50 protein-coding genes (2 of these 50 cut by a window edge) are annotated in these 57,671 nt (G+C 40.5%); 30 read left to right on the top strand and 20 right to left on the bottom strand.

The window, feature by feature from the left end:
• From V5M37_RS27155 to V5M37_RS27135, 5 genes are all read left to right on the top strand, one after another.
• On the top strand, window positions 1–1,093 hold the final stretch of the coding sequence (locus V5M37_RS27155) for a DUF4145 domain-containing protein (protein ID WP_423799988.1). Its footprint begins 1,139 nt before the window's first position; only the last 1,093 of its 2,232 coding nucleotides appear in the window; the start codon falls outside the window, past its left edge; it ends in the stop codon at window positions 1,091–1,093.
• A gap of 250 nt (window positions 1,094–1,343) precedes the next feature.
• Window positions 1,344–2,912: a vanadium-dependent haloperoxidase gene (locus tag V5M37_RS27150; RefSeq protein ID WP_423799987.1), complete on the top strand. Its 1,569-nt coding sequence runs from the start codon at window positions 1,344–1,346 to the stop codon at window positions 2,910–2,912.
• A gap of 507 nt (window positions 2,913–3,419) precedes the next feature.
• A complete protein-coding gene (locus tag V5M37_RS27145; RefSeq protein WP_423799986.1) occupies window positions 3,420–4,169 on the top strand; it encodes an SGNH/GDSL hydrolase family protein in 750 nt (249 codons plus the stop codon).
• Window positions 4,170–4,290: 121 nt separating this feature from the next.
• Window positions 4,291–4,674 carry a VOC family protein gene (locus V5M37_RS27140; protein WP_423799985.1) on the top strand — a complete coding sequence of 128 codons (384 nt, stop codon included), beginning with the start codon at window positions 4,291–4,293 and terminating at the stop codon, window positions 4,672–4,674.
• Between the two features lie 710 nt (window positions 4,675–5,384).
• On the top strand, window positions 5,385–5,684 hold the full coding sequence (locus V5M37_RS27135; RefSeq protein ID WP_423799984.1) for a hypothetical protein: 300 nt from the start codon (window positions 5,385–5,387) through the stop codon (window positions 5,682–5,684).
• 128 nt (window positions 5,685–5,812) lie between these two features.
• Here the strand turns inward: V5M37_RS27135 and V5M37_RS27130 are convergent, their stop codons facing one another.
• The 4 genes from V5M37_RS27130 to deoD all read right to left on the bottom strand — a co-directional run bounded on the left by V5M37_RS27130 (window position 5,813) and on the right by deoD (window position 10,014).
• Complete coding sequence (locus tag V5M37_RS27130; RefSeq protein ID WP_423799983.1) at window positions 5,813–6,547, bottom strand: GntR family transcriptional regulator; 735 nt, start codon at window positions 6,545–6,547, stop codon at window positions 5,813–5,815.
• Window positions 6,548–6,560: 13 nt separating this feature from the next.
• Window positions 6,561–7,739, bottom strand: coding sequence for a phosphopentomutase (gene deoB / locus V5M37_RS27125; RefSeq protein ID WP_423799982.1), 1,179 nt, complete (start codon window positions 7,737–7,739; stop codon window positions 6,561–6,563).
• A complete protein-coding gene (locus V5M37_RS27120; RefSeq protein ID WP_423799981.1) occupies window positions 7,736–9,142 on the bottom strand; it encodes an MFS transporter in 1,407 nt (468 codons plus the stop codon). Before V5M37_RS27120 ends, deoB begins: the two co-directional genes overlap by 4 nt.
• A 158-nt stretch (window positions 9,143–9,300) precedes the next feature.
• A complete protein-coding gene (gene deoD, locus V5M37_RS27115) occupies window positions 9,301–10,014 on the bottom strand; it encodes a purine-nucleoside phosphorylase (protein ID WP_423799980.1) in 714 nt (237 codons plus the stop codon).
• 191 nt (window positions 10,015–10,205) lie between these two features.
• Here deoD and V5M37_RS27110 point away from each other — a divergent pair, with 191 nt between their 5' ends.
• Window positions 10,206–10,601, top strand: coding sequence for a hypothetical protein (locus tag V5M37_RS27110; protein WP_423799979.1), 396 nt, complete (start codon window positions 10,206–10,208; stop codon window positions 10,599–10,601).
• A 188-nt stretch (window positions 10,602–10,789) separates the two neighbouring features.
• Window positions 10,790–11,470 (top strand): serine/threonine protein kinase, encoded by a 681-nt coding sequence (locus V5M37_RS27105; protein ID WP_423799978.1) that lies wholly within the window; start codon window positions 10,790–10,792, stop codon window positions 11,468–11,470.
• A gap of 83 nt (window positions 11,471–11,553) precedes the next feature.
• Here V5M37_RS27105 and V5M37_RS27100 read toward each other — a convergent pair whose 3' ends face one another.
• From V5M37_RS27100 to V5M37_RS27075, 6 genes are all read right to left on the bottom strand, one after another.
• Entirely contained in the window at window positions 11,554–12,381 is an 828-nt protein-coding gene (locus V5M37_RS27100) for a mechanosensitive ion channel family protein (RefSeq protein ID WP_423799977.1), read from the bottom strand.
• 241 nt (window positions 12,382–12,622) lie between these two features.
• Window positions 12,623–14,437, bottom strand: coding sequence for a bifunctional diguanylate cyclase/phosphohydrolase (locus V5M37_RS27095; RefSeq protein ID WP_423799976.1), 1,815 nt, complete (start codon window positions 14,435–14,437; stop codon window positions 12,623–12,625).
• 172 nt (window positions 14,438–14,609) lie between these two features.
• Complete coding sequence (locus tag V5M37_RS27090; protein ID WP_423799975.1) at window positions 14,610–15,203, bottom strand: DUF5317 domain-containing protein; 594 nt, start codon at window positions 15,201–15,203, stop codon at window positions 14,610–14,612.
• A gap of 264 nt (window positions 15,204–15,467) precedes the next feature.
• Window positions 15,468–15,932: a CD3072 family TudS-related putative desulfidase gene (locus V5M37_RS27085; RefSeq protein ID WP_423799974.1), complete on the bottom strand. Its 465-nt coding sequence runs from the start codon at window positions 15,930–15,932 to the stop codon at window positions 15,468–15,470.
• Complete coding sequence (locus V5M37_RS27080) at window positions 15,922–16,497, bottom strand: CD3073 family putative ECF transporter S component (protein WP_423799973.1); 576 nt, start codon at window positions 16,495–16,497, stop codon at window positions 15,922–15,924. The genes V5M37_RS27085 and V5M37_RS27080 overlap by 11 nt, the downstream gene beginning before the upstream one ends.
• Before the next feature lie 22 nt (window positions 16,498–16,519).
• On the bottom strand, window positions 16,520–17,401 hold the full coding sequence (locus V5M37_RS27075; RefSeq protein ID WP_423799972.1) for a selenium metabolism-associated LysR family transcriptional regulator: 882 nt from the start codon (window positions 17,399–17,401) through the stop codon (window positions 16,520–16,522).
• A gap of 276 nt (window positions 17,402–17,677) precedes the next feature.
• On the opposite strand from V5M37_RS27075, the gene V5M37_RS27070 reads away from it, so the two are divergent.
• Entirely contained in the window at window positions 17,678–19,129 is a 1,452-nt protein-coding gene (locus V5M37_RS27070; RefSeq protein ID WP_423799971.1) for an amidase, read from the top strand.
• 59 nt (window positions 19,130–19,188) lie between these two features.
• On the opposite strand, the gene V5M37_RS27065 is transcribed toward V5M37_RS27070, so the two are convergent.
• A complete protein-coding gene (locus V5M37_RS27065) occupies window positions 19,189–20,763 on the bottom strand; it encodes a sigma-54 interaction domain-containing protein (protein ID WP_423799970.1) in 1,575 nt (524 codons plus the stop codon).
• A gap of 225 nt (window positions 20,764–20,988) precedes the next feature.
• Between V5M37_RS27065 and V5M37_RS27060 the strand changes: the two genes are divergently transcribed.
• The 13 genes from V5M37_RS27060 to V5M37_RS27000 all read left to right on the top strand — a co-directional run bounded on the left by V5M37_RS27060 (window position 20,989) and on the right by V5M37_RS27000 (window position 41,403).
• Window positions 20,989–21,972: a proline dehydrogenase family protein gene (locus V5M37_RS27060; RefSeq protein WP_423799969.1), complete on the top strand. Its 984-nt coding sequence runs from the start codon at window positions 20,989–20,991 to the stop codon at window positions 21,970–21,972.
• Window positions 21,973–22,026: 54 nt separating this feature from the next.
• Window positions 22,027–23,658, top strand: coding sequence for an L-glutamate gamma-semialdehyde dehydrogenase (gene pruA / locus V5M37_RS27055; protein ID WP_423799968.1), 1,632 nt, complete (start codon window positions 22,027–22,029; stop codon window positions 23,656–23,658).
• A 421-nt stretch (window positions 23,659–24,079) separates the two neighbouring features.
• Window positions 24,080–26,605, top strand: a complete 2,526-nt coding sequence (locus tag V5M37_RS27050; RefSeq protein WP_423799967.1) for an EAL domain-containing protein — start codon at window positions 24,080–24,082, stop codon at window positions 26,603–26,605.
• A 44-nt stretch (window positions 26,606–26,649) separates the two neighbouring features.
• Window positions 26,650–29,883: a response regulator gene (locus tag V5M37_RS27045; protein ID WP_423799966.1), complete on the top strand. Its 3,234-nt coding sequence runs from the start codon at window positions 26,650–26,652 to the stop codon at window positions 29,881–29,883.
• Between the two features lie 39 nt (window positions 29,884–29,922).
• Window positions 29,923–30,765 carry a CheR family methyltransferase gene (locus V5M37_RS27040; RefSeq protein ID WP_423799965.1) on the top strand — a complete coding sequence of 281 codons (843 nt, stop codon included), beginning with the start codon at window positions 29,923–29,925 and terminating at the stop codon, window positions 30,763–30,765.
• A gap of 188 nt (window positions 30,766–30,953) precedes the next feature.
• Window positions 30,954–31,160 (top strand): aspartyl-phosphate phosphatase Spo0E family protein, encoded by a 207-nt coding sequence (locus V5M37_RS27035; RefSeq protein ID WP_423799964.1) that lies wholly within the window; start codon window positions 30,954–30,956, stop codon window positions 31,158–31,160.
• Window positions 31,160–33,274, top strand: coding sequence for a sensor domain-containing protein (locus V5M37_RS27030; RefSeq protein ID WP_423799963.1), 2,115 nt, complete (start codon window positions 31,160–31,162; stop codon window positions 33,272–33,274). Before V5M37_RS27035 ends, V5M37_RS27030 begins: the two co-directional genes overlap by 1 nt.
• Window positions 33,271–34,131 (top strand): GGDEF domain-containing protein, encoded by an 861-nt coding sequence (locus V5M37_RS27025; RefSeq protein WP_423799962.1) that lies wholly within the window; start codon window positions 33,271–33,273, stop codon window positions 34,129–34,131. The genes V5M37_RS27030 and V5M37_RS27025 overlap by 4 nt, the downstream gene beginning before the upstream one ends.
• 307 nt (window positions 34,132–34,438) lie before the next feature.
• A complete protein-coding gene (locus V5M37_RS27020; protein ID WP_423799961.1) occupies window positions 34,439–35,656 on the top strand; it encodes a benzoate/H(+) symporter BenE family transporter in 1,218 nt (405 codons plus the stop codon).
• Window positions 35,657–35,956: 300 nt separating this feature from the next.
• A complete protein-coding gene (locus V5M37_RS27015) occupies window positions 35,957–36,664 on the top strand; it encodes a DNA alkylation repair protein (protein WP_423799960.1) in 708 nt (235 codons plus the stop codon).
• Window positions 36,665–37,075: 411 nt separating this feature from the next.
• Window positions 37,076–38,707, top strand: coding sequence for an acetolactate synthase large subunit (locus tag V5M37_RS27010; protein ID WP_423799959.1), 1,632 nt, complete (start codon window positions 37,076–37,078; stop codon window positions 38,705–38,707).
• 16 nt (window positions 38,708–38,723) lie between these two features.
• Complete coding sequence (locus V5M37_RS27005) at window positions 38,724–40,151, top strand: aldehyde dehydrogenase family protein (RefSeq protein WP_423799958.1); 1,428 nt, start codon at window positions 38,724–38,726, stop codon at window positions 40,149–40,151.
• Between the two features lie 811 nt (window positions 40,152–40,962).
• Window positions 40,963–41,403, top strand: a complete 441-nt coding sequence (locus tag V5M37_RS27000; protein WP_423799957.1) for a cell wall hydrolase — start codon at window positions 40,963–40,965, stop codon at window positions 41,401–41,403.
• A 191-nt stretch (window positions 41,404–41,594) separates the two neighbouring features.
• On the opposite strand, the gene V5M37_RS26995 is transcribed toward V5M37_RS27000, so the two are convergent.
• Entirely contained in the window at window positions 41,595–42,392 is a 798-nt protein-coding gene (locus V5M37_RS26995) for a prohibitin family protein (RefSeq protein ID WP_423799956.1), read from the bottom strand.
• A gap of 126 nt (window positions 42,393–42,518) precedes the next feature.
• Between V5M37_RS26995 and V5M37_RS26990 the strand changes: the two genes are divergently transcribed.
• Complete coding sequence (locus V5M37_RS26990) at window positions 42,519–42,986, top strand: DUF3291 domain-containing protein (RefSeq protein WP_423799955.1); 468 nt, start codon at window positions 42,519–42,521, stop codon at window positions 42,984–42,986.
• 77 nt (window positions 42,987–43,063) lie between these two features.
• Here the strand turns inward: V5M37_RS26990 and V5M37_RS26985 are convergent, their stop codons facing one another.
• From V5M37_RS26985 to V5M37_RS26975, 3 genes are all read right to left on the bottom strand, one after another.
• Window positions 43,064–43,516, bottom strand: coding sequence for an N-acetyltransferase (locus V5M37_RS26985; RefSeq protein WP_423799954.1), 453 nt, complete (start codon window positions 43,514–43,516; stop codon window positions 43,064–43,066).
• Between the two features lie 231 nt (window positions 43,517–43,747).
• Window positions 43,748–44,071 (bottom strand): anti-sigma factor, encoded by a 324-nt coding sequence (locus V5M37_RS26980; RefSeq protein WP_423799953.1) that lies wholly within the window; start codon window positions 44,069–44,071, stop codon window positions 43,748–43,750.
• A 196-nt stretch (window positions 44,072–44,267) separates the two neighbouring features.
• Complete coding sequence (locus V5M37_RS26975; protein WP_423799952.1) at window positions 44,268–45,086, bottom strand: M55 family metallopeptidase; 819 nt, start codon at window positions 45,084–45,086, stop codon at window positions 44,268–44,270.
• Between the two features lie 154 nt (window positions 45,087–45,240).
• On the opposite strand from V5M37_RS26975, the gene V5M37_RS26970 reads away from it, so the two are divergent.
• The 8 genes from V5M37_RS26970 (at window position 45,241) to dat (ending at window position 54,544) form a co-directional block, all read left to right on the top strand.
• Window positions 45,241–46,251, top strand: coding sequence for an asparaginase (locus V5M37_RS26970; RefSeq protein ID WP_423799951.1), 1,011 nt, complete (start codon window positions 45,241–45,243; stop codon window positions 46,249–46,251).
• A 40-nt stretch (window positions 46,252–46,291) separates the two neighbouring features.
• Window positions 46,292–47,908, top strand: a complete 1,617-nt coding sequence (locus tag V5M37_RS26965) for a glutathione ABC transporter substrate-binding protein (RefSeq protein WP_423799950.1) — start codon at window positions 46,292–46,294, stop codon at window positions 47,906–47,908.
• Window positions 47,909–47,969: 61 nt separating this feature from the next.
• A complete protein-coding gene (gene gsiC, locus V5M37_RS26960; protein WP_423799949.1) occupies window positions 47,970–48,890 on the top strand; it encodes a glutathione ABC transporter permease GsiC in 921 nt (306 codons plus the stop codon).
• A 17-nt stretch (window positions 48,891–48,907) separates the two neighbouring features.
• Window positions 48,908–49,813 carry an ABC transporter permease subunit gene (locus V5M37_RS26955; RefSeq protein WP_423799948.1) on the top strand — a complete coding sequence of 302 codons (906 nt, stop codon included), beginning with the start codon at window positions 48,908–48,910 and terminating at the stop codon, window positions 49,811–49,813.
• 18 nt (window positions 49,814–49,831) lie between these two features.
• The gene (locus V5M37_RS26950) at window positions 49,832–50,824 is read left to right on the top strand and encodes an ABC transporter ATP-binding protein (RefSeq protein ID WP_423799947.1); all 993 of its coding nucleotides are present in this window, start codon (window positions 49,832–49,834) and stop codon (window positions 50,822–50,824) included.
• Entirely contained in the window at window positions 50,825–51,796 is a 972-nt protein-coding gene (locus V5M37_RS26945) for an ABC transporter ATP-binding protein (RefSeq protein ID WP_423799946.1), read from the top strand.
• A gap of 37 nt (window positions 51,797–51,833) precedes the next feature.
• Entirely contained in the window at window positions 51,834–53,573 is a 1,740-nt protein-coding gene (locus V5M37_RS26940; protein WP_423799945.1) for a sigma 54-interacting transcriptional regulator, read from the top strand.
• Window positions 53,574–53,701: 128 nt separating this feature from the next.
• On the top strand, window positions 53,702–54,544 hold the full coding sequence (dat, locus tag V5M37_RS26935) for a D-amino-acid transaminase (protein WP_423799944.1): 843 nt from the start codon (window positions 53,702–53,704) through the stop codon (window positions 54,542–54,544).
• A gap of 66 nt (window positions 54,545–54,610) precedes the next feature.
• On the opposite strand, the gene V5M37_RS26930 is transcribed toward dat, so the two are convergent.
• The 5 genes from V5M37_RS26930 to V5M37_RS26910 form a co-directional block, all read right to left on the bottom strand.
• Window positions 54,611–55,363, bottom strand: coding sequence for an anti-sigma factor domain-containing protein (locus V5M37_RS26930; protein ID WP_423799943.1), 753 nt, complete (start codon window positions 55,361–55,363; stop codon window positions 54,611–54,613).
• A complete protein-coding gene (locus V5M37_RS26925) occupies window positions 55,353–55,937 on the bottom strand; it encodes an RNA polymerase sigma factor (RefSeq protein WP_423799942.1) in 585 nt (194 codons plus the stop codon). Before V5M37_RS26925 ends, V5M37_RS26930 begins: the two co-directional genes overlap by 11 nt.
• A 124-nt stretch (window positions 55,938–56,061) precedes the next feature.
• Window positions 56,062–56,571: a hypothetical protein gene (locus tag V5M37_RS26920; protein WP_423799941.1), complete on the bottom strand. Its 510-nt coding sequence runs from the start codon at window positions 56,569–56,571 to the stop codon at window positions 56,062–56,064.
• Window positions 56,572–56,705: 134 nt separating this feature from the next.
• Entirely contained in the window at window positions 56,706–57,494 is a 789-nt protein-coding gene (locus tag V5M37_RS26915) for an extracellular solute-binding protein (protein WP_423799940.1), read from the bottom strand.
• A 138-nt stretch (window positions 57,495–57,632) separates the two neighbouring features.
• Window positions 57,633–57,671, bottom strand: partial view of a YeiH family protein gene (locus V5M37_RS26910; RefSeq protein WP_423799939.1) — the 3' portion only. Its footprint extends 1,023 nt past the window's final position; only the last 39 of its 1,062 coding nucleotides appear in the window; its start codon lies off the right edge, out of view; the stop codon is at window positions 57,633–57,635.

Raw genomic sequence — 57,671 nt, 5'->3', positions numbered from 1 at the left:
AGAGGAGAACTTAAAGCAGGCCGTGGGATGGTATCGAAAAGCGGCCGAGTTAGGAGACGAGGGTGCTCAGTATAATCTTGCGGGCATGTATGAGCACGGACTTGGAGTAGCCCAAGACCTCGAGCAGGCACTAGGATGGTACAGGAAGGCAGCCGAGAAGGGGCTTCAGCCTGCTCAGATTATTGTTGAAGGAACTGAAAAACGAATGCAAGCGGTGGAGCAATATAAGATAGGGGCAGAACAGGGGGATGTGAATGCCCAGTATAGGCTTGGACTGGCATATGCTGATTCAACCGGATTAGGAAAAGATTATAAGTTAGCGCTGGAATGGTATAAGAGGGCAGCCAAGCAAGGCCATGAGGATGCCCACCTTCAGCTTGGGGCGATGTTCGAATATGGGTGGGGAGTGGAGAAAGATCCTGAACAGGCGGTAGGATGGTATCGAAAGGCAGCTGAGCAGGGTGTTGATCGTGCTCAGTATAGACTTGGAGTCGCCTATGCTAAGGGGAATGGAGTAGCCAAAGACTATGAGCAGGCGTTGGAATGGTTTAAAAAAGCAGCTGAACAGGGAAACGCGTGGGCACACAATAGTATAGGGGACTTGTATGCCAGGGGATTAGGAGTACCTCAAAACCTGATTCAAGCGGTGGAATGGTATCAAAAGGCGACGACGCTGGAAAGCAATACACTTGCTATTGCAAATCTTAGGAACACCCTGTATCGACTAGGGGTCATGTATACGCAGGGATCTAAAGTAGCCAAGGATTATCGGGAAGCCGTAAAGTGGTTTAGGAGGGCAGCCGAGAAAGGAAGTGTTGCTGCTGAGTATAGCCTCGGATATGCCTATGAACATGGGTTTGGTGTAGTTCAAGATCAAGCCCATGCAGTAGAATGGTACAGAAGGGCAGCAGAGCGAGAGCATGCCGCAGCCCAGTACAGACTTGGAGATATGTATGCAAAGGGGATAGGAGTAGAGCAAGACCAGCCCCAAGCTGAACAATGGTATAAGAAAGCGGCAGAGCAAGGGTTTGAAGGTGAGTCATTAGGCTGGACACCAAAGGGTCATACTACTATTCGTTTTAACTCTTTTTAAAAATTGTATTCAGTCAACAGTTGGGTTATTAACTGTTATTAAGTACGACCAGTTCAAGTGGAAGTTTACTCCATATATTCGCGTATTAAATCAAGCGGGTACTCCAATTTGGAGGAGAGCACCGGGGATACAATAAGGAAAAAGAGTGATAGAAAACTAGTAAAAGAATCTAAGCCATGGAAATATATCTGAATACCTTATATTGAGTCTATATAAGAATAGATGACGATATGAAAAAAGGTGTGATTAAATGGAAAAAGGTGAAGATTCTAAGGAGAATTTAAAGCAACACAACTCTTGTGTAATTGGACCTAACAATGCAAAAGAGCGTCGGAAGGAAGCGTATCATGTTCGTGGAGAAATTGTAGAATTCCAAAAAAAGGAACCCCTCCCGGAACATCACTGTAATAACGATGAACATTTGTTTTTTAATAAAATTGCCAACTATTCCAAAGGGCTTCCTCACAATTCACTCGGAGAGGTCGAACTTAAGGCTTATAAATCCTACATTCATTCATTAAGGACAGGCAGTCCAAGTGATTTTGAATCCATTCCAATAGGCGGAGTTGTTAAACTTTCCAACCCTCAAGCCTCTTATGCATTTGAACTAGTCGGACCTGATAGTCACCATTTGAGTGTAAATGCTCCTCCGTCATTCAGCAGTGCATGGGAGGCAAGTGATATTGCAGAAGTTTACTGGCAGGCACTTACACGCGATGTCCCTTTTGAGGACTATAACACCAATCCTTTGACCTTATTGGCAGCCTCGGACCTATCCAAATTTTCGGATTTCCGGGGACCAAAGGCTAATAGATTGGTTTCTACAGGTACTTTATTCCGGGGTGTAACACCGGGTGACCTAATCGGACCATATATCTCCCAGTTTTTATTGAATGACATTCCCTTTGGGGCCACAACCATTATCCAGAGATATAGAACCACACTAGCAGGGGACGATCATATAACCTCTTATCCAGAATGGTTAAATATTCAGGACGGATTATCCCCAACAACGAAAAATACTATCGATCCCACTCCTCGCTATATCCGTAATGGTCGTGACTTAGCCGCATTTGTTCACAAGGATTTTAACTACCAATCTATACTTAGTGCTTGTTTAATTCTATCCAGCTTAGGAAATGCTGCACTTGACCCAGCTAACCCTTATCTAGATTCCAAAACACAGGTTGGTTTCATCACTTTTGGAATACCACATATTCTGGATTGGGTAGCTAAGGCTGCGAGGTCAGCATTAGAAGCTGGTTGGTTCCAGAAGTTTTTAGTCCACCGACGGCTGAGGCCAGAAGAGTTTGGTGGGCGCCTCCACAATCACTTGACCGGAGCTGCCTGTTATCCTATTCACGCTGAACTCCTTAATTCCAAAGTAGTTTCCCAGGTTCATAGCAAGTTTGGAACCTATCTTTTGCCCCAGGCTTATTCCGAAGGTTGCCCCACTCATCCATCCTATCCAGCTGGACATGCATGTATGGTCGGGGCTGGAGTAACAATGCTAAAGGCATTTTTTAATGAAGGGTTCGTTCTCCCTAATCCCGTTGCAGCTTCTTCTGATGGTCTGTCATTGATTCCTTTCCAAGGACCTTCTTTGACGATAGGAGGAGAATTAAACAAACTCGCTTCTAACATCGCCCTTGGGCGGGATGCTGCCGGCGTCCATTGGCGTTCTGATGGCATTGAAGGGCTAAAATTGGGTGAAGCAGTTGCTATCGGTATCATGCAGGATTACAAAAAGACTTATAATGAGAATTTTAACGGATTTACTCTAACCAAATTTGACGGAACTACTATAAAAATTGGATAACACGTTTAATTATGGTTGAACTTTAAATCAATAAATGAACTGAATTGAATGAGAACCTGTTGATTTTACTAAACCAGCATGTGGATGGGGTAGATGATGCATTAAGGGAAATTTCAACAGAAAGCCAATAATACGGGCAATGGGTCATCGTGGATTTGATTGAGCGGGTATTGAACGTATGATGGATGGTTGGTCGTGGTGATGATCAGAGCCGGCTACCGATAGTCTAGGAAATTTTCCAACATGCTAGCAGTCTTAAAATCGCAGTGTTTACAAAAATAGCATGTTAGATTAAAAGCCACTGCCCGTTTGAAAAGGTAGTTGGCTTTAGTCATTATGGGGAATACCAAAGGGGCGGTAAACAAATACGTGCCTCTACTCTTGGTTAATTTGTCAGTTTTTAATAGAAATTAAATACGATTCTATCTATTAGTTTCGACAAACTCCTTCTTTAGGCCTAATTATAATGATAATGGTTACATAATAAGGAATGAGGGAGGAAAAAAGTTGAAAAGAATTTTAAAGCTGTTGTCGTTACTTTTAGTGATCAGTTTATTTTTTACAACATCAGGCTTTGCCAAGAGTGAAAATGCAAAAAAATCACTGGTTGCATTGGGGGATTCTATCCCATTTGGATATGGGCTTACTGATAGTATTGATGAACCATCAAGAGATGCCTTTCCGTATTTAATTGGAAAAGCAGCCGACCTCCGCGTCCGCAACTTGGCTGTCCCAGGATGGAAGACATCAGACTTGTTGAATGCACTAAATCATGATCAAAAGTTCATTCAAGCGGTAAGTAAGGCAGATTATATTACGTTGAATATTGGCAGTAATGATTTGTTAAAGCCAATTAAAGATGCTTATGTGGCAAGCGGAGGAAATCTGGATAGTGCGACCATAATGGATTTGATTAATAACCAAATTCGTCCGTCTATCCCAATTCTTCAACAAAATATTCTTTTCATTGTTGGAAAAATTAATGCCCTAAACCCTAATGCTAAAATAGTACTATATAATTTTTATAATCCGTTTCTATTCCTTGGTCCATCACACCCAATCAATGCGTTAGGTGATCCTCTTATTCAGTCTATCAATCATGCATTAGAGGGATTAAAAAGTTCGCATTTATCCATAGCAAATGCTTACGTCATTGGATCGAATCCGTTAAACCTTTTACCAGGAGACATCCACCCGTCTCTTGCGGGGCATGAGCTGCTTGCTATTATTGGCTTGAACGCATTAGAAATAGAATAATATTATTAGAGTAGGGCTGTTGAAGAAAATCAACAGCCTTATTTAATTTAGAATTTTTAAGAGGTATTGTTTAGTCTTTGGTGAATTATTAATATACAAAAAGTAAAAAGGTGGAAAGAATATGAATTCAACGGTTTCTCCAATTGCCTGTAAGGTAAATAATGTATTTATTCATGTTAGTGATTTAAAAAAATCTGCAGAATGGTACAGTGATTTACTTGGTTTACCGTTTAATAAGGACGAAGTTCATTCTCCTGTTTACAATGTCCCTGTAACATCAGAAACCGGGCTTACTTTAGATGATCACACATTTGACCCAGGCTTTAAATTGAAGCCCTCAAACCACGTTTTATTTAACTTCTTCGTCAAAGATATTGATGAAGCATACCAGTTTATTAAAAATAAGGGAATAATAGTTGTTAAAGAAATAGAGCGCATAGGTGATTTTGCTTATTTTAATTTCAAGGATTTAGATGGTAATGTTTTAATGATCTGTAATTGTTAAATGTTCTGAGCAAGGGTAAAGTTTTTTACCTTTGCTTTTTTATTTGGCAATCTATTGGCGAACTTGACCTAGAAAGGGGAGTCAAAGTATCAGACAAACACCGGTTCAGGAGCAATCCAAGGTTCCTTTTACAAAAGAAAATACTGGCACCCGATCATTCCGTTTATTTATTGACTGTTCTTGATGGTTTGAACCAACAACCAGGGGAAAGTCGTGACAAGATACTTCGAAAATGGATGTTAAATGTGTGGGAATGTTGGGGACATCTACATAATTGGGTCAGAGAAGTTTGTTTCACTCTTTTAAAGTGATTTATTTTTGTAAATGTATTCATTTTGCACCAAAAATCGCATTCCATTTCATCGAAGTTGTGTTTTCGTACCTGATTTAGCACTAAAATCGTAACAAAACAATGGAAATTGTGGTCTTACGAAGTGGGATATGATTTACTGTGTAAATTATCAGTGAAAATAAGAGAAAACATAATGACCTATTTGGGGTGTTTTCCATTTATTTGGATATACTTTCCGATTTGGTGTGGTTACTTTCCGCTTTGATGATTTTACTTTCACTTTTTGGCAAATACTTTCTGATTTTCTACTTTTACTTTCCAAAATTAGCGATTTACTTTCCAAACCCTTTTTAACAGAATAAAATAATGGGTCTGTGGGAGACTATTGTAATTAACTAATTCAAAGGAGGAGTTATTTTTGAGTCACTTCACAGACCATCATCATACAGGAGAAACAGTAATGGAATCTGGGCAATATATAGATGCAGATGGAGAGAAGAAAGAACTTCGTCAAGGCGAAACATTTCCTGAATGCCCATCAACAGGGAAATCTACAACCTGGACGCACGAAAGCCACACTCATAGAACTGGTGAAACAGTAATGGAATCAGGGCATTATGTAGATGCAGATGGCGAACATGTAGTACTTAACCAAGGAGAAAAATTCCCAAGCTGCCCATCCACAGGAGAAGCAATCTCGTGGACTCATGAACAGTAAAAATGAAGTGCAATCAGGGAGCAGCCTTTTAAAGGGCTGTTTTTTCTATCGTTAGGACAAATATACTTAAAAAACAAGAAGACCACCCAGCGCCGTCACAAGCACGAGGTGGTCCTACATAACAATAGCTATTTATAAATATTTAATTTTATATTCGAAAACTGCTGCGGAATATAAAATTTATTATACAGTAATGGATTATCGCCGTTGCCGTACAGGCTTTCTAATAGTAAAAAACACTCATTTTGGCCAATTAATTTTTCTTTCCGGTCGGCTAAATTAACGGTATGTGTATATCTTATTTCTATTTCTCCATGATTCGCATCCACATACACCTGGTTCTCTAGAAAGTCCAGGAGTTGTTCTTTATCATTTAAGTCCAAAGAAAAACTTTCTACTGTTTCCATGGACATAAACGTAAAAGCATAGCCTACTAAATCGTTCCCTGTTCGATATAAACGTTCGACAGCGGCTACTCTGGAGGAATTTATTTTTAACACCTGTTTCGTATATTCTGTTTCCGCTTCTAGACGATAATGTGTATCGATTCGGTCAAATCGGCTTATATGGCACTTATGCATCGGGTTGCTTAGTTTTTCTAATTGAACACTATCAGGTTGTTTGTAAAAGGAATCAATAACAAAGTTGCCCTTGCCTGGCATGTTTCTTACTACTCCATCATCCTGCAAAAGGGCCAGCGCTTGTCTTAATGTTGCCCGACTGACGCCTAGTTTCTTTGCTAAATCTGGTTCTGAAGGAAGCCTTGAGCCTACAGGAAATTCACCTTTCGTAATTTGAAGAAGAAGCTCGTCATATACATATATATATAGTGGTCTTTTCAATTTGTCCGGTACTGTATCCATTCATTCAGATCCTTTATTTTAAAAATGGTAAGAAAGATTGACCGTGATTAGGCATTTCCACATCGAAATTGTCTGCTATCGTCGAACCAATATCCGCAAACGTATCGTTTTCAGGAAGTTTGCCAGAGCCCTTTAATTGCTTCGAATAAGCCAGCACGGGGATATATTCACGTGTATGGTCGGTACCTGGAAATGTTGGATCATTGCCATGGTCAGCCGTAATGACTAACAGATCATCTTCCCGGATTGATTCTAATACTTCATCTAAACGTTTGTCAAACGCTTCTAACGCTTTCCCATAGCCTTCCGGGTCACGGCGGTGGCCATATAAGGCATCAAAGTCGACTAAATTCAAGAAGCTCATTCCTGAAAAATCCTTCTCGATGACCTCAAGCAATTTGTCCATACCATCCATATTGTCCTTCGTACGAATCGCTTCAGTAACGCCTTCACCATCAAAAATATCATTAATTTTTCCAATGGCAATGACATCATAGCCCCCGTCCTGCAAGCTATTCATGACGGTTTTGCTAAATGGTTTTAATGCATAGTCATGACGGTTCGATGTTCTTGTAAAGTTCCCAGGCTCCCCCACATAGGGTCTGGCGATAATTCGGCCGATCAAATAGGCAGGGTCTTTGGTGATTTCCCGGACCTTTTCACAAATATCATATAATTCTTCAAGGGGGATGATGTCTTCGTGAGCTGCAATTTGCAGGACAGGGTCAGCTGATGTATAGACAATCAAATCTCCCGTCTTCATTTGATGCTCGCCGTATTCATCAATAATCGCTGTTCCGCTTGCAGGTTTATTCCCGATTACTTTACGGCCTGTTATTTCTTCGATTTGATTGATTAATTTATCTGGGAAACCATTTGGATATACATTAAATGGTTGATCAATATTTAACCCCATGATTTCCCAATGGCCTGTCATCGTATCTTTGCCAACGGATTTTTCTTGCAATTTCGTATAGTAGGCAAGAGGTTTGTCCGCTTTCGGTACACCTGGGATTTCTTCAATATTAGACAGACCTAATTTCGCCAGGTTAGGAACATTCAGTCCATTCATATACTCTGCAATGTGCAACAGCGTATGAGAACCGACATCATTAAATTGAGCTGAATCTTTTCCTTCACCGATGCCTACTGAATCCATAACGATCAAGTGTATTCGTTTAAATTTCTTCATGCTGCATTCTTCCTTTGAATCGTATTCTTTTCTACTCTCCGATCAACTAAAAGCCAAAATAAAATGATAGAAAATAAGGCAATGGCTGCAATAATGAGGATGATTGAACCATAATTCACTGCTACTGCATTATCGGACGTAAATTTTAAAAATCCAAATTGTAAATTTTTCTTATCAATTAAAAATGCTGAATAGGTGAAACCCGCTGACATCGCGATATTGATGCATAAATTATAGAATCCTAATGCTGTCCCTGATTTTTCAACCGGTACATTTTTAAGGCTTGTATCGATTAACGGCGCATACAACAAGGCAAAGCTGCAAGAAAATAGAATAAGAGAAATGACAAATATGGCAATAGATGTATCTACAAAGATGGTGCCCATTAATATACTGATTGTAATTAAACTCATGGCTAAATAAACACATTGCTTACTGCTTAAATATTTCCCTATTTTCCCGGATAACGCACCTACGAGTGCTGCTAACAAACATGCCGGTATGAACATCAAGGAAACAGTATCCAATTTGATATCATAAACAGTTGTTAATAGGAACGAGAGTGTATTTAGCGCATAAGCAGCATAGGTAGAATAAATGATAAATGCCACGATTAATACAAATAAAAATTGTTTGTTTTTAAAGAATTCAATGGTTATAAAAGCATTTTTCTTTTTACTAATATAGATTAAGAAAGCAATGACAGCTGCGATGAAGAGAATAAAAATACTCCAGTTAAAATAGGACATATACAACATGATGGAAGTAGCAACTGCTGCAATTAAAATAAGACCGATAAAGTCTACATTGTTTTTCTTTCGTTCTTCTTTTGGTAGATACTTAAGAATGAATGGTAATAATAATAAGCTTAGTAAAGGAATTAAAAATAGGTTTTGCCATTGCAGATAAGTAGAAACAAATCCGCCTGTTACGATTCCAATAACGGTCGCAAGCTGGAAACTACTTGTACTATAACCCATATATTTTTTCTGTTCTTCTAGACTTGCGTATTTAGCGACAAAAATTAAGTAAAGTGTTTCAGTCGCCCCTAAACCAGCAGCTTGGATGATTCTCGAAACCACGATTAACCAGTAATTCGTGTGTACTATATAACCAAGTAAGGATCCTGCGCAAATTAATATAATACCTGCTGCTAATAGATTTCGAACACTGATTGAATCAGATAGAGAAGAATAAACTACGGCTCCAATCCCGATGACTAATCCAGCAAGTGTTACTTGCCAGCTAACCGTACTTGCTGATACACCAAAATACTTTACTAAATCTGGAGAAATAATTTTAAAAGAGTTATCGATCACGAGTGAAAAGATCATTAAAGTTAAGATAACCGGAACAATTTTGCTTACGTTTACAATTGGTTTTTGATCAATTGAGCTATTCATTATGAATATACCTCCGACGTAAATTATGTTTGTTTTTTGAGCTGGGATAACGCTTTCTATTTGTTTTAAAAAAATTAGTATTTTACTGTTTACTTGTCGGTTATTCCAAGCACCCATCATATTTGGTGAGGTGAAGGGTGCTTGGCTGCTTTTGATTGTTATGCTAATTCCAAGGCGATTTCCATCATTTTCGTAAATGCCGTTTGACGTTCTTCAGGAGTAGTTTGTTGTCCTGTAATTAAATGATCACTTACTGTTAAAATACATAATGCGTTTACACGTGCTTGGATGGCATTCCAATATAATGACACAGATTCCATTTCGACACTCAAAATGCCCATATCTTGCCACTTTTTGATAGCTGTTGGATCAGCACTATAAAATACATCGCTTGATAAGATGTTTCCGATGTGAACTTTCTGGCCTTTTTCGTCAGCGACTTTTTTTGCTTTTTCCAAAAGCTCAAAAGAGGCCGTTAATGGAAATTGTCCAGGTAAATTAAATTGCTGGCCAAAATTTGAATCCGTTGCGGTTCCCATTCCAAAAATTACATCATATAAATCAATGTTTTCTTGCATGGCACCACAAGTACCAATTCGAATTAAATTTTTAACGCCAAAGACATTGATTAATTCCCAAGAATAGATCCCCATGCTTGGTGCACCCATCCCAGTGCCCATAACAGAAATTTTCTTCCCCTTGTATGTGCCTGTATACCCTAACATTCCTCTGACTTCGTTAAAGCACTGGGCATTCTCTAAAAAGGTTTCCGCAATAAACTTCGCTCTTAAAGGATCCCCAGGTAAAAGGACCGTTTCAGCTATTTCCACTCCGTTTGGTTTAATATGAGGTGTTTCTTTAGTAGTAACCATTGTTTTTCTGCTCCTTGGTTTAGTTGTATTTTTTTTAGACATGTCTATTTTTTAAACAAGTAAAAAATATCATAGTTTACTATTTTGTGCAAGCACTTTCATTGGATTGTCACAAAGATGCATGGGGACGGTTCTTGTGCATCATTTTATCTATTGGGCTGAGAAAGTGGTACTTTACGAAGGGGTGAAAAGTGGGAATTAACCTTTTATTTAGTGTTTTAAAGGCTAAAAGAAGGGGAGGGGGAATATTTTTTACTGAATATTCCCTTCGTGCTTCTAAACAGCAAAAAACCAGGCGGCAACCTGGTCTGGGTAACTATTTAATAACCTATTCTGGGGAGATTTCCAATAATTTGGATATACTTTCCGGATTGGTGTGGTTACTTTCCAATTCGATGATTTTACTTTCACTTTTTGAGCAAATACTTACCGATTTTCTACTTTTACTTTCCAAAATTCCACTTTTACTTTCCAACTGGGGAATAGGGCGGTTATTGTGCCTCACTCACACTTCGCTGATGCATGAGAACCGTCCCCGTGCATCATCCCCCTGGTTTATTCCTTCTATAACTAACATGTTTATATGATAATCCTTCGGTGTTTGGAATAATTTCTGAAACTTCCCTTATAAATAATCGTATAACTTTATGGAAGAGCTAAATGATCAATCCTACACAGGTTGTATGAACCTAGAAATACTCAACAAATATAATGCTCGAAATTGGGAAGTGGATTTGTTGTCAAAGTAAAAAAGCGAAACAAAGAGGAGATTTTCATGATTCCAGATTGGAAACTGGCGGATGAAGCACTCAGGAACATTGAAGTGAAAGGTAATGAAAATAATCAACCTGTTACCATTATTGGGGTTGCTGAAGGTCTGAAATGTATTGGAATCGGAACAGATGCTGCCGTTTTTCAGTATCATCTGACACCGAACTATGTATTTAAAGTATATTCCCATCAAGCATTAAAGAAAAAAGAAGTGGAGAAACATGTCTACGAACATTTAAAGGGGTCCCGTTATTTCCCACAACTTTATGGGAGCGGAATCAACTACATCGTTTTAAGTTTCGAAGAGGGAGTAACTTTTTATGATTGTCTATTGCAAGGCATTCCAATCACCGAGCAAGCCATTCAGGACGTAGAGGAGGCTCGGGAGTATGTCCGTAGTCAAGGATTGAATCCGAGAGACATTCACCTAAAAAACATCCTTCTGCAAAATGGAAGAGGCAAGGTTCTAGACGTATCGGAATATGTCAAAGAGGGAAACGACCGCCGCTGGGAACACCTTGTATGGGCATATAAAAACTTTTATCACTTCATTTCTGGCAACCAAGTACCTTTATGGATTCTAGAAACTATAAAACATTGGTATCTCCGGATGAACTTAGCAAGTTTTGGGTTGGAGGAATTTACCGAGCGAGTAAGCCGGCTTTTATTCAAACAGCGTAAATAACCCGTTATCGGTTCATCACAGGAGACTGCATTCCACAGTTGCGATGAAAAATTATAAAAGCAAAAGATAAAAACTCTTGCTTTTTATGATTTTTCGAGGCTTATGTTAGGGCTCTCTGCCATCATCAAGTCATTCTTGTAGGCAGCCATCGCAAGTTCATACCTCACCTTTTTACCCGCTTCCACGTAATCCGCTTCCTTCACAAGACCTGATAATGAATACCGGTGTCCACTGAACTCCACGTTCAGCTCCGTGATTTGGTTGAATTGGAAACTCTCTACAGGAACGCCGTTCTCATCCTTCAAAAGGTATTCACCGTACTTCTCGTTGCATGTTTGTGCCACTTCCTCCATCACCTTAAAGGCATCATCTGGATTTTGCTTATAATCCAGGACAAGACTTTCGTTCACCCGGCGCCTTCCCCGGCTCCCGTTCTGAAGTTCAGTGATGTTGCTATAGGAGACTGTATAGAGGTAACCGTCATACTGGCGGATATTCAAGTGGCGCATGCTGATTCCCTCGATTACCCCCTGATGGTTTCCGTTGATGATGACATAATCCCCGAGCTGGATTTGGCGCTCAAACAAATAAGTCAGCCCCATAATGTAATCGCGGATGATATGCTGAAAAATCAATGCCAAGGCACCTGCCACCACGACCGAACCAGTGACAAGCTTTTCCAGTTTGAAGAAATGGCTAAGGACATAAATAAAGAAAAACACCAGTCCCAATACCTTTGTCACCTGGTTGGCGAAATGCATCAATGTCTCTTCCCGCTTTTCATCCAAAAAGCTCGTGTTGTCAAAGAAAAGTCTGATGGATTTGCGGATCAAATAAACCGTAAATATAATCAGCAGTGCCACCGTTAAAATTTTTATGGGCAACTGCTGGAATAGTCCCAAGAAAGACATCCTATCAACCCCTGCTTTTTTTACACTATACCATAGGAATGCGGATAAAGAGAAAAAATTCGGGTGCCACAGTTTCCACCCGAATTTTATCTAAGATTGATAGAAATTTTTATGTCAGCATTCCCATATTTGATGCAAAAGAACCGTCCCCGTGCATCAAAAACCGCCCTGCGCCGTAGCAAGCAGAGCGTAATCATCCTCAGTATAACAATTTTTGATGCATGAGAACCGTCCCCATGCATCACCCGACTTCTTCCACGTGTTCGAGCTGTTCGATGATTTCTATGAATGGTTCGACGAATTGAGGGTCGAATTGCTTTCCGGAGCAGGCTCTTAGTTCTGCTATGCCTTCTTTAAATGTTTTTGTTTTTTGGTAAGGCCGTTCGGTTGTCATGGCGTCGAAGGAGTCAATGATGCATAAAATCCGTGCTAGTTTAGGGATCGATACTCCTTTTAGGCCATAAGGATAGCCGTTCCCGTCATACCGTTCGTGATGGAGTTCGACTAACGGAATTAAATCTTCCAGTTTCTTATTGGTCGAGATAATTTCCTTGCCCCAGGTCACATGCTTTTTCATCATTTCCCATTCATGGGGCTCAAGCTTTCCTTTTTTATTTAAAATATCCCGTGGAATTTCGAGCTTGCCAATATCATGAATGAGAGCGCCAAGGATCAGATTCTTACGCTCACTATCCGATAAGTTTAACTTGCGGGAAAAATCAACCGCATACTGGTACACCCGTTTGCTGTGACGATAGGTGTAAACATCTTTCGAAAGGAAGATTTTGAGCTGTTGCTCTGCTTCTTCGAGCTCCTTGTCCATCGAAAGGGAGTGCTGCACCGTATATTCGGAATGCTCATTAAAGAGCTGGACGAGATTTTTTCCTTGGTCCTTCGCGGAATACATGGCCTGGTCTGCGTGATTTAACAGCTCAGAAATGCTATATGTTTCCTTCGAACAGGCAGCAATTCCAGCTGAGAAGGATAGGCAGCCATAGGCCAATTTTTCAACCCCTTTAAAATGGGTATCATTAGTTTTCTTTCTAAGTTCATTGATAAAAGAATGGGCCTGACGAAGGCTAGTCTTCGGCATGAGAAGGGAGAATTCTTCTCCACCATAGCGGGCAACCGTATAGTTGTTCAACTTTGCTTCTTTTTCTAAAAGAGCACCAAACTCCTTCAGAAGCTGGTCTCCTTGGATGTGCCCGTGAATATCGTTATATTTTTTAAAATCATCAAGGTCAAGAAGAGCCACACTTAAAGGCTGCTCCGTGTCCTTGGCAATCGAGACTTCTTTTTCCAATAGTTCTTTAAAATATCCATGATTATTTAGACCGGTTAAGTAATCTCTGTTAGCTTTTTCAGAAATCATTTTAAACAAGCTAAAATGCTGTTGAAATGCTACCGATAGTAAAACGGTAATACAAGTAAATAGAAACAGGCCAAAGATGGGATTGGAACTCATTAAAGTAGCCAAAACTAGCGAAAGCATAAGAGTACTAAAATAAGGGGCAATCGCCTCTTTAATCATTTCTGCTAACACATTCATTAGATTTTCATCGGCGACTAATAAAAAATAGATCCCTAGTAAAAGGATATTTACTGCAAAATAGACACTTAAAGAAACAGCATAAGGAATTAAATTACTTGGTTGAATCGAACCTGTTGTTCCACCTAAGTAAAGAAAGACATAATGAGCCGTTATAATCATTAAAGTGTAAATTGAAAAATTATAAACATGTTTCCACCATACCATTTTTCGCAGGGAGAAAAGAAAAATCACAGAAAAAATCAATAAAACATAGAGTGTTATATTTAAGCCGAATAAAAACAGGCTTGCCAAAAATACGGAAGAATCCATCGAAAGGGCATTACCCTTCGGCGGAAGGAGAATATTATAATGATTAAGCAGCAGGATGGCGCCAACTAACGCATAAATGACAGTCCAATCATGACTGTTGTAGTTTCTAAAGTCAATTGAGACTAAAAATACGATGATGCTGCCTATGGAAACTAGGGAAATGTATCGATTAGCTGGAGTTTTAAACAGTCGCATTATTTTTCACTTCTCATATCGATAAATTTTTAAAAGAGAAGTTATGCAACATAACTTCCCTTCGGTAATCATTATTCACCAAATTTGAATCCTGATGTTAATGCAATTATAACAGAACCAATAATGATTGCATTATAAAGTAAACCAGTGATCTTAAGGCCTTGAGCTTTTTTCATCGTGTTTCACCTCCTTTAAAAGAAAGGGAGGTATCTTCACTATTTTTTTTATTTGGCTGGAGCATTAAATATTGGATAAACAGAAACGCACCAATATTCATCACCACATCGCCAATGCTAATGACTTGTGTCCGTGGATATGGAGGGCCCAATGGTATGATATCGCCTAAAAACCCAAGTATCGTTGAGTCCGTTAATAGAACATGTTTCGCGTATAAACCGTCCTTAAGGGCCTGGATATACATGGGATCGAGCACAGCTGCGGCTTCTTCCGAGACCGGCATTCGTCCCCCGTTTACCACCATCACCAAAAAGTTCAAAAACACACCGATAAATATAATTACAAACCCTTTATGATGTCTGTTTAAGTACAAAAATAGCAAACCAATGATATATACTGCCATATAAATAGATTCACTGGCTTTTCCGAGCATCTTGATATCATTCTGATAGACAAAGGTAATGATTTGAACAATCAACAATAAAGGAAAAATCCAGCCCCACTTCAGCTTTAACTGGGCCAGCCCCCTTAGATTCCCTTTCCGGATAAACCCAACAACCAAAGCCAACAAAATCCCATCATACACCATCTCTACTTGCCCACCTATATTCAATTTTATATATAAATCAATTACAGAATCTATGAAATTGAGGTAATATTTTCAATTATTATAGTAAAATATTCACCCGGCAAATTACAACAATTTTTTATAAATTTCAACAATAAATGTGACAAGTGATGCATGGGGACGGTTCTTTTGCCTCATTTCCCTCTTTTTTTATGCAAGAGAACCGTCCCCGTGCATCAAAAAAAGCCAGCTTTTCGACAAAGCTGGCCTTTAAAATGAAGAGCGTCACTCTACAAAATGTTTATCGCTGTCAAAAACCGGTTCGCTGGTATTGGGCAAATACCAATGGGTCTTTAGTTTGATACCCTTTTCAGCAAACATCATGGTCAATTCCTCCATAAAAATGCCGCGCGTGGGGTCGCAGGAGGGGCTGCTTTGGATGCCAAGAATTCCTGCAATCTCATAGCCGTTTTTTAAGTAATCCTCGGCTTGAAACAAAACAGGCTTCAAAATTTCACGGCAATGTTTTCGGTATTCCGCCGTATTATATTGCTCGTACGTCATCGGCGGCCGGTCCAGTCCTAGAAAAGTAAATTCCGGACAGGGAAGCTGCAGCAATCCATAGCCTTGTTTCATTGCCCATTCTACAGCTGAAAAAATTGCTCCCGCTGCTCTGGCCTCATCCGGAATGACGGTATTTTGGTTTAAAATACAATGGGAAACAATGAGGATCTGTTTGCTACGCTGCATTTCGGTTCTCCTTCTTTACCATTTTTGCAAAATACGGCAGCCTGGTGATCATGAACATTACGAGCAGGCAGGTAATAATTTTATCGACAAAGTTCCCGGTAATTCTGGAAATAAACGTGGAAGCAAACACACTATCACCGGCAGCCCGGAGCCAGAGCACCACAACATCCATTCCGCTGCCATTCAAACCGCCGAAAACGGCAACGGCAATGGGCGTGCCGATTAATGGGGCCACAACTGATAAAATCAGCCCTGTTATCAGTGCAACATACCATTTGGTAAAATCAAACTTTTTCGCGATATAACCAACCACTAAGGCAATCGCTACGTTCACAAGCCCAAAGAAAATGGCGGAACCTCCGGTAGTCACGCCGAGCACCACATTTGTTAAGGCGCCCGCCAGTGCTCCCCACCATGGCCCGAATAAAACAGCAATTAACACGGTGCCAATCGTATCTAAGAACAAAAGTGGAATTTTTAAAGATGAAACGACGGTACCTAAAATCACATTTAAGGCAATCCCCATTGCCGAATAGGTTAAAATCATCGTTTTGCTGGTTTTCATGGTTTTCCACTCCCTTTAAAAACTATTTAAATAATAAATTGGCAAACTCTTTGATTAACGGCCGATTTTCAGCTTCTTTAAGGGTAGTAAAATAAAAGCTGCGCTGAATTGGATCGATATTTTCGACCATTTGGACGCGGCCAGCCTTTACTGCGGGAAGAGCAGCCAGTTTTGAAATAAAGCTGATGCCAAGCCCGGCTTCAACAGCGGCAATCACCCCCTCGGTGCTTCCAATCGATAAGCCAATTTTTAAATCAGATAACTCGAAACCATGTCCGGCGAGAAATTCTTCCATTCTCTTTCTGGTGCCCGAACCGCTTTCTCTGACGACAAATTCATAGTGGGGCAGCTGGCTGAAATCCGACTCCGCCGTATGGACGAGCGGGTGATCGTTCGGCGTGATTAACACGAGCGAATCATTTGTAAGCTGGCGGGAGTTTAACTTGAGAGAAGCAGGCTTCATCCCTACAATCGCGATATCCACTTGCTGGTCGAGCAACTTTTTAAGGGAGTCCTCAGAATCATTGATATCGATGGATACCTCGACGTTTGGAAAATGATCACGAAAAGCTTTTACCAAACCGGGAACTAGGTATGTACCGGGAATGGTGCTGGCGCCGATGGTCAGGTTTCCGGTTAGGGTGTCTTGAAGTCCATGCAGATCATCCTCAAGTTTCTGCCATCTTCGTCGCAATTCTTTCGCTGCCTGGTAAACCAGCGTGCCTGCAGCCGTTGGCTGAATCCCCGCTATCCCCCTGTCAAGCAGGGGAAGTCCGAGTTCCTCTTCCAAACTTTTAATCTTAAGACTGATCGCTGGCTGTGAACTATTAAGAGCCGTTGCTGCCTCGGAAAAGCTCCCTTTCTCTACAACCAAAACAAAAGCATCAAGTTTATTTAAATTCATATGCTCACTCCATCCGTATTAGCATTTTTTATATTTGTTATTTAAAAATTTTATAGGGTGATGCATAGGGACGGTTCTCGTGCATCATACCCCGAGGGAAAGAGGTATACCAATGTAGTTTCACCACGACCTGAACTTGTAGAAATGGCAAGAAGGGGGCTATAATTAAAATATACTGATTATTCATATAATTATATGTTAAGTTGGAATGCCTAAGTATGTCTGTTTACCTTTGTAAGAGGATGAATAATATAGAAATATTACCAGGGAGGAATTATGGGTAACCAACACGGTCAAATTTGTAAGATGTCGGGTTCAGAACAAGCACGTTTAATAAGGGAGAAACAATTATCACCGGTTGAAGTAATGGGGGCTGTGTTTCATCGTATTCACCTATTAAACCCCCAATTAAACGCCTTTTGTGTACTTGACGAAGAAAATGCTATGAAGGCGGCAAAAGAGGCTGAAAAAGCGGTCATGTCGGGGGAGGAGCTAAAACCGCTCCATGGTGTTCCGATGGCCATTAAGGATTTAGTGCCGACGAAAGGGATTCGCACAACGTTTGGCTCAAAAATTTATGAGAACTTTATACCAGACGAGGACGATGTTTGCGTTGCTAGATTAAAAGATGCAGGTGCGATCATCGTTGGAAAAACGAATATTCCTGAGCTTGGATACCAATGTGTAACAGATAACAAACTATTTGGATTAACCAGAAACCCTTGGGATTTAAGCAAAACTCCTGGCGGTTCTAGTGGCGGCTCAGCTGTAGCTGTTGCCACCGGTATGACCGCTCTTTCAATTGGCAATGACGGCGGAGGATCACTTCGAGTACCTACCAGTTTTTGCGGGATATACGGAATAAAGCCATCATTCGGCAGAGTACCGCTGTATCCTGGCTGCCGTGATCCGCGGTATCCAGGTGCCAGCAGTTGGGAAACGCTGGAATGTGATGGACCTATTACAAAGACTGTAGAGGATAGCGCATTAATCTTATCGATTATTGCGGGGCCTAGCCACATGGATAGACATAGTCTACCAGATGAGGGATTAGACTATTTGGAAGTGATAAAGAATACGGACATGAAAGGATTAAAAATTGCCTATAGTCCCGATTGGGGTTATGCAACCGTTGATCCCGTTGTCCGTAAAATTACTTCAGAGGCTGTGAAGGTGTTTGAACAGTTAGGTTGTCATATTGAGATCGCTCATCCTGGTTTCTCTGATCCATTGCCTGCTTTTGCGGCCCTTATTGCACGTGACAGTGATTTAAGAGGGTTGAGAAAACTAGCGGAAGAGTACGCGGATGACATGGATCCTAGTTTACTAGCCTTTATAAGGAAAGAATGGACGGCAGAAGACCTTACAGATGCGGCAGTTGTAAGGCAAGAGATTAATATGAAAATGAGACGGTTCATGGAAGATTATGATTTGGTTTTGACCCCAACCTTGGGAGTCCCTCCATTTGAAGTTGGTATTAATGGGCCCAAATACATAGATGGCCGCAGGGTTTCACGCTCTCATTGGCTATCGTTTACCGCTCCCTTTAATATGACGGGACAACCGGCTGCAAGTGTTCCGGCGGGTTGGACAGATGAAGGGCTGCCAATCGGCTTGCAGATTATCGGCCGGCATTTAGATGATGCCCTGGTTTTACGAGCCTCAGCTGCTTATGAACAAGCCAATCCATGGAGAAACCGTTGGCCTGAAATAGTTAAACATCTCTAGGAATATTTTGAATGTCAACAGTGACAAAGGCCGGGTTCTTCTTAAGCCCGGCCTTTGTTTTATTTGTATGATTCTTGCAGACCATATTTTTTCAGTTTGTTATAAAGTGTCACGCGGGAAATTCCTAGCAATTTGGCAGCGGCCATTTTGTTTCCATAGGTTTTTTTCAGCGCTTGGATTAACTTTGACCGTTCATCTGCGGGAACGTTGTCCCTTTCTTGGAGTGGCGTTTGATAATCCCGCCTGACCAGGTTATTTGGCAGCTGGGCTGATGTGATGCGATTATCATCTGCCAGGATTACCAGTCTTTCAATCGTATTTTTCAGCTGGCGGATATTGCCTCTCCAAGGAGAATGCATGAAGGTTACCATCACCTCTGGGGCGATGTCAGGGATTGGCTTTCTATATTTATAGGCAAACTCTTTTAAAAATAATTGGACGAGTTCAGGCAAATCTTCTATTCGCTCACGGAGCGGCGGAATTGGAATCGTCACGACATTGAGGCGATAGTATAAATCCTCGCGAAACATTCCATCCTTGATTAGGATTTCCAAATCCCGGTTGGTGGCAGAGATAATCCGGACGTCGACGGGAATCGGCTGGGTGCCGCCAACCCGGTAATATTGTTTTTCTTGGAGAACGCGCAACAGTTTTACTTGAAGTTCCAGCGGCAGCTCTCCGATTTCGTCCAGGAACAAGGTGCCGTTTTTGGCCGTGTCAATTTTTCCTCGTTTGCCTTCCTTGACCGCTCCCGTAAATGCCCCTTTCTCATAGCCAAATAATTCGCTTTCAAACAGTGCTGCGGGGATGGCGCCGCAGTTGATCGCCACAAAAGGCCCATCGGAACGGGCACTCGCTTTATGAATGCCCTGGGCAAACAGTTCCTTTCCGACCCCGCTTTCTCCTGTAATCATCACAGTCGCATCGGTTTGTGCCACTTTTTTAGCCAGAGTAATCGCATCATTTATTGCCCGGCTTCTTCCTTTAATTTTATGAAAAGCATCCTCGATTTCTTTCGGCTCGATTTTACTTTCGAGGTCCTGAATATAGGCAGTGGTGGTGATTAATTCATCATTCAGCCTTACTATTTCGGTAATGTTACGTTCGACAGAAATGCCGCCGATCACTTTTTCCTCTGCCATGATCGGGAGTGTATTGATGAGTACGTGAACGCCTTCCTTGGGCTGGTTGTATTGTTGGAAGACTCCTTTGCCTTCATTTAACGTGGACATTAATACCACTGATTCCTTTTTAAAAAATTCGGTGATTTGGGCGCCAATGATTTTTTCGGCAGAGGTTTCATACAATTCTTCAGCCTTAGGATTCCAGGCAATGACTTTTCCACCGGCGTCTACGACGGTAATGGCGTCATCAACGGTACGGAGGAAGGTTTGATATACCTTCGTGAGATTCTTCCATTCTTGAAAAATCGTTTTTATTAAAATGGCAAAAGGTATTATGCCGGTTGGATTCCCAGCCTCATCGATTAACACAAGATCCTGGTGGAGCGGGAGAGACCTAAGGTCAAGTTCGGAAAGTAAAGTATTTGCAGGAATTCTTTTCATGTTATCACTGACTTTATCCTGCTCGAACGGAATGGAGAGAGAGTTTAGTGAGACTTTTTCTTTTAACATACCATCACCTTACACAATATTTAATAGTTTACAAAAGTGTTTACCTCTTTACACTTAGTTTACACTTTTGTACAAGATAATTGTACATAACTTTTGGAAGATACAGTTTTTTGAGGGGATTCTGCATTGGCATGATACTTGCATTGTAAATAGGTACAAACAAAAACGGACTTTTTGTTGAAATAGCATGTTTGATGACAATCGGAAAATTGGAGGAATCACACAATGGGACTAACTAGAGATTTTTTTATCCACCTTTCGCAAAATAAAGCCTTAAACAGTGGAGCAAAACGCTGGGGCTTGAAAATGGGGGCACAATCGGTTGTTGCCGGTACAAACATTAAGGAAATGGTCGAAAGTGTTAAGGCTTTGAATGCTCATGGCATTTCCGCCACGATTGACAATTTGGGTGAATTTGTTTTTCAGAAAGAAGAGGCACTAGAGGCAAAGGAACAAATCCTAGCGGTAATAAAGGCTATTCATGAAAATAATTTAGATGCTCATATTTCCCTGAAGCCGACTCAGCTTGGCTTGGATATCGAATACACATTTTGCGTCGATAATCTAAGGGAGATTGTTGCGCTGGCTCATGAGTATAACATCTTTATCAACTTTGATATGGAGGATTACGGCCATCTTAAACCATCCTTTGACATCATTGATGAACTATCCGTGGACTATGATAATGTTGGAACGGTCATTCAGGCCTACTTCTATGAATCGGAAGAAAATATCAAAAGATACAAGGACTACCGATTAAGAATTGTAAAAGGGGCGTATAAAGAACCTGAAAACTTAGCGTATCAGGATAAAAAAGAAATTGACCAGAACTATATTCGGCTCATCGAATACCACTTGCTGAACGGAAAGTTTACGTCCATCGCCACTCATGATCATCGGATTATTAATCATGTAAAGGAGTTTGCCAAGAAACATCAAATTCCAAAGGATAAATATGAATTTCAAATGCTTTATGGATTCAGGAAGGACTTGCAGCTGGAGCTTGCCAAAGAAGGGTTTAACTTCTGTACCTATGTGCCATTCGGAAAGGATTGGTACGGCTATTTCATGCGCCGTCTGGCTGAGCGTCCACAGAATTTAAATCTTGTGTTTAAACAAGTGTTTAATAAGAAAACCAACACTCTATTGGGAATTGGAGTAGGTGCGTTTATAGCAGGAAGAGCCAGCAAGAAAAAAGTAACCAGGTAATTCGTTTTTGGAATATTAATATACTGTAATTTTAAAAGGAAGGGACGTAAAAGAATGAGTAACGGAATTTTCAAAATCCCAACACCAACAAATGAGCCGGGCAATACCTATGCCCCAGGTACAAAAGAACGGGAAACACTAAAAGCAGAATTACAACGCCAATCTAGCGTTGTAGTCGATATCCCTGTGATTATTAATGGCGAAAATATAAAGACAGATACAGTGAAGCAAGTGGTTATGCCACATGACCATCAACATGTTTTAGCAAACTATTCGCAAGCCGGAGAAAAAGAGCTGCGTGATGCTGTTGAAGCGGCTATGGCAGCGAAAGAAGCATGGGCTAATATGGTCTGGGAACACCGCGCCGCTATTTTCTTAAAAGCTGCTGATTTAATCTCTGGACCATACCGTGATGTCATGAATGCTGCGACAATGTTAGGACAGTCCAAAACAGCTGTTCAAGCTGAAATTGATTCAGCCCAAGAATTAGTAGACTTCTTACGTTTTGGCGTTGATTATGCAAATCAGGTTTATCAAATTCAGCCAAGCAGCATGAAGAATGTATGGAATCGTACAGATTACCGTCCATTAGACGGTTTCGTATTGGCGATTTCTCCATTTAACTTCACAGCCATTGGCGGAAACTTGCCAGCAGCTCCTGCCATGATGGGGAATGTGGTCGTTTGGAAACCAGCGACAACTTCAATTCTAGCAAACTACTACTTTATGCGTATTTTAGAAGAAGCAGGATTACCAAAAGGGGTCATCAACTTCGTACCTTCTCGTGGTTCACAAGTATCAGAAGTTGTATTAACAGACCCTCGTATGTCTGGATTCCACTTTACTGGTTCAACAAGCACGTTCCAGACGATTTGGAAAACTGTCGGAGAAAACATTGCAAACTATAAATCTTATCCTCGTTTAATTGGGGAAACAGGTGGTAAAGACTTTGTATTTGCTCACGAAACGGCACAAGCAGACAAAGTAGTAGCGAACCTTGTTCGTGGTGCGTTTGAATACCAAGGTCAAAAGTGTTCAGCAGCTTCTCGCGCCTACATTCCTGCAAGCTTGTGGGAAGAGGTAAAGGCTGGTTTAGTGGCAGAAACTGCAAAGCTTAAAGTTGGGGATGTCCGCGACTTTAAAAACTTCATGGGTGCAGTTATTGATAAAGCAGCTTTCGATTCAATTACAAGCTATATCGATTACGCAGCAGATTCTGAAGAAGCGGAAATTATTGCGGGCGGTACTTATGATGATTCTGTTGGATATTTCGTTCAACCAACCATTATTGTGACAAAGAATCCAAACTTTAAGACAATGGTCGAAGAAATTTTTGGACCAGTCTTAACAATCTATGTTTATGAAAATGATAAATTGGAAGAAACATTAGAGGCAGTAGATACAGCATCTATGTATGCCTTAACCGGTTCTATTTTTGCACAAGACCGCGGGGCCATTCTTCATTTAGAACGCCGCTTATCGGGTGCAGCCGGAAACTTCTATATCAACGATAAACCAACTGGCGCGATGATTAACCAACAGCCATTTGGCGGTTCTCGTGGTTCTGGTACAAATGATAAAGCAGGTTCTGTCTTTAACATGATCCGCTGGACCAGTCCTCGTGTGATCAAAGAAAACTTTGCACCAACTGCAGATATTGCTTATCCATTTATGGATGCGGAATAATTTAATATGAAAAAATGAGGTTGAACTGATTTGGTTTCAACCTCTTTTTTATTTTACTAGATTTGTGGAGCTGGGGTTGGTTCTTCGGCCTCACAATGAGGCAAGAGAACCGTCCCCATGCATCACTACTAGGAGTATATTCCCTTTTTTTCGGGAATGAAAAAGATAGGAATAACAGGTGATATTTATTTTTTGTCCGATTTATCATAATTTAATCAGGCTCTTAGTCTGCTAAAAAGGGGAAATCGGCGATAATTGTCATTGTCTAAATTTGTCGAAACTATGTTAATATGATCCGAATTTTGTAATAATAAGTAAAATGATAGTTAACTCTACCTACTTATAGGTTAACTAAAAGAATACTAATTTATTACTTATAAAGAATACCTTTTGGTCCTATGTACAAGAGGGGAGGATTATGATGAGCATTGATAGTAAAATAAATATCCTATTAGTCGATGATAGACCCGAGAATTTATTAGCTTTGGAAGCGATTATTGAGCATGAAGATTACAATTTAGTAAAAGCTTCTTCGGGTGAAGAGGCACTAAAATGCCTGCTAAGGCATGATTTTGCGGCAATCTTGCTAGATGTACAAATGCCTGGTATAGACGGCTTCGGGACAGCCAAGATTATTAAAGCACGCGAAAAGACGAAAAACATTCCCATTCTTTTTATTACCGCCAATAATATGGATTCCGAGCATATTTTCACCGGATATTCCCTCGGTGCGATTGATTATATTCTGAAACCTCTCGAACCTACTATTTTAAAAGCAAAAGTCGAACGTTTTATTGAGATTTATAAATTAAATCAGCAGCTAAGACAGCAAGCCGCTATTCTTACGGAGAAAACAAAGGAATTAGAAAAGGCTAATGTGGAGCTATCGAATTTGACTTCTCAATTGCGCATTTCTGAAGCATTAGCAAATGTGATCAGTGAAACCTCCATCGACACCATGATTGTCATTGATGAAAGTGGGAGGATCTTAAAAGTCAACCCGGCCATTAAAGGAATGTTCCAATATCATGAGCATGAATTAATCCGAAAAAGTGTATTGGAGCTATTTTTAGGAGAAGAATCTACTAATTATATTAAAAGTTTATTAAATACGATAAAGAATGTAAGTTATCTATCGGGTCATGACAATCTGGAAGAGATTAAGGCTACTAGAAAAGATGGAACAGTCTTTCCGGCTGAAATCCAAATTGGCAAAAGATATGTACAGGATCGCTGTCTTATTGCTGTTACGATCCGTGATATTTCCAAGAAGAAGCATGATCAGGAAAAGATTACCCATATGGCCTATTACGACAGCTTGACGGAGCTGCCAAATAGAAGATTATTTAATGAAAAATTAACGTTCATGCTAAATAAAGGCAGGCAGTCTAATCAACCTTTAGCGATGATGTATTTGGACATGGACCGATTTAAATATATTAATGATTCACTCGGGCATATTGTAGGGGATAAATTGCTACTGGAAATCGCCAAAAGACTTTCGGCCACTGCAAGAGCCCAGGACTTAGTGGCAAGGTTAGGCGGAGACGAATTCACGATTCTTTTACCAGATACGGACCGGGAAAGCGCACTTGAACTAGCAGAGACTATTTTAGAGGTTTATAAAGAGCCATTCTTTATTGATAACTATGAATTATACATGACCACTTCTATAGGAATTAGTGTTTTTCCCTACGACGGAGAGGATGCCCAAGTATTAATGAGGAACGCAGATGCGGCCCTTTATCGTGCAAAAGAACAAGGGAAAAATAGATATAAGGTATTCCATTCCGGGATGAATATCCAATCATATAAGAACTTTATTTTAAGGAACGACTTGCGAAAAGCGATCGAACGTGAGGAGTTATCCATTGTTTATCAGCCTCGAGTAGATATTGAAACGGGTAAAGTTAGAAATGCCGAAGCCTTATTAAGATGGAATCATCCGAACTGGGGTCCTGTCTCTCCTGCGGAATTTATCCCGCTGGCAGAAGAGTCGGGGGACATAATGGCATTTGGCGACTGGGTACTTAAGTCTGTTTGTCTGCAAAATAAAGCTTGGCAGCAAGCTGGATATGCCCCCATTCAAATATCAGTGAATTTCTCAGCCCAACAATTTTTACAAAAAGACTTGGTTGGCAGAATTCAGCAAATTTTAAAGGAAACGGAACTAGGCCCAGAATGGTTAGAAATTGAAATTACCGAATCAACCATATTGGGAAACGAGGAGATCATCACAAGAACATTAAACCAACTTAGAAAATGGGGGATTCGGGTCAGTATCGATGACTTTGGTACAGGTTATTCCTCATTAAGCTATCTCATGCGTTTTCCAGTCCATACCATAAAAATTGACCGATCCTTTATAAGGGATATTTCCAAAGATGCCTCACATAGCCAAACGCTCATTTCCTCGATTATTTCGTTAGCTCACGGACTTCATATGTCGGTGGTTGCTGAGGGTGTTGAGACAGAGGAACAGTTAGATTTTTTGAAAAAATACCAATGTGACGAGGCCCAGGGTTACCTTTTTTCTCCTCCTGTACCTGCTGCCGAATTCGAAGCGTTTCTTGTTCCGGCTCTCTCTAAAACAACGAACCGCAAGGGAATTATCCGTTTTGAAAAGAAGGAAAAGAGCAATAAAGGAGAATTAACGAGTGGACATGTGGAAGCTTCCGGTGGGTTTTCAAGTGCATCGCTTCTCGATGCAGCACTGCTTCGTACTGAACAACTATACGCTATTTCATCAAGAGAAATGGATGTATTTAAGCTTTTAGTAAATGGGTTAAGCAATAAAGAAATTTCAGATGTGTTATTTATTAGTGAACATACAGTAAAAAATCATATTACACGGATTTTTCAAAAACTAGCCGTTAATGATCGCTTGCAGGCTATGGCAAAGGTATACCAAACATGTATTGAAGAGGGTGAGAATCTTAAAGCATAAGATAAGGACATTCAGCATGTAAAATTTAGTGCGAGGAGCTCTTTATGAAATTCAAAACGAAGCTAATTCTGGGAATTAGCAGTAAGCCAATCATTGTTCTTCTCATCATCGTTTTTGGGTTATTACAGATTCAAAATCTGACGAAATTGACGGAGCTTACTCAACTCAATTATGAGAAGGCATTGTTAGCGACAAAAATCCAAAAGGAAATAAAAGATGAGGCCATTGGTTTAAGAAATGTGGTCCTTTTCACTAACAAAGCTTCGATTCAAAAGGAATTGGATCATGTTGATATGTTAAGTGAAAGAGTGAGTCAGGATCTTACCTTGTTGGAATCCAAAGTCAATACCAGCGAGCAAATAAATATGGTCCATAATCTAAAGGAAATTATTATTGAATTTAATGTTTATAAAGATAAAGTAATCGAACTTAATGCTAAAGGTGATAAGGCTGCAGCAATTGAGATGATCGATAACAACGGGCATTCCATTCATGACAAGCTTTTTCAGGAAATTTCAGTCTTTACCAAGCATTTTGAAACCAACATGAGCGCATCTTTTGTTGATTCAACCAAAAGCTTTAAGTGGCAAATAGCGATCACCAGTCTTATTAGCTTGATCGCTATTGTTCTTTCATCCAGTTATATCGTCCGAATCGTGTGGAAATTTGCGGATCGGTTAAGTAAAGTTTCGAATGTCATGGAAAATGTCGCAAATGGAAAGGCTGATCTTCGCACAAAGGTTGAAGTAACATCCAATGATGAGGTTGGTGAAGTCGCTCGTTCTTTTAATACGATGGTGCAGTCGTTGGCGGAACAAAGAATGCGTGAACAAAGTTTGCTCTGGGTAAAGTCAAATATTGCGGACATTACCACTAGTTTAAGTGGTATACAAAATCTGGAAACACTGTCTCAAACATTTTTGTCAAAGGCTGTACCTTTACTTGACTCCTGTCATGCGGTCCTGTACGGCAAGGAAGATTCGTCCCTTACCTTGCTTGCAGCCTATGGAAAAATGAACGATAAACAGCATCCCATTACATTTAAACTTGGGGAGGGCCTCATCGGACAGGCTGCCATTGAGAAGGCTCCAATTATTCTTACAGATGTACCATCAGACTATATACAAATAAAAACTGGTGTGGGGGAAAGAACACCTCTATATCTTTCTATTTTCCCGATTTTGTTTGAAGGCGAAGTAAAAGCGGTATTAGAACTTGCATCCTTTAAAGCTTTAACGGAGGAACAGAATGGATTATTGGACGAAATCGCGAAGAGTTTAGGGATTATCCTTGAGAGTGTGTATGGAAGAATTCGACTTGCTCAATTACTGCAAGAATCCCAAATGTTAACGGAAGAGGTCCAGGCACAATCTGAGGAGTTACAGGCACAGCAGGAGGAACTCAGAGCTACAAATGAAGAGTTAGAGGAACAAACACAAGCACTAAGACAATCAGAGCTAACACTGCAGTATCAGCAGGAAGAATTGGAACAAACCAATAAGGAATTGATCGAAAAGGCGGCCATATTAGAAGAGAAGAATCAAATGTTTGAATGGACGAACAGGGAAGTAGAACGTGCCCGTGCTGAGCTGGAAGAACAGGCAAGGCAGCTCGCGTTAAGCTCCAAATATAAATCCGAATTTCTGGCCAATATGTCCCACGAGCTTCGAACGCCATTAAATAGTTTGTTGATTCTTTCTAAATTGCTTGCGGAAAATTCGGGGGGGAACCTTACCGAAAAACAGGTAAGGTTTTCAAAGACGATTCATTCTTCTGGCCGTGATTTATTGGTACTCATCAATGATATTTTAGATTTGGCAAAAATTGAATCAGGAAAAATGAGGGTGAATCCTGGTAAAGTACTGATTAGTGATCTAGTAGAGTTTGTGGAAAATAGTTTTAGGCCCATCGCAGACGAAAAGAACGTAAACTTCCACATTTCTTTACAGGATGATCTGCCGCTATCACTAATTAGTGACGAACAAAGGTTACAGCAGGTTCTAAAAAATCTCTTGTCCAATGCCTTTAAGTTCACGAATCAAGGCGAGGTAAGGCTTGAGATTGGATTGTCCCCTAACATTGTCCAGCAGCCAACGTATGTTTTTTCTGTCGTTGATACGGGGATTGGGATTCCAGATGATAAGCAGGAGCTTATTTTTGAAGCCTTCCAGCAAGCTGACGGTACGACGAGTCGGAGGTTTGGCGGAACCGGATTAGGTTTGTCCATTTGTCGAGAAATAGCCAATCTTTTAAACGGCGAAATTGTGGTTGAAAGTGAACAGGGGAAGGGAAGCAGATTTTCTTTTTATGTAGCGGATTTTCAAGAGGAGGCCAAGGAACAAAAACAGGTTAAGCCCTTGAAAGAGGTGGCCGTAACGATTGAACCCGCAAATGTAAAGCGAGAGGAAATAAGTGAGCCCGCCAGTGTACATGAAAAAGACCTTACGTTAGATATCAATCAACCGATAAAAAGGCTTTTGATAGTCGATGATGATGTGAGACAACGCAATAGTTTAATGGAATTGGTCGGTGCAAAAAATGTCGTCATCAAAGCTGTCTCAACGGGTTTGGAGGCAATGGAAGAGTTAAAGGTAAACAAGTTTGATTTTATGATCCTTGATTTAGGATTAACAGATACAAATGGAATGGACTTATTAGCAAAAATTAAGAACAGCCCTGACAACGAACAGTTACACGTATTTATTTACACGGGCCGTGACTTAAGTGCGAAAGAAGAGATCCATTTATTAAAATACACGAATACCATCATTATTAAAGATCAGCATTCACCGCAAAGGTTAATGGATGAATTGGAATTATATTTGCATTCCGAAAGTGAAAAAGAGGAAGAAAATGGGAACGTGGACACTGCCGATCAAATTACGGTTCAGAAGGAGCTTGAGGGAAAGAGGATTCTTCTCGTGGATGATGACGTCCGAAACGTCTACGCGTTAATGAGTTTACTCGAAACTTATCATATGGACATTACATTTGCCGAGAATGGCAAGGAAGGTATTGAAATTTTAGAAAAAGGTCCCGGTTTTGATTTGGTATTGATGGATATCATGATGCCTGAAATGGATGGATATGAAGCCATTCAAAGAATAAGAGAAAAGCCGCAATACTCTTCTTTACCTATCATTGCCCTAACGGCCAAGGCGATGAAGGAAGATCGAGAAAAGTGTATAAAGGCAGGAGCGTCTGACTATATTGTGAAGCCTTTTGACCCGGATCAACTGATCTCTCTGATAAGAGTGTGGCTATACAATAAAAAATAATAATCTTTGAGAATCTAGAATAAATGATTGAGAGGGCTTATGAGTAATCATTCGACAGAATCCCAACAGGATTTAGAAAAACTTGAAATCGACTTGTTATTACAAGGTTTATACACATGGTGCGGCTATGACTTTCGAAACTATGCTTATAAATCGATCCGAAGGAGAATCTGGCATAGGATCCATGCCGAAAAACTTTCAAGTATTACGGGGTTGTTAGAAAAGATTTTACATGATCCTGCTTGTTTAAAAAGGCTCATTTCGGACTTCTCGATTCATGTGACAGAAATGTTTCGCGATCCCTTATTTTTTCTCGACTTCAGGGAAAAAGTCGTTCCACAATTGCGGACTTACCCTTCGATTCGGATCTGGCATGCAGGTTGCTCGACAGGTGAAGAAGTGTATTCCATGGCTATGCTGCTCCATGAAGAGGGCATCTATGAAAAGACCAAGATTTACGCCACTGACATCAATGCGGAGGTATTAAAAATTGCCAAATCAGGGGTATTTCCGTTAGAACAGATGAGGAAATATACGAATAATTATATTTTAGCGGGTGGAAAAAAAGCATTTTCTGACTATTATCAGGTCACCAATAACGGTGTGAAATTCCATCCGTTCCTTTCCAAGAATATCGTCTTTGCCCAGCATAATTTAGTGACGGATCATTCATTTAATGAATTTCATGTCATTCTCTGCAGAAATGTGTTAATTTATTTCAATAAAAACCTGCAAGATAAAGTCCATTCCCTCTTTTATGAAAGTTTGGGAATGTTGGGGATTCTTGGCCTCGGTGATAAAGAGACGATAAACCACACAATGAAAGCCGATTGCTATGAAAACATTAGCAGCAGTCAGAAATTATATAAAAAGATAAACTGAAATAAGGGCCAGAATTGGCCTTTTTTTTGTGAAAAAATACGGGTAGTTAGGACTGTTTGTATATAGGAAGACCTTCCTTATTTTTATGATTGTTCATATTGGGAAGGTATGGTGATATTTTATTTTTTCCTGTTATTTCATAATGAAACTATAAAATTAAAGCAGTTATAGTAAAAGTGGAGGAAAAAATGGATAATGCCTCATTGATCTTAGAACAGATTTCAGAACTGAAAAACAAGTTAGAAAGTCTTGTTTATTTATATGGCTTTTCCAGTCCGACAGTGTTGAAATGCAGTAGAGAACTAGATGAATTAATTTATCAAATTCAATTATTAAATCATGTACCTCTAAATAGAAATGGCCACAAAAATCGTGAAATTGAGGGGAATTATTAGTGAGCATACTTCAAATTGCAAAGACCGCAAAGACCGCATACACGATTTCCTCTGATGATTTTCATAAACAAAATATTCATCAATCAATATTTCATCATCATCCTGATACCATTTTCACAATGGACTTAGTAGGCAATATTTTAAGCTGCAATAAAAGTATAGAAGGCTTTCTTGGGTACTCCTCAAATGAGATTCATGGATTGTACCATGCATTAGTTAAAAAAGAAGATCTAGATCAGGTTTCGGTTCATTTTCAACTTGCTGTAGGCGGGCAGGTGCAACAATATAATTGCAGCTGCATTCATAAAGCCGGACATTATGTCGAAGTTACCGTTACCAATATTCCTATGTTTTCCAATGGTGAGGTAGTAGGAATTTACGGAATTGCGAAAGACATTTCAAAACTTATTCAGACTGAGACACGGTTAAAGGAAAGTGAAACACAATTCCAGCAAATTTATGAAAGTCTAAATTTAGGTGTTTGGTCTTGGGATATCCGCGCTCGTAAAGTTGTTTATGTATCTTCAGGTATTGAAACCTTATCAGGAATCAAAAAAGAAGATTTTATGAATGGTTCCCGCAATTGGAAAGAACTGATTTATCCTGAAGATTTACAGACTTTTGAACAAAACCAGAAGGAACTCCAAAAGGGAAAAAACTGTATATATCAGTACCGTATTGTGGATTCGTCGGGAAAGATAAAATGGGTCGAGGCCCGGACATTTCCCATTTTAGACTCCGATGGAGCCTTAGTACGTCTAGATGGTCTAGTTACTGATATTCATAACAAGAAATTAGAATATGATCAGATTAATTATTATGCCTATCACGATTATTTAACCGATTTGCCAAATAGACGATTATTTGAAGAGAAATTGGAGCATCTAGTCAGAAAAAATAATGAGAAGTTTGTCTTGTTTTATTTGGATTTGGACCGCTTCAAGTTTGTGAATGATACATTAGGACATTCTGGAGGAGATGAACTTCTAAAAGAAGCAGCAAAGAGATTGGGTAGCCATCTTACTGAAAATGATCTGTTAGTAAGACTCGGCGGCGATGAATTTGCCATTATTCTACCGAATTGTCATCCGAAAGCCGCAAATGAAGTGGCATTAAAAATACAAAGGGAATTTGAGTCCCCATTTATCATTCAAGATTATCACTTACACATTACGACCAGTATTGGAATCGGCATTTTTCCACGTGACGGCCGGACCATGAATGAGCTTTGCGCCAATACGGATATTGCTTTATATCGCGCAAAAGGACTGGGGAAAAACAATATTCAGTTTTACACTCCTTCGATGACAACTGAATTTCATCAGCAATTTCTGATGGTCAACGATTTAATAAAAGCTATTCAAGAAGAACAATTCGTCCTCTATTATCAGCCGAAAGTGGACCCAAAGACCAGGGAAATTAAGGGAGCCGAGGCTTTGATTCGCTGGAACCATCCTGAAAGGGGAATTCTTCCTCCTGATCATTTTATTCCATTAGCAGAAGAAACGAATTTAATTATTGGTTTAGGGGATTGGGTGATGCTTGAGGTTTGTAAGCAAATTAAACAATGGTTGGAGGATGGAAAAGACATCGTTCCCATATCGATCAATATTAGTGCGAAACGTTTTTTAAAGGACGATCTCGTTAGCAAATTGCAAATGATTCTAGCCGAAACAAACGTCGATCCAAAATGGTTGGAGTTTGAAATTACCGAGACATCCCTTATTCAAAATGAAATAAAAGTTTTAGCGACCATCAATGCTTTAAAAGAGAGTGGTATTGCGATCTCCTTAGATGATTTCGGGACAGGATACTCCTCGATTAATTATTTGAAAAAATTTAAAGTGGATTTTTTAAAAATTGATCGTTCTTTTATTAATTCTATTCATTCTAGTTTTGATGATGAAGCGATCATCAAATCAATCCTTTATTTGGCACAAGAACTAAAAATAAAGGTGGTAGCTGAAGGGGTTGAAACAGAAGAACAACTTACTTTTTTATTAAAGCACAAATGTAGTCTGATCCAAGGATATCTATTCAGTAAGCCTGTGGATGTAGAGGCGTTTTCCCAACTTCTATCTAAGAGCAATGATTGGCGGAGGATTAACAATTGAAAAGTTTGTCGATAAATACTCGGAAAATTCCATTACCCCTTCTTTTGTTATGTGTGTTTATTATACTCATACCCGATTCTTTAGATGATTATGAAAGGTTTTATATTGATGATATGTCTTGGTTTGCATTGCTTATCCCGTGCTTCATCTTTTCCTATTATTTAGGGTTATATGGCGGTGTTTTTGCTGGAATCATCGTCAATGCCTATCATCTAATCTGGTTCTTTTATGAGAAAAAATTCCACAGTGAAGATGTGATTGATGAGACCGCCGCATTGCATATTGGGATTTCGTTGATTACCCTTTCTTGCTCGATTGGGGTTGGGGCATTAGCGGAGAAACTCATAAATAGGCAGCTAAAAATACAGGAGTTAAATGAAAAACTAACCAAAATGGCTTTATACGATTCTTTAACAGGACTTCCCAATAGACATTACTTTATAAGAGAGTTAGAGAATGCCTTAAAGAAAAAGGACCAATCCTACTTAATGTTTATTGATTTGGACGGCTTTAAAAGGGTAAACGACCGGTATGGCCACGAGGTTGGGGATCAACTTTTAATAGAGGTTTCCCGAAAACTACTAGAAATAGAAAATGAGGGTACTTTTGTGGGTCGTCTTGGAGGTGATGAGTTCACAGTATTGCTTAGAGGTGTTAGCTTACACCAAGCAGAAGCTGAAGCAAATCGGATCTTAAACCTCCTGCAGATAAGCGTACACGATTGTAAAATCTCCGCAAGCATTGGCATGGCTATGTGCCAACCAGAAGACACTCCCGCTTCAATACTTAAACTCGCAGATTCAGCCATGTATAAATCAAAATCAGCTGGAAGGAATACAGTAAATCTCGTCTCTTAAATAGACTAAATAATGATAAATCTTGGCGGACAGTTAAAACACTGTTCGCCTTATTTGAGTGGGTGATGCATGGGGACGGTTCTTGTGCCTCACTCACTCCGCGATGATGCATGGGGACGGTTCTTGTGCCTCACTCACTCCGCTGATGCATAGGGACGGTTTTGTGCCTCACTCACTCCGCGCTGATGCATGAGAACCGTCCCCGTGCCTCAAAAACTAATGAACTATTCCAAAAAGTTTGACAATCGAAATATATTAGCCTACCTTTTTAATAATAGTATAAAAAGAGAGGACATGTGGAAGGCAGATGGGATTACCAGGAAAATTAGATGAAAGTGTTCGTTTACAGTCCAATAGAAAAAGAAAATCTTTTCTTCACGATATTAATAGTCAAAATCTATCATCAGGTCTTATTTCCAGCACATTGCTTATGACGGGACCGGCGTTAATTATTTTGCAGGCTGCAGCCGCCGGAGGTTTTACCAATGAGCAAACGATTACCTGGATGTTTGCCGCCAATTTTTTCCCCGGTGTAGTTGGAGTTTTGATGGCTCTTCTTTTTCGAAAGCCGATCACTGGCGGCCATTCCATCACGGGAGTGGCTTTCCTAGCAACGGTTACGGCCCATTTTACCTTTCCGGAACTCATCGGCGGATATGTGTTGTCGGGGCTTACGATCATGATTGTTGGCGTGTCGGGCCTTTTCACCAAAATCATCAAATGGGTGCCGAAGGAAGTGATATCGGCGATGCTGGCAGGATTGGTTACCGGATATGTTGTAAAGCTGATTCCGGCTATTCAAGAAATGCCTGTGGTCGGGTTGGCGGCCTTGGTCAGCTTTTTTGTATGCACCAAATACAGCAAGCGGATTCCTGCCGTCATGGCAGCGGTCGCCGTGGCGTTTGTTGCCCTTTTTTTCACACAGGATCTTGACTTGAGTTCACAGGGAATTCCTTTTTCCTTGCCGTCGCTGCATGCTCCGGAATTCTCGTGGATGGGAGTCTTGACCTTGGCCCTCCCGCTGGCGATGTTAGTCCTTAGCAATGATGCGGCACCGGGAATAGGCGCCTTGGAAAGCGAGGATTTTGACCCACCCATCCGTAAAATTGTCACCATTAGCGGTGTGTTTTCAAGCATCACGGGGTTTTTCGGCGGCCATTGCGCGAATATCGCCGGTATGATGACAGCGATCTGCGCCGGCCCTGATTCTGGCGAAAAATCAAAACGATATGCCGGATCTGTTTTGTGTGGGATTTTCGTTATGTTATTTGGTATTTTTGCTTGGAAAATCGTCCCCTTCATCCAATCCCTGCCACAGGCATTTGTATCGCTGCTGGCCGGCTTTGCCTTAATCGGGGTGCTGCATTCCAGTTTGCAGCAAGGGTTTTCCGGAAACCGCTACCGCCTAAGTGCATTAGCTGCCTTTCTAATCGCTCTGTCGCAGGTTTCTTTTCTCCACATCAGCGCGCCTGTTTGGGCACTTATATTTGGGGCTGTGATTGCGAAGACTGTTGAGAAATCATGAAGCATGGGGACGGTTCTCGTGCTTCAAAATTTGGGATGAGGCAGAGGACGGATCTCGGCCTCATTTCTATTTGAATTCCAAAAAAATGATGCATTAGAACCGTCCCCATGCCTCGCCAATATACTTTCCACCCTCTTTTTACCGCCCTCTAGAATTACCCTATAATTGGCTTTTTATCTGAACTTACCCCCTTTTTTCAAGACTCGTGGAATGTTTTCGGGTAGTATGATTATTAAGAATATAAGCTATATGGTTAAAATGAAGTGGGTATGTTGATACGGGGAAGGAAGTGCAAAAACAATGGATTTCGAAACAGTTATGCAGGAGCTTGGGGCGCTCGGCAAGGAGCGATTGAAAAAGATGTACATAGGCAATGGTGCACACGAGCCGGTATTTGGCGTGGCAACAGGTGCCATGAAGCCCCTCGCAAAGAAAATCAAGAAGGATCAGCCATTAGCCGATCAGCTTTACGCCACCGGAAACTACGATGCCATGTATTTTGCCGGCATCATTGCGGACCCAATGGCCATGACGGAGGCGGATTTTGACCGGTGGATGGATGGGGCGTATTTTTATATGCTGTCCGATTATGTAGTGGCGGTCACCTTGTCTGAAACCGATATTGCGCAGGCTGTTGCGGATAAATGGATTGCCAGCGGGGAAGAACTGAGAATGTCGGCAGGGTGGAGCTGTTACTGCTGGCTATTGGGGAATCGTAAGGACAGTGAATTTGAAGCAAACAAGCTTGCCAGTATGCTTGACCAGGTGGAAAAGACCATTCACGATGCTCCCGATCGAGCAAAATCTGCTATGAATAATTTTATCTACACCGTTGCGATTTCCTATGTGCCGCTCCACGATAAGGCGGTTGAAACCGCAAAGGCTGTTGGCCCAGTCGAAATCAAGCGGGATAAGAAAAAGAGCAGTATCCTGAATGCTTCCGAAAATATTCAAAAGGAGATTGATAGAGGAAAGCTTGGGTTTAAACGTAAATATGTTAGGTGCTAGCACTACACGGGAACGAAGCTCAATACAACATTGGAAGGTTGTTAACAAACTAGGATAAGTGGCTATTTCGTAATCAGGCGCAATTCTGCAGAAAGAATTGTGCTTTTTTTCATGGTAACGGCCAGATAATTGCATAACACCTTTTTAAAAAAGCGTATCAGTAAGGCAGAATGCAGTTTATAAAGGAGGCTTTTTTATGGCAGAACAAAGCAAAAGGAAAGGATCCCATAAATCATTAAGGATAAATTTCCCCATAAAGAGAATCTTAACTATATATATTCCATTTTTATGTCTGGATATTAAGTGTTTATTTATGAAGGAAATGATCATGAATATTGCCGACGTTATAATTCGTACGAACGGAGAAACAGCATCCAATTCTCCGTAATCCATTGTAAAGGGTGTTTAATAGTGAAGGCAGCTGAATTATTAGTTAAGTGTTTAGAGGAAGAGGGCGTAGAATATATCTTTGGGATACCAGGCGAGGAAAATATCGATCTTATGGATGCTCTACTGGATTCAACGATTAATTTTATCGTAACAAGACATGAAACGAGTGCTGCTTTTATGGCAGGGACCTATGGAAGGTTAACGGGAAAACCGGGTGTGTGCTTAGCCACATTAGGTCCGGGAGCAACAAATCTTTTAACAGGTGTGGCAAATGCCAACATGGATTTGAATCCAATTGTTGCGATTACTGGCCAAGCTAGTTTAGACAGGCAACATAAAATTAGTCATCAGTATTATGATTTGATCCATATCTATGAACCTGTAACAAAATGGAATGCACAAATAAAAAAGGGTGAAATCATACCTGAGGCAGTTCGTAAAGCATTTCAGGTATCTACTCAAGAAAAACCAGGTGCTGTCCACATTGATCTCCCAAATGATGTTGCTGGAATGGAGGTTCAGGGAACTCCTTTAAAGGGAGCAGTCCATACTTTAACAGAAGCAGGGAATCAGGTCATTAAAGAGGCAGCTCAACTTATTGAACAAGCTGAGCACCCACTTATTTTAGCTGGTAACGGAATAACGAGAGGACATGCTGCTGATCAATTAAGGGCTCTAGTGGAAAAGGTCAATATCCCTGTCGTCCATACTTTCATGGGAAAAGGAGCTCTTCCCTGGACCCATGACTTAAGTTTATTTACAGCAGGCATTGGCGGTAATGATTACATTACTTGTGGATTTAATCACTCCGATTTAATTATCGCGATTGGTTTTGATATTTCAGAATATGCTCCATCTAAATGGAATCCTGATGGTGCCACCTCCATTTTACACATTGATACAGAGGAAGCAGAGACCGATCAAAATTATCCTGTAAAACTTAACGTTGTGGGAGATATCAAACAGAATTTAGAAAAGTTGCATCAAGTTCTTTCCCCTAGAGAAAGGAATAATTCATGGGTATTGAACGTTAGGAATAAGGCACTGGCTGAGCTGCAGCAATTTAGTGTCGATACGAGCTTCCCGCTCAAACCTCAGAAAATTATTTCCGATTTAAGAGCTGTTTTAAAAGAAGTGGATATTGTGATTTCAGATGTGGGGGCACATAAAGTGTGGATGGGGAGGATGTTCCATACCTATCAACCGAATACCTGTCTTATTTCTAATGGCCTGGCATCAATGGGGATCGCTGTCCCAGGAGCGATAGGGGCGAAACTTGCCGAGCCGAATCGTACCGTTGTAGCAGTATGCGGGGATGGATCTTTTCAAATGACCGGCGCTGAGTTAGAAACAGCCAAACGACTGAATCTCCCTATTATTGTTTTATTATGGAGAGATGAAGGATATGGCTTAATCGAATGGCATCAATTGAAAAAGTTTAACCGTCCTTCCCATATTAAATTTGGAAATCCTGACTTTGTTCAGCTTGCATCATCTTACGGATTTGAAGCTTTGCAAATTAACAGGGCAGAGGAACTTAAACCTGCATTAGAGAAGGCCATTGCCATGAACAAGCCTGTCTTTATTGATTGCCCAGTTGATTATAGTGAAAACATGAAATTAACCGAGAAATTAAGTCATCTTCAATGCTAAGAAAGGGAGGGTCAACATGCGGCTCGGTTCGATTATCAATGGTCAAGAGCGAAATGAACATAATCGAGAAATACTTGAGGTAAAAAATCCATATAATCAAGAAATTGTAGCGGAATTAGCTTTAGCGACAGAAGCTGATCTGAATGAGGCAGTAGAAAATGCCTTTGAAACTTTTCATTCTACGATGAAGATGATGCCTGCTCATCAACGGAGTGATATTTTGCGAAAAGCTGCTGACCTTTTAGAGGAAAAGCCTGAGGATTTTATAGACACGATTGTCCGAGAGGCTGGTAAACCAATCAAATATAGCAGGGATGAAATCAATCGTTCCGTTCAAGTTCTAAGGTTTGCTTCTGAACTTGCCAAAAATATTACTGGAGAAGTCTTGCCAATGGATGCAGCCATTGGCGGCGAAAATCGATTGGGGTTAGTGAAACGAATCCCATTAGGTGTGGTAGGAGCCATCACTCCCTTTAACTTTCCGCTGAATTTGTCATTGCATAAAATTGCACCAGCGATTGCTGCGGGTAATACAATTGTTTTCAAACCTGCCGAGAAAACACCGGTGTCGGGTTATAAATTAGTCAAGTTATTCCAGGAAGCAGGCCTTCCAGATGGGGCTTTAAATTTGTTAATGGGAACGGGAGAAGTAGGTGCATCTCTTGTCACGCATGAAAAAGTCCATAAAATATCCTTTACAGGAAGCTTAGCCGTTGGAAAGAAAATTCGTGAAACCGCCGGCTTTAAAAAAGTTACCCTTGAATTAGGCTCCAATTCCCCTAACATCATATTCGACGATGGAGACATACAAACGGCTGTAACAAGATTAGTAACTGGGGCTTTTTCTTTTTCAGGACAAGTTTGTATCCATGCTCAACGAATCTTTGTACAAAAAAATGTTTATCAGGCATTTTTGGAACAGTTTATCAAAGAAACAAGGGCTTTAAAAATTGGGGATCCAATGGAGGAGGCCACAGATATCGGGCCCATGATCACGGAGAAAGAAGCGGAGCGGGCAAAGCTTTGGATTGATGATGCCGTCAAAAATGGCGCGAAAATAGAAGTTGGCGGCGATCGGAAGGGGTCCATTCTTTCCCCGACCATCATGACTGATGTCGATCGTAATATGAAAATCATCGCAGAAGAGGTTTTTGCACCGATTGTATCAGTTATTCCGTTTGATACGGAAGAGGAAGTCATCGGATATGCCAATGACTCCATTTACGGTTTGCAAGCTGGTGTCTTCACCCAGGATATTGACCGAGCAATCAGGGTAGCCGACCAATTAGAAATAGGCGGTGTTTGGATTAACGATATCTCTACCTACCGGCAGGATAATCTGCCTTACGGCGGTGTAAAACAAAGCGGTGTAGGAAGAGAAGGAATAAAATATGCCATAGAAGAAATGACGGAACTGAAATTTATTGGCATTAAATTAAAGTAGGGACGTGGGGACGGTTCTCATGCATCAAAGAAATTGTATGTGTTGTGGATCAATATTTGTACTGAAAAAGCAAACGGCTCACAATACTGAGCCGTTTATTTTTGTCTATTCAAGTTTCTTTTCAACTAATCAAGCATGTTGATTCGGTAGCGTTGCCATCATCGGATAAATTGAGAATCGTACCAGTGGAATCTTATTGAAGATTTCGACATTCTTCTGCTTACAAAATAATTGTAAACCCAGTTACGGGAAGGGCTCAGTCTAATACTACACAATCGTTTGATTAAATGACAAAATTTTTGGAGGAATTGTGATGGAAAGTCTATTAAATCAATAGTTATTTAGCTTTTATCCAAACGTTTAAGTAGGGTAATTCGTAGTAGAATTTGTTGCAAATTAGCGGATTTCCGAATTTGTGTATTACCTGCCAGAAATCACTCGCCTTAATCTGGCAGCATTCATCAAAATTTCTACGGAAATAGGGAACAGAACGTTAATTTATCAATGTTTTGTGGCATTTTACTCAAACGTTTGTCTGACCGACAAGCATTTTCGTAAAAGTGGAAGAAAAAATCCTTCGGTATCAAGGCATTGACTCCGTTTAATTAAACGTTTGATTGGGTTGCACATGGGCAACACTTTGTTGGAATAGCTCGAACAATGTGAAGCATGGGGACGGTTCTTTTGCCTCATTCTTATTTAATTATTGGAAATAATGATGCATGAGAACCGTCCCCATGTATCATCCTTATTAGATATACAATGACAACAATGTAGGCTATTTTTCATACTATATTTTGGGGGTGGAAAAATGCCAAGAGCAAATTACCGAAGTTCAGACGTTAGTTTAATGGCGAGGATGATGAGGGCAGAAGCTGAGGGTGAAGGAAAATTAGGAATGTTATATGTGGGAAATGTAATTGTAAATCGTCTTGTGGCAAATTGCTTAGACTTTAAGGGGTTAAGATCAATTAACTCAGTTATTTTTCAAGTACAAGGAGGAAATTTTTCCTTTGAGGCTGTTCAAAAAGGGAACGTATTTTATCAAAGGGCAAGAACTTCTGAAAAAAGATTAGCCAAACAAAACTTGGATTATTGGAGACAACACCCAGGAAAATATGCCCTTTGGTATTTTAATCCACATGCGCCATGCCCTCCAACATGGTACGATCAACCACAATCCGGTCAATTTAAAAATCATTGTTATTATGAACCAAAACCTGGAACATGTGATAGTGTTTATAGAGGTTAAGCTTACTCTTTGAGTAAGCCCTTTACATAATTGGAATAGTTACACAAAAACAAAATAAAATTTTTAGGTTAATTAAACGTTTGATTGGGTTGCACATGGGCAACAAAATTGCTGAAATACATCGAACAATGTGGAGCATGGGGACGGTTCTATTGCCTCACAAAGTGAGGCAGAAGAACCGTCCCCATGCTTCATTTTACCCCGCTCAAATCAATGAACGGCGTGGCCCCGCCGGTTACGCTTGGGAGGCGTCCGTCCCATTTTTCTAAGGCTTTTTCTTGCACTTCGATTTGTTTTAGTTGGATTAGCTCGGGTGTGACTTCTTCTTTTTTCAGTTTTAATGACTCTGCTTCGGCTTGCGCTTGTGTGACTTGCTGTTCGGCTTCAATTTTGATTCGATCTAAATCCCTTTGGGCCTTTAGGGCATTTTGTTCGGCTGTTTGCTTCAGTTCAATTGCTTTGTTGAATTCCTCGCTAAAAGCAAATTCTTTAATGTTGATATCTTCCAGGAGCATATAATACTTGATTAATTTCTTGTCCAGCATTTCCTTCACTTTAGCCGATACTTCCGGACGTTTTGAAATCAGCTCTTCTGCTGTATACTGGGCGGTAATCGCCTTTAATGATTCAGCGATGGCAGGTTCCACGATGCGGGTACGATAATCAAGACCGATTTCCTGAAATAGCTTATTGACCGCTCCTGGATCGACTGAGTAATTGACGGCCACCTTGGTTGTAACCATTTGTAAATCCTTTGAAGCAGCACTTTGCGAGCTTTCTTCTTTTTGGACCCGGACCTCTATCTGTTCCACATTTTGAATGAATGGAATTTTAAAATGAAAGCCCTCCGTCAAGATTGTTGGCTTCACTGCCCCTAATTGCAATAGAACTCCTCGATGACCGGACTCCACCTTCGTGCTAGAAAAAATAAACAGCACGATAACCAAGACTAAAATCACGCCACTGACGATATATTTCCCGTAATGCAAGGCGCTCCTCCTCTCCTTCTCATTAAAATATATGAATGAGAGGGTTGGTTTCATGCGGAGACATGGGTATAAGTTCCCGTCTTACTTGAATATAAATAGGTGAAAACTATAGATGGAGGACTGTGTATGGCATTCGTTGCAATCTATACGGTTGGCAGGTTAAATCACCCGTACAACCACCCGGCATCAAGTGAATTTTTCGAAGTGGGTAATGAAATCATTCATCAGGCAGCTAAAACTGGACAACTTATAGAGGTGTTTTCACCTGAAGGAGTCCCTATACCTGAAGAAGCTAAAAAGGGGAGTGGATTCCCTGTTCTTACTTTAACAACATGGAAAAACCTCGAAGGCTTATATCGTTTTACCTATTCAGGTCTGCATAAGCAAGCGTTGCGAGAGCGAAGCAAATGGATGGAGCCTTACCAAGAAAGGCACCTTTCGTATGTAGTGTGGTGGGTAGAGAAGCAATGGGATGTGTCATGGAAGGAGGCATTCAAACGATACAGTCATTATATTCAAAATGGACCCACACCTTATGCATTTGATTTTGGGCAGGCGTTTGATGACAAAGGGGAGACGTGCTTGCTAAAGTGATGCATGGGACGGTTCTTCTGCCTCAGTCTTATTTATTCTTGGAAAGAATGATGCATGAGAACCGTCCCCATGCATCATCAAACGTTCAATAACATCGCTGTTTCATCACAGGAATGCAGTTTGGGGCAGTTTATGCAATCTTTCCACATCTTTTGAGGTAATTCATTTTTATCTACCACATTAAAACCTAACTTTGAAAAAAATTCAATTTGATAGGTTAATGATATTAGTTTAGTAATTTCTAAGTTTGCTGTTTCTTTCATAATTTGTTTTACCAGTGCTTTTCCTATTCCTTTTCCGACATAATCAGGGCTGACGGCTAGTGACCTCACTTCAGCTAAATTTCGGTCAAGGATTGCCAAACTGCAAATCCCAACAACTTCGTCATTTAAAACTGCAACAACGAAACTTTGCAGATTTTCATAGATAGAAGGATAAGTTCTCGCCAACAGCTTTCCTTCTTTGGCATACTTTGATAATAATTTATAGATACTTTCTGTATCGCTCATTATCGCTTTTCGAATGATCATAGAAAATCCCCCAGGAGAATATATCAAATTAAAAATATCCAACTTTAGTTAGATATTAATAAATATACATCAGTTCGTATTTTTATACAATGGTATATTCGCTGATTTTTCCGTTTTAGAAATTTTTTCTCTTCGGGGAAGTAAAAAGGCCCGACTAGCACGTAACCGGTTGTCGGGCAATTTATGTGCGGGATTCTAATTGTACTCACGTCACACCCTTGCACCACCCCTCTAAGAAGTTCCCATCACTTTTTGGCCCTGAGGTTGGGTGTTGTTTGGGTTCGGCTCTAAAGTGATTCCAATAGCATCAAACGATAGGGCTTGGGGGAGGCGGTAGGTGATTAGGCCGTTGCCGTTTTGATCAGGCTTTAAAGTCCCCGCATTTTGCCTAGTGCCGTTTTTTAACAGCCACACTTGGTATACTTCCTCATCATTGGTACGCGGCATATTATTTAATTCGATGACAAGATTGGTGGTGCCGCCTTCTTGAAGAAGGTAAGCATTGCCGTTTGCCGAAGCAGCTAAACCCGGCCCTTTAGGAATATGTCGAAACAATGTGAGGTGGGACCGCTTCTTTCGTTTTTATGGCTGTAATCGTATCTATTAATTGAAAATTCAAAAATAAAGTTCATGACTTCTGCTTTCAGTGTTACAGGAAGGTACACCTTCAGAGGCAAAGGGACGGTTCTTCTGCCTCATTGTTTGATTTTCTTTTGGATAAAATGGGGCATTAGAACCGTCCCCATGCATTCTACTGCAAAGCCCCGGCCATTGCTATTAGACTTCGAATATACCGAAAAGCAGTGATAAAATCATTCGTCTCAAAACGATGGGTTTTTGGATTTGTCTTCTCTACGATTGGCAAAATTCCTGCAGCATCTGCTAATCCCGAATTCAGATAAGAAATTTCAACTACAAATGGACCTTGCATTAATACTGGTTTGATTTCTGGAATACGTGAAAGAGATTCCATGGTCTTTTCTCTTATTATATCCCGTGCTCTTTGTGGACTTAAGTTTCGTGCAGATTGCCGATTAATAGTACGTTTTACGATTGCAGTTTCAATTCCTGGAATGAAATCCGTGGCCTCGCTAGCTATATGTTGACATCCTGTAACAAGGACAACAGGTACACCAAAATGTCCAGCAATCCCTGCATTTATTGCGAATTCCCCCATGTCTTTATTATTAATTTTTATGTTTTCAATGACACCGCCATGAAAGGTATGATTCAATATACCATCATTTCCCATTCTTGAATGGTAACCTAAAAAAATGGCAGCATCATAGTTTGAACTAATTCCTTCCATCATCGCAAGAGGTTTTGGAGAACCAGTAATATATTCGGCAGATTGGTGTATAACCTCTGGAATTAAATTACGCATCGTCCCATGTGAATCATTTACAACAACTTCTGTTGCACCTCTGGCTAATGCTCCTTCTATACACGCATTTACTTCTTCCGTCATTAATATTCTTGCCCGGTCGTGTTCCCGTCCATCGCGGAGAGTATGCTCACGATGAACAACTCCAGCAACACCTTCAATATCCGCAGAAATAAAAACTTTCAAACTTAATCCCTCCTAATAAACCCTATTAAACTATATTTCCTCATTTATCCTGCATTTCCTATTTTTATAAAAATAGGTTGAAATAGGTTTTTAGCTGTAATATACTATAACAAAAGATTCAGAAAAGTACAACAAATAGAAAGGGTGATCGATTTTGTATCCTATAAAACTAGTAGATGTATATCGTGGAAACAGAGTGGAAAGTTCACATTTTGGACATATTGCCGTTGTGGACTCAGAGGGTAAATTACTTTTTTCAGCTGGCAATCCCTATCGGGTAACTTATGCTAGGTCTTCTGTTAAGCCGCTGCAAGCAATACCAGTAGTAGAAACAGGGGCTGCAGACCATTATGAGCTAAGTGAACAGGATTTATCGTTATGCTGTGCCTCACATAGTGGGGAAGCCCAGCATACCGATCGGGTACTAGAAATTCTTGGAAGGGCGGATATTAAAGACTCTTCTTTGCAATGCGGCACACATATTCCTCATGCGCACGATACATACAAGAACTTGATTGCAGCCGGAAAAGAACTCACGCCTTTATATAACAATTGTTCCGGAAAACATACCGGGATGCTGATTACAGCTAAACACAATCATGAGACGCTAGAGGACTATTATTTACTTAGCCATCCCGTACAGCAAAGAATACTGAAAACGCTATCCGAGGTAACGGATTTCCCAATTGAAAAGATTGAAATGGGAGTAGACGGATGCGGCGTTCCCGTGCATGCCTTGCCATTGGAACGATTGGCTTATGGATTTGCAAGAATGGCACGGCCGGATTCATTAGGGGAAGACCGAGCTAAGGCGGCTAACCGGATTACTGCTGCCATGATGAAATATCCGGAAATGGTTGGAGGCACAGGGCGTTTTTGCACCGATTTTATGAATGCAGCGAAAGGCCGTTTATTTGGCAAGGCAGGGGCCGAAGGAGTCTATCTGGCAGGTGATAGAGTAACTGGCCTTGGAATTGCGATAAAAATAGAAGATGGGAATGGGCGTGCAGTCTACCCGGCAGTTATTGAGACGTTAAGACAGCTTGGTTTCTTGGAGGAGGAACAGATTAACAGCCTCATGCATCACTATCGTCCTGTATTAAAAAATGCCCGCCAAGAGAATATTGGCGAACTGGTTCCATCATTTACGTTGCAAACGTGCTAAAGCACTATTGTAAAAAAAATTTTAGTAAGGGGGAAACGATTTGTTAAAGAAAAAATATCTATCTGCTTTTCTAACCACTTTTATTGCATTAATTTTGGTACTAGCAGGATGTTCCGGAAAATCTAGTACGGATGCAGACAAAAAGACCAAGACAGAGAATAATCCTAAAGAACAGCCGCTTGCGAAAAAGGAGGGTAATTCCCTTACCATTGCAGTTTCGGCTAACCTTATCAGCATGGATCCGCAAGATACAAATGACACATTGTCAGGATCCATCCAATCGACTATGTTAGAAGGACTTGTTGGTTTTGACAAGGATATGAAAATGATTCCTGTATTAGCAGAAAGCTACGAAGCTAGCGATGATGCAAAGGTATTCACTTTCAAGCTAAGACAGGGGGTCAAGTTCCATGACGGCACCCCGTTTAATGCAGAGGCTGTAAAAGTAAATATTGACCGGGTAGCAAATCCGGAGAACAAATTAAAACGTTACAGTATGTTTGAGCTTGTTGAAAAAACAGAAGCAGTTGATGAGTACACATTCAGAGTTACATTAAAGGAACCATTTGGTGCCATGCTGAATAACTTTGCTCACCCAGCTGCAAGACTCATGAGCCCTGCGGCTATTGAAAAGTATGGAAAAGATGTAGCTACTCACCCAGTCGGAACGGGTCCGTTCAAATTTGCTGAGTGGGATCAAAGTGATCACTTATCGGTTGAAAAGAACCCAGACTATTGGCAGAAAGGATTGCCAAAAGTTGACGGTATCAAATTCAAGCCTGTACCTGAAAACGGTGCCCGTGTAGCCATGCTGCAAACAGGTGAAGCTGATTATATTTATCCGATCCCTACTGAACAAGCGGAATCGATAAATGGAAAAGATGGAATCGTAGTAGAAAATAAGCAATCCATTGTGGCGCGCTATATGACGATGAATACTACGAAGAAGCCTTATAATGATGTGAAGGTACGTCAAGCTATTAACTATGCCATAAATAAAGAAGCATTTTTAAAGGTAGTTTATAGTGGATACGGCAGCAAATTGGATTCTATTATTCCGGAAAAGCTTCAATTCTATTCTAAACAGACGCCATATCCTTATGATCCCGAAAAGGCTAAAAAGTTGTTGAAAGAAGCAGGATATGAAAATGGTTTTGAAACGACGATATGGGGCGCAAATAGCTCGACTACAATGAAGGCTATGGAGTTCATCCAACAGCAGCTATCACAGGTAGGCATCAAAGTAAGTGTTGTTCCAATGGAGTCCGGTACACTCTCAGATAAAATTTGGAATGTTCAAAATCCAAAAGACGCTGAAGTGGAACTCTATTATGGCGGCTGGTCTTCTTCCACAGGGGATGCGGACTGGGGAATCCGTCCATTGTTAGCTGGACAATCTGCACCTCCAAAATCCTATAACACTGCCTATTATGAAAATAAAAAAGTAGATGAATTGATTAAGTCAGCACTACAGACAGCGGATTCAGGAAAACGCAAAGAGGCCTATGCTGAAATTCAGAAACTCGTTTGGGAAGATGCACCTTGGGCTTATTTGGTTGTCGATGATACGATTTCAGGGAAAAAGAATTACGTAGATGGTATTTACTTGCTTCCTGATGGGGCGATGAACGCAAACAACGCTGAAATAAAAAAATAGAAAATAGTAGTGGGCGCTAATGATGAATTAGCGCTCACTATATATCGGAAGGAGGAGGGTTATGTTTCGTTATATTGTAAAACGCTTGTTGGGGGTTATCCCTACTCTATTCATTGTTTCGATTTTCATATTTATGTTTGTCCATATGATACCGGGGGATCCGGCACGGCTCGTAGCAGGACCTGATGCAAGCCATAAGGATATTGAACTTGTCCGTCAAGAACTTGGTTTGGATAAACCTGTCGTGACACAATACTTTACATATGTAGGAAACCTCTTTCAGGGAGATTTGGGTACATCTATGAAAACAAAGCGCCCTGTATACGATGAGATTGCCGCCAGATTCATGCCGACATTTTGGTTAACGGTTTGGAGCATGGTCTGGGCAATTGTATTTGGGCTGTTAATTGGTGTTATATCCGCAACAAAGAGGAATAAGTGGCAGGACTATACGGGTATGTTTGGTGCGGTATCCGGAATTTCGCTGCCATCTTTTTGGCTCGGTTTGATGCTGATTCAATTATTTTCGGTCATGTTAGGCTGGTTCCCTACAGGAGGAAATGACTCCTGGAAGAGTTATATTTTGCCGTCACTCACTTTGGGGGCCGGGGTAGCAGCTGTTATTGCTCGTTTTACTCGTTCTTCCTTGATGGATATTTTAAGAGAGGATTATATCCGTACTGGGAGGGCCAAAGGACTTAAGGAAAATGCAGTAGTTTGGAGGCACGCTTTAAAAAATGCAATGATTCCTGTTGTTACCATGACGGGATTGCAGTTTGGGTTTTTATTAGGGGGATCCATTGTGGTTGAGACTGTATTCAGCTGGCCCGGCCTTGGCCGCTTGTTAATTGATTCGGTATCTTTCCGCGATTATCCATTAATTCAAGGTGAAATGTTGCTTTTTGCCTTAGAGTTCATTTTGATTAATCTGATTGTCGATGTTTTATACGGGGTCATGAATCCGCAAATTCGTTATGAGTAATGAGAGGGGGAAGAAAATTGGAAAATGGAACGATAGTTGTTCAATCGACTGAACAGGTTACCCATCAAGAAGTTGAAAAGGTACGAACCCCGTTTAAGGAGTTTTGGCGGAAATTTAAAAAACAGCGGCTGGCATTGGTTGCAGGATGTTTTGTTGGATTCCTATTTATAATAGCTATTTTAGGCCCGATTATTACTCCCTATTCTTCGGTAGAGCCAGACTATGAAAAAATTTTAAGTCCGCCATCAATGGAGCATTTTGCTGGAACAGATGCTTTTGGCAGGGATATATTCAGCCGGATTATTGAAGGAACAAGAATTTCTCTTTTTGTTGGTTTAAGTTCCGTACTTGTGGGTGCTTTGGGAGGAACGGTCCTTGGTCTCATAAGTGGATTCTATGGTGGATGGATCGATAGTTTAATCATGCGATTTTGTGATGTGTTATTCGCCTTCCCGGGTATTTTGCTGGCAATTGGTATTATTGCCATTTTAGGACCAGGTCTGGGGAATGTTATCATTGCCGTAGCCATATTTGGCATCCCAACATTTGCAAGGATTGTTCGAAGCAGCACTCTTTCTATTAAAGCCACGGTTTACGTTGAATCAGCAAGATCTATAGGGGCACCGGCAAAACGGATTATTTGGAAACATATCTTCCCGGGTACTGTTTCAAGTATTATTGTGTATTTTACTATGAGAATCGGAACATCGATTCTAACGGCTGCCAGTCTCAGCTTTTTAGGGTTGGGTGCCCAGCCTCCATCTCCGGAATGGGGTGCGATGCTTAGTTCCGGCAGGGATTTCTTAAATACAGCCCCGCATGTCACCATTTTTCCTGGCTTAGCTATTTTTATAACGGTACTAGCATTCAATCTGTTGGGCGATGGGTTACGAGATGCCCTTGATCCAAAGATGAAAGATTAAGAGACAGGGAGCGATTATATGAACAATAAGCTGTTAGAAATATCAAACTTAAAAACTTATTTTTTCGTGGATAATCGTCAGATACCTGCAGTTAACGGGGTCGATCTATATATAAAAGAGGGGGAAACACTTGGTGTTGTAGGGGAATCCGGGTGTGGAAAGAGCGTGACATCGCTTTCTGTAATGGGCTTGCTTGAGCACACTCCAGGAAGGGTTGTAGATGGTTCCATTCATTTCAAGGAGAAAAATCTTTTGTCATTGTCGGCAGATGAAATGAGAGAAATTCGCGGCAATGAAATAGCGATGATCTTTCAGGAACCGATGACCTCTTTGAATCCTGTCTATAAGATTGGGGAGCAAATCGGCGAGGCTGTTAAACTCCATTTAAAATATGACAAAAAAAAGGCTAGAGAACATGTGATTAATATGTTAAAGCTTGTCGGAATCCCTCGTGCTGAGGAAATAATAGATGAATATCCCCATCAGCTGTCCGGAGGTATGAGGCAAAGGGTCATGATTGCCATGGCTATGGCATGCAACCCAACACTTTTGATTGCAGATGAGCCAACGACTGCTCTAGATGTAACGATTCAAGCTCAAATCTTAGAGCTTATGAAAAAATTAAAAAATGAAAAAGGGACAGCTATCATGCTCATTACGCATGATTTGGGTGTCGTAGCAGAAATGTGTGACCGCGTAGTAGTGATGTATTCCGGGAAAGTGGTAGAGGAAGCTGATGTCATAGAAATCTTTGAGAACCCAAAACATCCTTATACGCAAGGATTACTTAACTCTATTCCAAAACTTGGGCAAAAAACGACTAGACTTGATCCTATTCCCGGAAATGTCCCCAACCCTGCTAATATGCCGAAAGGCTGCAAATTTGCACCACGCTGTTCACAAGCAATGGATATTTGTAAAGAAAACGAACCAGATTTGCTGCAAGTTTCAAAAGGGCATCAATGTCGCTGTTTCCTATATCAGAAGGAACTGACGAGGGGGGCAAAATAAATGGCAGAGCTGTTGGTAGAGGCAAAAAATTTAAAGAAGCACTTTCCTATTAGAAAAGGGCTGTTTGGGCAAAAAAAGTCATATGTTCGGGCTGTTGACGGAGTTTCACTTTCCATTCAAAAGGGAGAAACAATGGGATTAGTTGGAGAAAGCGGCTGTGGAAAATCTACAACAGGCCGGATGATCATGAGGCTGCTAGCGCCAACTGAAGGAGAAATTTGGTTTAACGGAAAAGATATTAGCAAGTTAAACGACAAACAATTACGGGATACAAGAAAAGAGCTGCAAATGATTTTCCAAGATCCTTATGCCTCCTTAAATCCACGTATGAATATTGGAGAAATAATTGCTGAACCTTTGATTATTCATGACACGATGACAAAAAAAGAAAGAGAAAGAAGAGTGCATGAACTATTAGAATATGTGGGTCTTAATTCGTATCAAGCAAACCGTTATGCCCATGAATTTAGCGGAGGCCAGCGACAAAGAATTGGGATTGCACGTGCACTTGCCGTAAATCCAAAACTAATCGTAGCTGATGAACCCGTATCAGCATTAGATGTTTCCATTCAATCACAGGTATTAAACCTTATGCAGGATCTACAGAAGGAATTTGGATTAACCTATCTCTTTATTTCTCATGATCTGAGTGTTGTAGAGCATATTAGTGACCGTGTAGGCGTAATGTACCTTGGAAGAATCGTGGAAATTGCCAGCAAAGAGTCCATATACGCAAATCCATTACACCCGTACACTAAAGCATTAATGTCTGCAGTCCCTATTGCTAATCCGCGTATTAAAAGAGAACGAATTGTTTTGCAAGGAGATATTCCAAGTCCATCGAATCCCCCAGCAGGATGTACATTTCATCCTCGTTGCAGTGCTTGTATGGAAATCTGCAAAACTGTCGTTCCAGAGTTGAAAGAAATTGAGCCAGGGCACTTTTCCGCCTGCCATTTATATTATCAATAAACAATAATTGGCGCTTAAGAAGAAAGGAGTGAAAGTGATGCGGCCAAAAAAAGTGTTAACTATTATTTCCATTCAGGATGAATATCTGGCAATGATTTCAAAACAAATGACAGAAATTGCTGGAGATTTAATCAGGATTCGTCCAATTTCGATTAAGAATTTATCCAGAGAGGAAATTTCAAAAGATGATATTGTTCTATTAGGGGCAAACTTTATTTTTCCGCTTGTTCGTCCCTTTTTGCCTGATGGAGTTAACTGTGTAATCGCCGAACGAGGATTTAATTATGTAAATATGGCTAAGCTGCTTTCATCTCCTAAAGGAAAAAATATTTTAGTAGTAAACGACACAAAGGAAAACACAGATGAAACAGTTCAAGCACTTCAAGAGGCAGTGTTTGAGCATAACTATTTTGGCTATAATCCGGATTCTGATATTCCTTTTAATATTGATTATGTAGTTACTCTAGGGGAGATGCAACTAGTTCCAGAGGGTGGATTTGAAGTAATCGATATAGGCTACCGAGTTCTTGCCTTGGAAACGGTTTTTGAAGTGTTTAAATTGCTTGGATTAGATTGTTCTCATTTCTTTTTAACCAATCGTTATATGAAATCTCTAGTCGCTTTATCTAATGACACCAATAATTTGAAGACTCCTGCCTCCTTTAGTAAATGGACAGGGGAGGGGGGAAAAACAGCTAAGTACTTTTTTGATGATGTGATCGCAAATAGCAAGGCGATGAAAGATACTTTATACATTGCAAAAAAGCTTGCTAAAATAAGTGACCCTGTACATATTTTTGGGGAAACCGGCACTGGAAAAAGAATGCTCGCACAGGCCATTCATAACGATTCTTTCATGAAGGATGGACCTTATCTTAGTATCAGTTGTGCAGGATGGCCTCCAGATGTACTGGAAAGATATTTTTACGGAACAGAATTAGATGGGCAGATTTCTCCCGGCATTTTTGAAATGGCAAATGGCGGGACGCTGTGCATTGAAGATATTGATGAACTGCCTATTTCCCTGCAAGGCAGGCTTCTTCAAACGCTTGAGGAAGGCCAGGTTATTAGGTTAGGCGGGAAACAGCCAATTTCCGTGCAGGTAAGGATTATTACGATTAGTAATAATGATCTTTCATTGTTAATGGAAGAAAATAAATTTCGTAAGGATTTATTTTATTATTTGGCTGTATTAACCTGTAAAGTTCCTTCTTTGTCAGAGAGGAAGGAAGATTTTGAGTCGCTCATTCAAACCTATCTTCAATCTCATTTATTTCATGAAAAATTGGCTATACCTCCTGATCTGATTAACCTTTTAAAACACTATTCTTGGCCTGGAAATGTAAAAGAATTATTCAATGCTGTTTCATACATGGCCTGCTTAGTGGAAAAGGAATTAACGCTGGAGTCATTGCCGTTTTATATTAAGGGCAGGCTTCAAAAAAATATAAAGGAATCGATTCCTTTGCAAGAAATGACTGAGAGTGAATTAAATGAACTTATATTAAATATTGAAGAACATGGATTCTTAGAAGAGAGCCTTGCAATACTTGAGATTTTTGAACAAGGTAAGAAACAGTGTGAATCCTATGGCCGTACGGTTGTTAAGGGAAGGCTGCAGGAAAATGGACTTACTCTGTCGGAACAGCAATTGCGATTACGACTAGAAGTCCTTAACCAATTGGAATTGTTGAATGTTCGTCAAGGTCGTTCAGGAACAACCATTTCTAGAAAAGGTGAGTTATTTTTACAAATGATTCGTTTAAAAACAACTTGATTAAACAACATGAGCTTATGTCATTAATGGATTTGGAAGAACTGCCACTGAAGGGAATAATGGAAGGGTCCGGGAGGCAATCCCCTACCACAAATTAATAGGGCAATCTTCTTAAGGAGAGAGTAGAAATGATTTCGGCATATTTTAATGGGAAATTTGTTGATTCCAATGATCCGGTTATACCAATTGATGAAAGAGGCCATCAATTTGGTGATGGAGTATACGAGTATATCAGAACCTATAATGGAAAACCTTTTATGCTTGAGGAACATGTAGATAGATTATATCGAAGTGCATATGCTATAAAATTACAGATTGATCCTAATCGTGATGCCCTTAAAAATACTATGTTGGAACTTATTCAAAAGAGCGGCTTAACAAATCTAGATCTTTATGTGCAGGTGACAAGGGGGATAGCACCAAGAAACCATCTATTTCCAGACTGCTCCGTATCTGTCTCAATGACCGTTAAACCTTTTCGAACAATTAAAACTGGAGAAAAAGGGGCCGGCGTCATTCTGTGCCCGGATGAGCGTTGGCAAAACTGTTACATAAAATCACTAAACTTATTGCCGAATATTTTGGCTAAACAATCTGCTTATGAGAAAGGATTTCTAGAAGCAGTTTTAGTACGAGATGGTAAAGTGACTGAAGGAACGAGTTCTAATGTATATATAGTAAAAAATTCATCCATCATTACAACACCACTTTCAAAACATATTTTATCTGGAATTACAAGAATGGCAGTAAAGGACATCGCAATAGAGACTGGAATTCCATTTTTCGAAAAACAGTTCACCCCAGATGAAATGATCCAAGCAGACGAAATATTCATTACAAGCACAACAATGGAAATTATGCCGATTGTTCGAGTTGAAGATCATGAAATCAATGGAGGGGAAGTAGGGACCATTACTAGGACCTTACAAGAACAATTCAAGGAGAGAATATTTCATTCTATTCCAGTCTGATTTAGAGCATGGGGACGGTTCTTGTGCCTCACAAAGTGAGGCATGAGAACCGTCCCCATGTCACACCTAAGACGTTCCCATCACTTTTTGGCCCTGCGGTTGGGTGTTGTTTGGGTTCGGCTCTAAAGTGATTCCAATAGCATCAAACGATAGGGATTGGGGGAGGCGGTAGGTGATTAGGCCGTTGCCGTTTTGATCAGGCTTTAAAGTCCCCGCATTTTGCCGAGTGCCGTTTTTTAACAGCCACACTTGGTATACTTCCTCATCATTGGTACGCGGCATATTATTTAATTCGATGACAAGATTGGTGGTGCCGCCTTCTTGAAGAAGGTAAGCATTGCCGTTTGCCGAAGCAGCTAAACCCTGCCCTTTTAGGATATAGGTCGATACAATTTGAGATGTGTCCACTTCTTTCGTTTCTAAGGCTGTAATCGTATCTTTTAATTGAAGGTTATTCCAATATAGTCCGACTAAGCCGATGACTAGAACGACAGCAACAGCAGTGGATAACGGCGAGAAATGCTTTTTGAAATAGAGTTTGAATTGTTCGATCAAGCTTTTCTTCGCTGTTTCTACCTTCTGGTCCTGCTGCGGTGCTATCTTCTCTTCAAAAATAAAGTTCATGACTTCTGCTTTCAGTGTTTCTGGAACGTCTACCTCTTCAACTTCATAAGAAAGGGTCTGCCATAATCCTTGCAGTGATTCTAATTCGTGCTGACAGTGGGTACATGTTTTCAAATGGCGTTCAAATTCTTCTTTTTCACGCGGAGTCAATTCATTAATCATATATAAAGACAGGTTTTCGCATTTATTTTCCATGCCGAACCCCTCCTTTTTCCTCACTAAAATAATTCCGAAGTTTTTTCAAGGTTTGATGGAGCCTGCTTTTAATAGTACCGAGCGGCTTCTGTTCTATTTCTGCAATTTCGCTTAAAGAGTAACCTTCCCAGTATAGAAGGTTGATGAGGCGTTGCTGTGGTTCAGAGAGATGGCGTTTGGCTTCCTGAATTTGTTGTTTTAATAGATTTCTTGAAACTTGCTGCAGGACATCCTCCGACTGCTGCCCTTGAATTTGCACCATGTCATTCAGTTCTAACGGGATGGTTCCGTTATGTTTTTGCTCTTTGCGAATGAGGTCAATCGCAATATTTCGGGTAATGGTAAGAAGCCAGTTCGCCAACTGTCCTTTTGATGGATTATAGGCGCTTTTTGTTGTCCAAAGCCGGAGAAATACATGTTGGACTATTTCTTTTGTTTTATCTGTATCGCCCTTTGCTATTTTATAGGAGAAGCTATAGATAAGCTTTGCGTATCGGTCATATAGCTCTTCAAGTGCCGGACGATGCTTTTGGACAATTAGTCCAATCAGTTCTTCGTCTGTCTTCGATTTCATTGCCAGATTCACTCCCTTTCATGGCAGCGTTTTTAATAGTATAAATCATTGTGAAAGCGGAAGGGGAAACCTTTTCAAAATGAGAAAAAAGAACTGCCTGGCGGCAATTCTTCGAAAAGTTGCTTTATTGGGGAAATGTTGTCTCATTGTTAACAATAAACCAAACATCTTTAACGCCCTGTCCATTTACATCACCAGCTGCTTTGTCATTAACAAAGTAGTAAAGCGGAAAGCCTTTGTAGGTAGTCTGTTTCTCACCCGTGTCTGCTCGGGTAATGGTGCTGAAGTCTTCTTTGTTAAGTCCTTCTGGAGCTTCAAGGTTTTCAGAATAGAAGGCAGGCCAGTTCTGGAGACATTCGCCGCTGCAGTTTGATGTATTTGGTGTATCTTTGGCAAAATAGTAAAGTGTCATCCCTTTCGCATCTGCAAGATAGTTACCGACTTTTTCGTTTTCCTTCAGCTGCAGTGCTGTATCCGATTTGTCAGCCACCTTTTCGGCATCTTTATTAACCACTACGGCTGTCTCTTTGACTTGATTACTTGTATCCTTGTCCTTTGCATTTTCTTTTGCACTGCAGCCAACAAGAAGTATTCCTGCCAAAAGGAATATAAATAGCCAACTCCATTTTTTCATTATGAACTCCTCCTTATATGTTCTGTTCAATTAAGGTAACGAAGAATCACACAAAACGGTTCGAATTTTATAGAAAAAAAGTGCCGGGCACCGACCAGAAGATTGGAGGGTGACTGGCACTTCACTTGAGAACGTCATTTCCATCCCCACTTTTGAAAAACCTGGTGGGATGCATCTGTTTTTAGAAAATCAATGAATTGTTGAGCTTCTTTTTTATTATCCGTGCTTGTTGATAGCGCAATCGGGGTTCCTCTGTAAAGCTTTTCTGCTTCTGGGAGCTCCACTAAATCGGTGACGTCCGTAAGCCTATGGTGCCAGGATTCATATGTAATCCAAGCGTCGTGTTTTGAATTGGATTTCCATATTTCAATTGCTTCGGCACTGGATTTTACGGAGATGTCTATATTTTGGCTAATCCCTCCGATTAGTCCTTTTCTTCCGGCTAAATCCTCCCATAATCCAAGCTGTCCGGCGCCATTTACATCGATAATTTTCACGCCGCTCTTTGTTAAATCTTCAAACGATTGAATGTTCTTGGGATTCCCTTTTCGTACTAAAATCCCTGCTGCTCGCGGGTATAATTCTGTGAGTGACTTTTCATTGATCATCTCAGGATTGCTTAGCATGAAGCTGCGAAGCATGTACTCCGATCCTCCATAAACGATATCTGCATCTTGTTTGGCTTGGTTAATCCAGTTGGATTCAGGTCCAGCCGTTACGACGACCTTTATTCCTGTTTCCGCTGTGAATTTTTCTGCTGCTTCCTTCATGGGTCCTAGTGGTCCGCCTGGGCCATACACTCGGATCACGCCATCGTTCAGCTGTTGAGACTTTGTTGAATTCTCCATGTTAGCGTAAACCGATAATCCAGCAGCCGTGAACAGAAGTAAAAAGATTGCACCCAGTAACAGATTTTTTTTCATCCTCATTCCCCCATTTATTTAAGTAGTCATTTAAGGAAACGAATAAGGGGGGGAAACGGTTCGAATTAAATAAAAAAAGTGCCAGTCACCGACCAGGAATTTGGAAGGTGTCAGGCACTTTTGCTCTGTCTCCGTGCATCACGCCATAAAATACGAAACAACGGAGAGGATTACAGA

Origin of the sequence: Neobacillus sp. SAB-20_R2A, assembly GCF_049568635.1 — a bacterium.
In the GTDB taxonomy this organism is placed as follows: domain Bacteria; phylum Bacillota; class Bacilli; order Bacillales; family Cytobacillaceae; genus Neobacillus; species Neobacillus citreus.
This window is presented reverse-complemented; position numbering and strand designations above follow the sequence as displayed.

Coding starts and splice junctions, on each gene's coding strand:
- V5M37_RS27150 (WP_423799987.1), top strand. CDS start 1,344: ATGGAAAAAGGTGAAGATTCTAAGGAGAATTTAAAGCAACACAACTCT.
- V5M37_RS27140 (WP_423799985.1), top strand. CDS start 4,291: ATGAATTCAACGGTTTCTCCAATTGCCTGTAAGGTAAATAATGTATTT.
- V5M37_RS27130 (WP_423799983.1), bottom strand. CDS start 6,547: ATGGATACAGTACCGGACAAATTGAAAAGACCACTATATATATATGTA.
- deoB (WP_423799982.1), bottom strand. CDS start 7,739: ATGAAGAAATTTAAACGAATACACTTGATCGTTATGGATTCAGTAGGC.
- V5M37_RS27120 (WP_423799981.1), bottom strand. CDS start 9,142: ATGAATAGCTCAATTGATCAAAAACCAATTGTAAACGTAAGCAAAATT.
- deoD (WP_423799980.1), bottom strand. CDS start 10,014: ATGGTTACTACTAAAGAAACACCTCATATTAAACCAAACGGAGTGGAA.
- V5M37_RS27105 (WP_423799978.1), top strand. CDS start 10,790: ATGATTCCAGATTGGAAACTGGCGGATGAAGCACTCAGGAACATTGAA.
- V5M37_RS27100 (WP_423799977.1), bottom strand. CDS start 12,381: ATGTCTTTCTTGGGACTATTCCAGCAGTTGCCCATAAAAATTTTAACG.
- V5M37_RS27095 (WP_423799976.1), bottom strand. CDS start 14,437: ATGCGACTGTTTAAAACTCCAGCTAATCGATACATTTCCCTAGTTTCC.
- V5M37_RS27090 (WP_423799975.1), bottom strand. CDS start 15,203: ATGGTGTATGATGGGATTTTGTTGGCTTTGGTTGTTGGGTTTATCCGG.
- V5M37_RS27085 (WP_423799974.1), bottom strand. CDS start 15,932: ATGCAGCGTAGCAAACAGATCCTCATTGTTTCCCATTGTATTTTAAAC.
- V5M37_RS27080 (WP_423799973.1), bottom strand. CDS start 16,497: ATGAAAACCAGCAAAACGATGATTTTAACCTATTCGGCAATGGGGATT.
- V5M37_RS27075 (WP_423799972.1), bottom strand. CDS start 17,401: ATGAATTTAAATAAACTTGATGCTTTTGTTTTGGTTGTAGAGAAAGGG.
- V5M37_RS27070 (WP_423799971.1), top strand. CDS start 17,678: ATGGGTAACCAACACGGTCAAATTTGTAAGATGTCGGGTTCAGAACAA.
- V5M37_RS27065 (WP_423799970.1), bottom strand. CDS start 20,763: ATGTTAAAAGAAAAAGTCTCACTAAACTCTCTCTCCATTCCGTTCGAG.
- V5M37_RS27060 (WP_423799969.1), top strand. CDS start 20,989: ATGGGACTAACTAGAGATTTTTTTATCCACCTTTCGCAAAATAAAGCC.
- pruA (WP_423799968.1), top strand. CDS start 22,027: ATGAGTAACGGAATTTTCAAAATCCCAACACCAACAAATGAGCCGGGC.
- V5M37_RS27050 (WP_423799967.1), top strand. CDS start 24,080: ATGAGCATTGATAGTAAAATAAATATCCTATTAGTCGATGATAGACCC.
- V5M37_RS27045 (WP_423799966.1), top strand. CDS start 26,650: ATGAAATTCAAAACGAAGCTAATTCTGGGAATTAGCAGTAAGCCAATC.
- V5M37_RS27040 (WP_423799965.1), top strand. CDS start 29,923: ATGAGTAATCATTCGACAGAATCCCAACAGGATTTAGAAAAACTTGAA.
- V5M37_RS27035 (WP_423799964.1), top strand. CDS start 30,954: ATGGATAATGCCTCATTGATCTTAGAACAGATTTCAGAACTGAAAAAC.
- V5M37_RS27020 (WP_423799961.1), top strand. CDS start 34,439: ATGGGATTACCAGGAAAATTAGATGAAAGTGTTCGTTTACAGTCCAAT.
- V5M37_RS27015 (WP_423799960.1), top strand. CDS start 35,957: ATGGATTTCGAAACAGTTATGCAGGAGCTTGGGGCGCTCGGCAAGGAG.
- V5M37_RS27005 (WP_423799958.1), top strand. CDS start 38,724: ATGCGGCTCGGTTCGATTATCAATGGTCAAGAGCGAAATGAACATAAT.
- V5M37_RS27000 (WP_423799957.1), top strand. CDS start 40,963: ATGCCAAGAGCAAATTACCGAAGTTCAGACGTTAGTTTAATGGCGAGG.
- V5M37_RS26990 (WP_423799955.1), top strand. CDS start 42,519: ATGGCATTCGTTGCAATCTATACGGTTGGCAGGTTAAATCACCCGTAC.
- V5M37_RS26985 (WP_423799954.1), bottom strand. CDS start 43,516: ATGATCATTCGAAAAGCGATAATGAGCGATACAGAAAGTATCTATAAA.
- gsiC (WP_423799949.1), top strand. CDS start 47,970: ATGTTTCGTTATATTGTAAAACGCTTGTTGGGGGTTATCCCTACTCTA.
- V5M37_RS26950 (WP_423799947.1), top strand. CDS start 49,832: ATGAACAATAAGCTGTTAGAAATATCAAACTTAAAAACTTATTTTTTC.
- V5M37_RS26945 (WP_423799946.1), top strand. CDS start 50,825: ATGGCAGAGCTGTTGGTAGAGGCAAAAAATTTAAAGAAGCACTTTCCT.
- V5M37_RS26940 (WP_423799945.1), top strand. CDS start 51,834: ATGCGGCCAAAAAAAGTGTTAACTATTATTTCCATTCAGGATGAATAT.
- dat (WP_423799944.1), top strand. CDS start 53,702: ATGATTTCGGCATATTTTAATGGGAAATTTGTTGATTCCAATGATCCG.
- V5M37_RS26930 (WP_423799943.1), bottom strand. CDS start 55,363: ATGGAAAATAAATGCGAAAACCTGTCTTTATATATGATTAATGAATTG.
- V5M37_RS26925 (WP_423799942.1), bottom strand. CDS start 55,937: ATGAAATCGAAGACAGACGAAGAACTGATTGGACTAATTGTCCAAAAG.
- V5M37_RS26920 (WP_423799941.1), bottom strand. CDS start 56,571: ATGAAAAAATGGAGTTGGCTATTTATATTCCTTTTGGCAGGAATACTT.
- V5M37_RS26915 (WP_423799940.1), bottom strand. CDS start 57,494: ATGAAAAAAAATCTGTTACTGGGTGCAATCTTTTTACTTCTGTTCACG.